This is a genomic window from Streptomyces cupreus, from assembly GCF_014257025.1.
In the GTDB taxonomy this organism is placed as follows: domain Bacteria; phylum Actinomycetota; class Actinomycetes; order Streptomycetales; family Streptomycetaceae; genus Streptomyces; species Streptomyces cupreus.
Genome location: NZ_JACMSF010000029.1, coordinates 1 through 56,877, shown reverse-complemented (window position 1 = coordinate 56,877; position 56,877 = coordinate 1). Strand labels below are relative to the sequence as shown.

At 69.5% G+C, this 56,877-nt stretch carries 50 protein-coding genes and 11 pseudogenes (1 of these 61 only partly in view); 28 read left to right on the top strand and 33 right to left on the bottom strand.

Translation table 11 applies throughout. The features are described 5' to 3' along the window. The 8 genes and pseudogenes from H4N64_RS24985 to H4N64_RS24955 form a co-directional block, all read right to left on the bottom strand. Positions 1-412, bottom strand: the 5' portion of a protein-coding gene (locus H4N64_RS24985) for a (2Fe-2S) ferredoxin domain-containing protein (protein WP_418896292.1). Its footprint begins 26 nt before the window's first position; 412 of the gene's 438 nt are visible here — the first part of the coding sequence; its start codon is at positions 410-412; the stop codon falls past the left edge of the window. Further along, on the bottom strand, positions 409-1,452 hold the full coding sequence (locus tag H4N64_RS24980; RefSeq protein WP_186284648.1) for a WD40 repeat domain-containing protein: 1,044 nt from the start codon (positions 1,450-1,452) through the stop codon (positions 409-411). Before H4N64_RS24980 ends, H4N64_RS24985 begins: the two co-directional genes overlap by 4 nt. Beyond that, entirely contained in the window at positions 1,449-1,838 is a 390-nt protein-coding gene (locus tag H4N64_RS46430) for a GTP-binding protein (RefSeq protein WP_336246801.1), read from the bottom strand. Before H4N64_RS46430 ends, H4N64_RS24980 begins: the two co-directional genes overlap by 4 nt. Before the next feature lie 102 nt (positions 1,839-1,940). Beyond that, positions 1,941-2,470, bottom strand: a pseudogene (locus H4N64_RS45490) (CobW family GTP-binding protein); the annotation flags it as partial. Positions 2,471-2,475: 5 nt separating this feature from the next. Beyond that, positions 2,476-2,757 (bottom strand): hypothetical protein, encoded by a 282-nt coding sequence (locus H4N64_RS24970; RefSeq protein WP_186284647.1) that lies wholly within the window; start codon positions 2,755-2,757, stop codon positions 2,476-2,478. Positions 2,758-2,771: 14 nt separating this feature from the next. Beyond that, positions 2,772-3,182 (bottom strand): transcriptional repressor, encoded by a 411-nt coding sequence (locus H4N64_RS24965; protein ID WP_186284646.1) that lies wholly within the window; start codon positions 3,180-3,182, stop codon positions 2,772-2,774. Between the two features lie 287 nt (positions 3,183-3,469). After that, complete coding sequence (locus tag H4N64_RS24960; protein ID WP_336246798.1) at positions 3,470-5,500, bottom strand: heavy metal translocating P-type ATPase; 2,031 nt, start codon at positions 5,498-5,500, stop codon at positions 3,470-3,472. Between the two features lie 210 nt (positions 5,501-5,710). Continuing rightward, positions 5,711-6,025: a DUF1490 family protein gene (locus H4N64_RS24955; protein WP_260859955.1), complete on the bottom strand. Its 315-nt coding sequence runs from the start codon at positions 6,023-6,025 to the stop codon at positions 5,711-5,713. Positions 6,026-6,271: 246 nt separating this feature from the next. Between H4N64_RS24955 and H4N64_RS24950 the strand changes: the two genes are divergently transcribed. The 9 genes from H4N64_RS24950 (at position 6,272) to H4N64_RS24910 (ending at position 16,291) form a co-directional block, all read left to right on the top strand. Beyond that, on the top strand, positions 6,272-7,213 hold the full coding sequence (locus H4N64_RS24950) for a metal ABC transporter substrate-binding protein (protein ID WP_186284645.1): 942 nt from the start codon (positions 6,272-6,274) through the stop codon (positions 7,211-7,213). Positions 7,214-7,233: 20 nt separating this feature from the next. Beyond that, positions 7,234-8,097 carry a metal ABC transporter ATP-binding protein gene (locus H4N64_RS24945; protein ID WP_222109378.1) on the top strand — a complete coding sequence of 288 codons (864 nt, stop codon included), beginning with the start codon at positions 7,234-7,236 and terminating at the stop codon, positions 8,095-8,097. After that, the gene (locus tag H4N64_RS24940) at positions 8,094-8,975 is read left to right on the top strand and encodes a metal ABC transporter permease (protein ID WP_186284644.1); all 882 of its coding nucleotides are present in this window, start codon (positions 8,094-8,096) and stop codon (positions 8,973-8,975) included. The genes H4N64_RS24945 and H4N64_RS24940 overlap by 4 nt, the downstream gene beginning before the upstream one ends. 239 nt (positions 8,976-9,214) lie before the next feature. Then, positions 9,215-9,859 (top strand): choice-of-anchor M domain-containing protein, encoded by a 645-nt coding sequence (locus H4N64_RS24935; protein WP_186284643.1) that lies wholly within the window; start codon positions 9,215-9,217, stop codon positions 9,857-9,859. After that, positions 9,856-11,526, top strand: coding sequence for a choice-of-anchor M domain-containing protein (locus H4N64_RS24930; RefSeq protein WP_186284642.1), 1,671 nt, complete (start codon positions 9,856-9,858; stop codon positions 11,524-11,526). The genes H4N64_RS24935 and H4N64_RS24930 overlap by 4 nt, the downstream gene beginning before the upstream one ends. A gap of 86 nt (positions 11,527-11,612) precedes the next feature. Continuing rightward, the gene (locus H4N64_RS24925) at positions 11,613-13,145 is read left to right on the top strand and encodes an anchored repeat ABC transporter, substrate-binding protein (protein WP_186284641.1); all 1,533 of its coding nucleotides are present in this window, start codon (positions 11,613-11,615) and stop codon (positions 13,143-13,145) included. Next, positions 13,145-14,686 carry a TIGR03773 family transporter-associated surface protein gene (locus H4N64_RS24920; RefSeq protein ID WP_186284640.1) on the top strand — a complete coding sequence of 514 codons (1,542 nt, stop codon included), beginning with the start codon at positions 13,145-13,147 and terminating at the stop codon, positions 14,684-14,686. Before H4N64_RS24925 ends, H4N64_RS24920 begins: the two co-directional genes overlap by 1 nt. Beyond that, the gene (locus H4N64_RS24915) at positions 14,679-15,422 is read left to right on the top strand and encodes an anchored repeat-type ABC transporter ATP-binding subunit (RefSeq protein WP_186284639.1); all 744 of its coding nucleotides are present in this window, start codon (positions 14,679-14,681) and stop codon (positions 15,420-15,422) included. Before H4N64_RS24920 ends, H4N64_RS24915 begins: the two co-directional genes overlap by 8 nt. Next, on the top strand, positions 15,419-16,291 hold the full coding sequence (locus tag H4N64_RS24910; protein ID WP_186284638.1) for an anchored repeat-type ABC transporter permease subunit: 873 nt from the start codon (positions 15,419-15,421) through the stop codon (positions 16,289-16,291). The genes H4N64_RS24915 and H4N64_RS24910 overlap by 4 nt, the downstream gene beginning before the upstream one ends. Positions 16,292-16,369: 78 nt before the next feature. Here H4N64_RS24910 and H4N64_RS24905 read toward each other — a convergent pair whose 3' ends face one another. From H4N64_RS24905 to H4N64_RS24870, 8 genes and pseudogenes are all read right to left on the bottom strand, one after another. Next, positions 16,370-17,143, bottom strand: coding sequence for a class I SAM-dependent methyltransferase (locus H4N64_RS24905; RefSeq protein ID WP_186284697.1), 774 nt, complete (start codon positions 17,141-17,143; stop codon positions 16,370-16,372). Positions 17,144-17,149: 6 nt separating this feature from the next. Beyond that, a pseudogene (locus H4N64_RS24900) lies at positions 17,150-18,475 on the bottom strand (alanine racemase); the annotation flags it as partial. Positions 18,476-19,100: 625 nt separating this feature from the next. Then, on the bottom strand, positions 19,101-19,514 hold the full coding sequence (locus H4N64_RS24895; RefSeq protein WP_186284637.1) for a hypothetical protein: 414 nt from the start codon (positions 19,512-19,514) through the stop codon (positions 19,101-19,103). After that, a complete protein-coding gene (locus H4N64_RS24890; RefSeq protein WP_186284636.1) occupies positions 19,511-20,317 on the bottom strand; it encodes a class I SAM-dependent methyltransferase in 807 nt (268 codons plus the stop codon). Before H4N64_RS24890 ends, H4N64_RS24895 begins: the two co-directional genes overlap by 4 nt. Positions 20,318-20,422: 105 nt before the next feature. Next, the gene (locus H4N64_RS24885) at positions 20,423-21,262 is read right to left on the bottom strand and encodes a metal ABC transporter permease (RefSeq protein ID WP_186284635.1); all 840 of its coding nucleotides are present in this window, start codon (positions 21,260-21,262) and stop codon (positions 20,423-20,425) included. Then, positions 21,259-22,101: a metal ABC transporter permease gene (locus tag H4N64_RS24880; RefSeq protein ID WP_186284634.1), complete on the bottom strand. Its 843-nt coding sequence runs from the start codon at positions 22,099-22,101 to the stop codon at positions 21,259-21,261. Before H4N64_RS24880 ends, H4N64_RS24885 begins: the two co-directional genes overlap by 4 nt. Beyond that, positions 22,101-22,898 (bottom strand): ATP-binding cassette domain-containing protein, encoded by a 798-nt coding sequence (locus tag H4N64_RS24875; RefSeq protein ID WP_186284633.1) that lies wholly within the window; start codon positions 22,896-22,898, stop codon positions 22,101-22,103. The genes H4N64_RS24880 and H4N64_RS24875 overlap by 1 nt, the downstream gene beginning before the upstream one ends. Beyond that, positions 22,895-23,848, bottom strand: coding sequence for a metal ABC transporter substrate-binding protein (locus H4N64_RS24870; protein WP_336246797.1), 954 nt, complete (start codon positions 23,846-23,848; stop codon positions 22,895-22,897). Before H4N64_RS24870 ends, H4N64_RS24875 begins: the two co-directional genes overlap by 4 nt. A gap of 88 nt (positions 23,849-23,936) precedes the next feature. Here H4N64_RS24870 and H4N64_RS24865 point away from each other — a divergent pair, with 88 nt between their 5' ends. From H4N64_RS24865 to H4N64_RS24855, 3 genes are all read left to right on the top strand, one after another. Then, complete coding sequence (locus H4N64_RS24865; RefSeq protein ID WP_186284631.1) at positions 23,937-24,116, top strand: P-loop NTPase family protein; 180 nt, start codon at positions 23,937-23,939, stop codon at positions 24,114-24,116. A 118-nt stretch (positions 24,117-24,234) separates the two neighbouring features. Then, entirely contained in the window at positions 24,235-24,570 is a 336-nt protein-coding gene (locus tag H4N64_RS24860; RefSeq protein ID WP_186284630.1) for a metalloregulator ArsR/SmtB family transcription factor, read from the top strand. Continuing rightward, positions 24,571-25,281 (top strand): cation efflux transmembrane domain-containing protein, encoded by a 711-nt coding sequence (locus H4N64_RS24855; protein ID WP_186284629.1) that lies wholly within the window; start codon positions 24,571-24,573, stop codon positions 25,279-25,281. A 927-nt stretch (positions 25,282-26,208) separates the two neighbouring features. Here the strand turns inward: H4N64_RS24855 and H4N64_RS24850 are convergent. After that, positions 26,209-26,373: a hypothetical protein gene (locus tag H4N64_RS24850; RefSeq protein WP_186284628.1), complete on the bottom strand. Its 165-nt coding sequence runs from the start codon at positions 26,371-26,373 to the stop codon at positions 26,209-26,211. A gap of 4 nt (positions 26,374-26,377) precedes the next feature. On the opposite strand from H4N64_RS24850, the pseudogene H4N64_RS24845 reads away from it, so the two are divergent. The 6 genes and pseudogenes from H4N64_RS24845 (at position 26,378) to H4N64_RS24820 (ending at position 31,924) form a co-directional block, all read left to right on the top strand. Next, positions 26,378-27,587, top strand: a pseudogene (locus tag H4N64_RS24845) (S8 family peptidase). Positions 27,588-27,843: 256 nt separating this feature from the next. Then, positions 27,844-28,325, top strand: a pseudogene (locus H4N64_RS24840) (alkaline phosphatase PhoX); the annotation flags it as partial. A 236-nt stretch (positions 28,326-28,561) separates the two neighbouring features. After that, positions 28,562-29,140 (top strand): annotated as a pseudogene (locus H4N64_RS24835) (PucR family transcriptional regulator); the annotation flags it as partial. A gap of 361 nt (positions 29,141-29,501) precedes the next feature. After that, positions 29,502-29,939, top strand: coding sequence for an NfeD family protein (locus H4N64_RS24830; protein ID WP_186284626.1), 438 nt, complete (start codon positions 29,502-29,504; stop codon positions 29,937-29,939). A gap of 29 nt (positions 29,940-29,968) precedes the next feature. Next, positions 29,969-31,078 carry an SPFH domain-containing protein gene (locus H4N64_RS24825; RefSeq protein ID WP_186284625.1) on the top strand — a complete coding sequence of 370 codons (1,110 nt, stop codon included), beginning with the start codon at positions 29,969-29,971 and terminating at the stop codon, positions 31,076-31,078. Positions 31,079-31,282: 204 nt separating this feature from the next. Continuing rightward, positions 31,283-31,924: an ester cyclase gene (locus tag H4N64_RS24820; RefSeq protein ID WP_186284624.1), complete on the top strand. Its 642-nt coding sequence runs from the start codon at positions 31,283-31,285 to the stop codon at positions 31,922-31,924. Between the two features lie 225 nt (positions 31,925-32,149). Here the strand turns inward: H4N64_RS24820 and H4N64_RS45485 are convergent, their stop codons facing one another. From H4N64_RS45485 to H4N64_RS24805, 4 genes and pseudogenes are all read right to left on the bottom strand, one after another. Next, the gene (locus tag H4N64_RS45485; RefSeq protein ID WP_260859954.1) at positions 32,150-32,281 is read right to left on the bottom strand and encodes a hypothetical protein; all 132 of its coding nucleotides are present in this window, start codon (positions 32,279-32,281) and stop codon (positions 32,150-32,152) included. A 207-nt stretch (positions 32,282-32,488) separates the two neighbouring features. Beyond that, positions 32,489-33,074, bottom strand: a pseudogene (locus tag H4N64_RS24815) (B12-binding domain-containing radical SAM protein); the annotation flags it as partial. 138 nt (positions 33,075-33,212) lie between these two features. Continuing rightward, a pseudogene (locus H4N64_RS44495) lies at positions 33,213-33,807 on the bottom strand (aromatic ring-hydroxylating dioxygenase subunit alpha); the annotation flags it as partial. Further along, positions 33,798-33,944 (bottom strand): annotated as a pseudogene (locus H4N64_RS24805) (cation:proton antiporter); the annotation flags it as partial. The pseudogenes H4N64_RS44495 and H4N64_RS24805, both read right to left, overlap by 10 nt. Before the next feature lie 197 nt (positions 33,945-34,141). Here H4N64_RS24805 and H4N64_RS24800 point away from each other — a divergent pair. The 3 genes from H4N64_RS24800 to H4N64_RS24790 all read left to right on the top strand — a co-directional run bounded on the left by H4N64_RS24800 (position 34,142) and on the right by H4N64_RS24790 (position 35,121). Continuing rightward, positions 34,142-34,570 carry an STAS domain-containing protein gene (locus tag H4N64_RS24800; protein WP_186284622.1) on the top strand — a complete coding sequence of 143 codons (429 nt, stop codon included), beginning with the start codon at positions 34,142-34,144 and terminating at the stop codon, positions 34,568-34,570. Between the two features lie 140 nt (positions 34,571-34,710). Then, positions 34,711-34,917 (top strand): hypothetical protein, encoded by a 207-nt coding sequence (locus H4N64_RS24795; protein ID WP_186284621.1) that lies wholly within the window; start codon positions 34,711-34,713, stop codon positions 34,915-34,917. A gap of 36 nt (positions 34,918-34,953) precedes the next feature. After that, entirely contained in the window at positions 34,954-35,121 is a 168-nt protein-coding gene (locus H4N64_RS24790) for a hypothetical protein (RefSeq protein ID WP_186284620.1), read from the top strand. Positions 35,122-35,453: 332 nt separating this feature from the next. Here H4N64_RS24790 and H4N64_RS45480 read toward each other — a convergent pair. Beyond that, positions 35,454-36,018, bottom strand: a pseudogene (locus tag H4N64_RS45480) (potassium transporter TrkA); the annotation flags it as partial. A 769-nt stretch (positions 36,019-36,787) separates the two neighbouring features. Between H4N64_RS45480 and H4N64_RS24780 the strand changes: the two are divergent. Both H4N64_RS24780 and H4N64_RS24775 read left to right on the top strand, forming a co-directional pair. Continuing rightward, entirely contained in the window at positions 36,788-37,282 is a 495-nt protein-coding gene (locus H4N64_RS24780; protein ID WP_186284618.1) for a hypothetical protein, read from the top strand. Between the two features lie 30 nt (positions 37,283-37,312). Further along, positions 37,313-37,885: a GDSL-type esterase/lipase family protein gene (locus H4N64_RS24775; RefSeq protein WP_186284617.1), complete on the top strand. Its 573-nt coding sequence runs from the start codon at positions 37,313-37,315 to the stop codon at positions 37,883-37,885. A 186-nt stretch (positions 37,886-38,071) separates the two neighbouring features. Here H4N64_RS24775 and H4N64_RS45475 read toward each other — a convergent pair whose 3' ends face one another. Beyond that, entirely contained in the window at positions 38,072-38,425 is a 354-nt protein-coding gene (locus tag H4N64_RS45475; protein WP_260859965.1) for a CBS domain-containing protein, read from the bottom strand. 173 nt (positions 38,426-38,598) lie between these two features. Then, a complete protein-coding gene (locus H4N64_RS45470) occupies positions 38,599-38,958 on the bottom strand; it encodes a zinc metalloprotease (RefSeq protein WP_260859953.1) in 360 nt (119 codons plus the stop codon). 293 nt (positions 38,959-39,251) lie between these two features. On the opposite strand from H4N64_RS45470, the gene H4N64_RS46870 reads away from it, so the two are divergent. Beyond that, on the top strand, positions 39,252-39,542 hold the full coding sequence (locus H4N64_RS46870) for a DUF2180 family protein (RefSeq protein WP_418896293.1): 291 nt from the start codon (positions 39,252-39,254) through the stop codon (positions 39,540-39,542). A gap of 77 nt (positions 39,543-39,619) precedes the next feature. Here the strand turns inward: H4N64_RS46870 and H4N64_RS46865 are convergent, their stop codons facing one another. Then, positions 39,620-39,865 carry a BBE domain-containing protein gene (locus tag H4N64_RS46865; protein ID WP_186284615.1) on the bottom strand — a complete coding sequence of 82 codons (246 nt, stop codon included), beginning with the start codon at positions 39,863-39,865 and terminating at the stop codon, positions 39,620-39,622. Between the two features lie 26 nt (positions 39,866-39,891). Between H4N64_RS46865 and H4N64_RS46860 the strand changes: the two genes are divergently transcribed. Together H4N64_RS46860 and H4N64_RS24750 are read left to right on the top strand one after the other, a co-directional pair. After that, positions 39,892-40,470, top strand: coding sequence for a hypothetical protein (locus H4N64_RS46860; RefSeq protein WP_186284614.1), 579 nt, complete (start codon positions 39,892-39,894; stop codon positions 40,468-40,470). Positions 40,471-40,498: 28 nt separating this feature from the next. After that, positions 40,499-40,582, top strand: a pseudogene (locus H4N64_RS24750) (IS5/IS1182 family transposase); the annotation flags it as partial. Positions 40,583-40,634: 52 nt separating this feature from the next. Here H4N64_RS24750 and H4N64_RS24745 read toward each other — a convergent pair. Next, on the bottom strand, positions 40,635-41,579 hold the full coding sequence (locus tag H4N64_RS24745) for an MIP/aquaporin family protein (protein WP_186284696.1): 945 nt from the start codon (positions 41,577-41,579) through the stop codon (positions 40,635-40,637). Positions 41,580-42,073: 494 nt separating this feature from the next. Here H4N64_RS24745 and H4N64_RS24740 point away from each other — a divergent pair. Continuing rightward, a pseudogene (locus H4N64_RS24740) lies at positions 42,074-42,340 on the top strand (transposase); the annotation flags it as partial. A gap of 60 nt (positions 42,341-42,400) precedes the next feature. Here the strand turns inward: H4N64_RS24740 and nhaA are convergent. The 5 genes from nhaA to H4N64_RS24715 all read right to left on the bottom strand — a co-directional run bounded on the left by nhaA (position 42,401) and on the right by H4N64_RS24715 (position 48,473). Further along, positions 42,401-43,699 (bottom strand): Na+/H+ antiporter NhaA, encoded by a 1,299-nt coding sequence (gene nhaA, locus H4N64_RS24735; protein WP_186284695.1) that lies wholly within the window; start codon positions 43,697-43,699, stop codon positions 42,401-42,403. A gap of 257 nt (positions 43,700-43,956) precedes the next feature. Continuing rightward, entirely contained in the window at positions 43,957-45,489 is a 1,533-nt protein-coding gene (locus tag H4N64_RS24730) for an amino acid carrier protein (protein ID WP_186284612.1), read from the bottom strand. A gap of 351 nt (positions 45,490-45,840) precedes the next feature. Further along, complete coding sequence (locus tag H4N64_RS24725; protein ID WP_186284611.1) at positions 45,841-46,251, bottom strand: hypothetical protein; 411 nt, start codon at positions 46,249-46,251, stop codon at positions 45,841-45,843. Between the two features lie 130 nt (positions 46,252-46,381). Next, entirely contained in the window at positions 46,382-47,101 is a 720-nt protein-coding gene (locus tag H4N64_RS24720) for a potassium channel family protein (RefSeq protein ID WP_186284610.1), read from the bottom strand. Continuing rightward, positions 47,094-48,473: a TrkH family potassium uptake protein gene (locus H4N64_RS24715; RefSeq protein ID WP_336246796.1), complete on the bottom strand. Its 1,380-nt coding sequence runs from the start codon at positions 48,471-48,473 to the stop codon at positions 47,094-47,096. The genes H4N64_RS24720 and H4N64_RS24715 overlap by 8 nt, the downstream gene beginning before the upstream one ends. A gap of 122 nt (positions 48,474-48,595) precedes the next feature. Here H4N64_RS24715 and H4N64_RS24710 point away from each other — a divergent pair, with 122 nt between their 5' ends. Continuing rightward, entirely contained in the window at positions 48,596-50,548 is a 1,953-nt protein-coding gene (locus H4N64_RS24710; RefSeq protein WP_186284609.1) for a potassium channel family protein, read from the top strand. 19 nt (positions 50,549-50,567) lie between these two features. Here the strand turns inward: H4N64_RS24710 and H4N64_RS24705 are convergent, their stop codons facing one another. Then, a complete protein-coding gene (locus tag H4N64_RS24705; protein ID WP_186284608.1) occupies positions 50,568-55,463 on the bottom strand; it encodes a DNA repair ATPase in 4,896 nt (1,631 codons plus the stop codon). A 79-nt stretch (positions 55,464-55,542) separates the two neighbouring features. Next, positions 55,543-56,877, bottom strand: a 1,335-nt coding sequence (locus H4N64_RS24700) for a flotillin family protein (RefSeq protein WP_186284607.1), incomplete at its 5' end; no start/stop codon positions are given.

Below are 56,877 nucleotides of genomic sequence, written 5' to 3'. Positions count from 1 at the left end.
CGCGCGGTGGGCGGATGAACTGCAGTTCCAGTGTGGCCGGGGGCTTCGCCATCCCGGGGCCGCCGTCCGCCGCCCAACGCAGGACATCGTCCGTGCAGTCGTCGTCCATGGCGAAGCCGATCCAGGTCGCCCGGCCACCGGCCCGGCGTCCGGCGGCGGAGGGCTGGACGACGATGACGTTGGCCTGGTCGCAGGGGCCGAGGCAGTCCGTCGTACGGACCTGGAAGCCGTGCTCGGCCGCGGCGGCGCGCAGCCGGTCCAGTTGCCAGGCGTGGTCGGTGCCGGGGTGCTTGCGGGGGTTGCCGCAGCAGCAGCCCCGGCAGACGACCAGCGTGCACGGACGGTTGGCCGCGCCGCCGATCGACACCGTACGGGCAGTGGAGGTGGGGGTCGGCGGCGTACGGCGGTTCACAGCGCCGTCCGCGAGGGCAGGCCGTAGGCCCGGACGCGGCCGTCGCGGTGGGCGGTGATCAGCAGGTGCGGTCCGGCCCAGGCCAGCGCGGCGACGGCAGAGTCGACGTCGTGCAGCGTGCGCACCGGGCGCAGCCGGTTGGCGGGCTGTCCGGCGGTGGCGTACCACAGTGCGACCGTGCCGTCGTGACCGCCGCTGGCGAGGTGCCCGGCAGGGCCGGGCCGCCAGGCGAGCGCGGTGATCGTCTCGTGGCGGCGGAGCTGGCGTGGCGCGGTGCCGGCCGGACCCTTGCCGGAGAAGTCCCAGACCGTCAGGTCGGGGGCGCCGTCGGCGGCGAGCCAGAAGCCGGTGTCGTCGAAGGCGAGGCGAGAGACCTTCTCCGGGTAGCCGGACATGGTCAGTTCGCTGCCGTCCCGGGTGCGGGGAGGCTTGGCACAGTGGATGGAGGCGTCCTGGTTGCCGCTGCAGATCCACTTCTCGGTCGGGGCGACGGCGAGCGCGAGGTGCGAGCCGATGTAGGGATAGGTGACGACGGGCTGGGCGGTGTGCCTCTCGTGGCCGCGCACGGCCCCGTATGCCGCCACGGCCAGCCGCCGCCCCCGGCGCAGCCAGGCGAGGTCGGTGACGGTGGACGCGGCAGGTTCCGTACGCCACAACTCCTCGCCGTCGGCGTCGAGTACGAGCGCCGTGCGTCCGGAGGCGATGGCCACCCGTTCGTCGTTGGCCCAGGCGGCGGAGGAGGACCAGGCGCCGGATTCGCGTACGACGGTGCGGCCGTCCGAGCGCCGCCACAGCGCGTACCCCATGGGCCCGGTGACCGCCAAGTGCCGGGCGGTGGGGGACAGGTGACTTTTCAGGGCGCCGCCGGGCAGGTCGAGTGCTCCCATCTCGGCGCCCATCGCGGCATCGAGGACGCGGACCGTGCCCTCGGCTCCGGCGACGGCCACCAGGTCACCGCGCGCGCTGAGCGCGACGGGTGCGTCGTCGATGGTGATCTCCCAGGCGACGGTCAGTGCCTGGTCGGGTGCGGTGATGCTCACGCGGCGGCTCCCGCCGTGGCCAGGCAGTCGGCGAAGCCGCGCTCCAGCTCGTCGCGGTCGAGGTTGCGGCCGATGAAGACCAGCCGGTTGCGGTGCGGCTCGCCGGCTCGCCACTGGGCACCCTCCTCGCCCATCAGCAGCATGTGGACGCCCTGGAAGACGTACTGCCTGCTCGAACCGGCGATCGCGAGGATGCCCTTGGAGCGGAAGATGTCGGCGCCCTTGGTGCGCAGCAGGTTGCCCAGCCAGGCATTGAGGCGGGCGTCGTCGACCTCGCCGTCGAGTTCGATGCCGACGGAGGTGACGGTGGTGTCGTGCTGGTGCTCGGTCTCGGTGAGGAAGGACGGGTCGTCTTTGAGGACCCGGTCGAGGTCGAAGGCGCCCACGTCGAGGATCTGCTTCAGGTCGACCTCGGCGTTGCGGGCGCGCAGGATCTGCACGGGTGCATTGATGGCCTTCACGCGTGCCTCGACCTCGGCGATGGTGGTCTCGTCCACCAGGTCGGTCTTGTTGAGCACGATTCGGTCGGCGAAGGCGATCTGCTCGACCGCCTCGTTCTCCACACCCTCCGGCTTCACCTCGTTGAGGTGCTGCAGCACATGAGCGGCGTCGACGAGGGTGATGATGGCGTCCAGGCGCAGTTGAGCGGCGATCTCGTCGTCCATGAAGAAGGTCTGTGCGACGGGGGCGGGGTCGGCCAGGCCGGTGGTCTCGATGAGGATGTGGTCGAACTTCTCCCGGCGGCGCATCAGGGCGCCCAGGATGCGGATGAGACGGTGCAGCAGATGCAGCCGTTGTTCATCTCGAAGATCTCTTCTTCGGCGTCGAGGACGAGGGCGTCGTCGATGCCGATCTCGCCGAACTCGTTCTCGATGACGGCGATCCGCATCCCGTGGTGCTCGGTGAGGATGCGGTTGAGGAGGGTGGTCTTGCCCGAGCCGAGGAAGCCGGTCAGGACGGTGACGGGTACTCGCTCGTCGCGAGGCGCGTCCGTCGCGGTTGCTTCGGTTGTCGTCATCGGGGTCAGGCTCCTTCGGGTGCGGAGGTGAGCAGGGCGGACTTGAGGTCGTCCTCGGTGACTTTGTCGGTGGGTTGGTGCAGGGTCCAGCGGCGGGCCGGCCCGTTCATCGGCAGGACGGCGACGACCGTCTCCAGGGGCGGGCAGCCCGGTTCGGTGCAGGCGAGTTGGCGGATCATGACGGCGGTGTCGTCGTCGAGGTCCAGCAGGGTGCGCACGGTTTCCTTCAGCTCGCGCAGGTGCGGGCTTGGTGCGGCGGGGTTTCCCGGCCCGAATCCCAGGGGCATGGCGGCAGTTCTCCTCACTCGGTGGCGGGTTGGCATCCGGCGCAGACGCCGGTGAGTTCGACGGTGTGCTCCACCGCGGCGAATCCGGAGTCGGAGGCGATCCGTCCGGCCCACTCCTCGACGACCTCGGAGTCCACCGGCCGGCTGCTGCCGCAGGCGCGACAGATCAGGTAGTGGCGGTGGCTGTCGCCGGGCCGCCATCTGTAAAGCCGTTCACCGGCGCTGGCTTGGATGACATCGACCGCGTCCGCGGCCTCCAGGTCACGCAGTCCTCGGTACACGGTGGTCAGGCCGATCCGTGTGCCTTCGGCGGTCATGCGCGCGTGCAGATCCTGCGCGGAGATGAAGTCGTGACAGTTCGCAAGAGCTTCCAGAAGGGCCGAGCGCTGCCGGGTGGGCCGCTGTTGGGTCGTCAGGTCGCTCACACCACGTTCACCCCCTAGTGCCGCACCAAATCCAGGCTAGATGAAAATGAAACCCATATCCATATGAACGATAGCTCATGTGTGGGTGGGGATGCGAGTAGGGCCGCCTGACCGAGGGGGTGGTTCCGGGGAGGGGCAGCGAAACTCAGGCCGACGAGGGGGGAAGGCGTCGGCTGTCCGCGACACGGAGGGGGCCGGTCCGGTGGGGGGCTTCGACGGGTAGCCGGTGTCGGAGTGCAGGTTGTCCATCCTGCGGATGGGCTCGTCGGGCCGAGGGCGTGCTCGGATCAGCGCACGCGCCGTTCCTCCAGTGGTGCGGCCCGCAGTCGCGCGGTGGTGTCGCTCGGCAGGTGGGGGGTGTGTCTTACGAGTCGGGCGGAGTTGGCGACCACGGCGATGCTGCTGGTGTTGTGGAGCAGGGCGGCCAGGACGGGGTTGATGGAGCCGCCGGCGCCGGCGATGAGGCCGGCGAGGTTGACGCCGATGGAGAGGGTGTAGTTCTGCCGTACGACGCGCAGGGTGTGCCGGCTGAGTTCGACGGCGGCGGCGACGTTACGCAGGTCGTTTCCGGCCAGGGCGATGTCGGCGGTCTCCAGGGCGACGTGGGAGGAGTGGGCGCCCATGACGATGCCGACGTCGGCGAGCGCCAGGGCGGGGGCGTCGTTGGTGCCGTCGCCGACCATGGCGACGCTGTGGCCGTCTGTCTGGAGGTCGCGTATCAGCTGGAGTTTGGCCTCGGGCAGTGCGTGGGCGTGGACCTCGGTGATGCCGAGGGTGTCGGCGACGGCCTGGGCGGTCTCGGGTGCGTCGCCGGTGAGCAGCACGATGCGGGTGACGCCGAGGTCGGTCAGCTGGCGGACGACGGTGTCGGCTCCGCCGCGTACGGCGTCGGACAGGCCGAGCATGCCGATCAGCCTGTCATCGTGGGCGAGGCAGATGACGGTCTCGCCAGCGGCGCGCAGGCGGCTCGTCCAGTCCCGGGCGACCTCGGAGAGTTCCAGGCCGTGGCGGCGCAGCAGGGCGGGGCTTCCCACCAGCAGGCGGCTGCCGTCGAGTTCGGCGCGTACGCCCATGCCGAGGACGACCTCGCAGGCTTGGTGGATGGGGATGTGCAGGTGCTGTTCCTCGGTGCGCCGGACGATGGCTTCGGCGAGCGGGTGGCGTGCGTGCAGTTCGCCGGAGGCCGCGAGGCTCAGCACCTGGTCGGCGGTGACCGTCTCGTCGAGGGTCACCACGCTGGTGACGAGGGGGCGGCCGAGGGTGAGGGTGCCGGTCTTGTCGAAGACGACGGCGGTGACGCGGCCGATGCCTTCGAGGTGGGTGCCGCCCTTGATGAGGGTGCCGCGGCGGGCGCCGTTGCCGATGGCCGCGCTGATCGCGGTCGGGGTGGCCAGGCCCGCGGCACACGGGCAGGCGATCAGCAGCATCGTCATCGCCCGACGCGCGTCCCGGGTCAGCACGTACGTGACCCCGGCGAGGGCGAACGAGACGGGCACGAAGCGGCGGGTGAAGGCGGCGGCGACGGTCTGGATCGGAGCCCGGTCGGCCTGCGCCTCCTCGACCCGGCTGATGATCCGCCCGACGACCGTGTCCTGCCCGACCGAGGTGGCCCGCACGGTCAGGGAGCCGGTGGAGACGAGGGTGCCCGCGTACACCTCGCTGCCGGGCTGCACGTACACCGGGAGCGCCTCGCCGGTGATGGCCGCCTGGTCGACCAGTGCCTCGCCGGACTCGGCGGTGCCGTCGACGGGGATGCGGTGGTGTTCGTAGACCGCGACCACGTCCCCGGCCCTGACCTCCGTGAGGTCGACCTCCACCTCCACGCCGTCGCGGACCAGCCAGACCCGCTCCTCGCCGATGGAGAGCAACTCCTCGATGGCGCGCCGGGTTCGCCGCAGGGTGATGGCCTGCAGGAACTCACCGATGTTGAGCAGCCACAGCACCATGAGCGCGACCACGTTCTCGCGCAGCACGAGGGAGATCACGGTCGCCGTGGTCACCAGCAGGTCGGTGCCGGCGTGGCGTCTGCCGCCGAGGGTGCGTGCGGCGCCGCGGAAGAAGGGCAGCCCGGTGAAGACGGTGACCGCTCCGAGGAATCCTGCCGAGCCCGCCGGGGTCCACGGAGGCCGGCCGAGCAGGCGTCGCAGGCCCACCAGGGCGAGCACCGCCCCGCCGACCACCAGCCGCGCGACCTCGCCAGTGGAGGAGTCGGGTACGGACCGGCTGGCCCGGGCGGGCACCCCTGGCGGCGGCGCTTCCTCCAGGGCGGCGACCAGCCGGTCGATGTCAAGGAGGTCGGGCCGTACCCAGACGATCACGGCACCGGTGCGCGGGAAGATGCGCAGTGCCCGAAAGCCCGGCAGGTCGGTGAACCGCTCGTCGACGAGCCCGGCGCAACCGGGCCGGGCCCGCAGCCAGGGAACCGTCAGCCGTATGCGGCCCGCGACGGCGGACGAGCGGGGGCGGAGCCGAGGCCGGGTACGGGAACGCCGCCGGGTGCGGACGGGCCGGACATGGCCATTCGCCTCTCAGTGCTCGTGGTCGTGGTCGTGCCCCTCGACACCGACCGCCGAGGGCGGCGGCGCCTCCTCACCCATCTGCTCCCGGGCCTCCGCCAGCAGGTCTCCTGCCCTCAGGCGGGCCTCCTCGGTAGCCTCTCCGAGCCATCGTCCCGTGGTGATGCCGCCGGCGATGCCGCTGACCAGAAGCCTGCGGGCCGCGGGTTTCGCCTTGGGCGCGGCCTTGGCGACTCCCCGCAGGACCAGTACGCCGGCGGTTCCGGACAGGGCGTAATGCGTGATGCGGCCCACGACCGCACCCGCAAAAGCGGCGGGATGCATCATGGTCTCCTTCCGCGGAACGGCTTCGACCGTCTTCGACGCGGTAAGTCCATTCTCGCCCCGTGGCAAACATCGCGCACCAGTCGTTCTGAACCACGCCCGTGGCCGCGCAGGCCGCGCCGACGCGAGTTAAGTTCTTGGTAAGGATTTCCATATCGGATGACCGAAAGATGGTCTTGATATCCGTGTGCCGAAGCCGGGACAGGCTGAGCTCGGCGGACAACTCACCTTGCTGCGGAGGGATCCTCCATGCGTGCGTCCTCGTCCCGACGTCTGGCGCCGCTGATAACCAGCGCCTCCCTGCTCTTCCTGGCCGGCTGCGGTAACTCGTCCGACTCCGCGAGCGGCACCGATGCCTCGCAGGGCCCCACTTCCTCGTCCGCCATCCCGGTGGTGGCCTCGACGAACGTCTACGGCGACATCGTCGAGCAGATAGGCGGCGGGAAGGTGAAGGTCACGTCGATCATCAGTGACCCCGACCAGGACCCGCACTCCTACGAGGCCAACACCCAGAACCAGTTGGCGCTGTCCAAGGCCAAGGTCGTCGTCGAAAACGGCGGTGGCTACGACGACTTCATCGACCGCATGCTGAAGAGCAGCGACAACTCCTCCGCCGAGGTGATCAACGCGGTCAAGGTCTCCGGTAAGACCGCCCCGGCAGGCGGGGAGCTCAACGAGCATGTCTGGTACGACTTCCCCACGATCAGCAAGGTGGCGGACAGCATCGCCGCCGCCCTGGGCAAGGCCGACCCGGACGACGCCGCCACCTTCACCAAGAACGCGGACGACTTCAAGGCGAAGCTGAAACCGCTGGAGGAGAAGGAAGCCCGGATCAAGACCGACCACGGCGGCGAGGAAGTGGCCATCACCGAGCCCGTGCCGCTGTACATGGTCGAGGCGAGCGGGCTCGAGAATGCGACGCCCGAGGAGTTCAGCGAGGCCATCGAGGAAGGCGACGACGTCTCTCCGAGGACCCTGCAAGAGACGCTGGCGCTGTTCACCGGCAAGAAGGTCAAGGCGCTGGTCTACAACGAGCAGACCTCCGGTCCGCAGACCGAGAAGGTCGAGCAGGCGGCCGAGGGCGCCGGAATTCCCGTCGTTGCCGTGACTGAGACGCTGCCTGAGGGCAAGGACTACCTCGGCTGGATGACCGCCAACGTCGACGCGCTCGCGAGCGCGCTGGACAAGTGAGGTAGCCCACCGTGGCCTCCTTGCCCCGCGCCCGCGAGAGCAGGACCGAGGACCCGGACCGTGGCGCGGACGCCGCGGTGATCAGCCTGCGCGGCGCGGCCCTGGCCTACGGCGAGCGCGTGCTGTGGCAGGACCTCGACCTCGACGTACGTCCGGGTGAGTTCCTGGCCGTGCTCGGCCCCAACGGATCCGGCAAGACCAGCTTCGTACGTGCTCTGCTGGGGCAACGGCCGCTGTCCGCGGGCACGCTGACGGTTCTGGGCCGTCCGCCGAGCAAGGGCAGTCGGCACATCGGCTATATCCCGCAGCAGGCGACGCTGTCCGAGCACGCGATGCTGCGCGCCCGGGACCTGGTCCGCTTCGGCATCGACGGCCACGGCTTCGGACCCCGACTGCGCACGGCCGCCGTACGCCGCCGGGTGGATGAGGTCCTGGAGTCGGTGGGTGCCGCCGCGTACGCGGACGTCCCGGTCGGTCTGCTCTCCGGCGGCGAGCAGCAGCGCGTGCGTGTCGGGCAGGCAATGGCGACCGACCCGCGGATCCTGCTCTGCGACGAGCCGCTGCTCTCCCTCGACCTGCACCACCAGCGGGCTGTGACGGAACTGGTGGACGCCCGGCGCCGCTCGCACAACACAGCCGTGGTCTTCGTGACCCACGAGATCAATCCCGTCCTGGGGCTCGTGGACCGCGTGCTGTACCTCGCCCGCGGGAGCTACCGGGTCGGTACTCCGGACGAGGTACTGACCTCCGAGGCGATGTCCCAGTTGTACGGCACGCAGGTCGACGTCGTCCGTGTCCGGGGCCGGATCACGGTCGTGGGCGTGCCCGACGAGGTGGCCGAGCCGCCGCATCACCCCGAACTGCCGCACGGAGTACGGCCATGACGATCGCCGACGGGATCTGGCAGCAGATCTTCAGCTTCGACAACTACGGCGAACTGCTCGCCCTCGTCCGCAACTCCCTGATCGCCGGCGCCGCGCTCGGCCTGGTCGGCGGTCTGGTGGGGGTCTTCGTGATCAGGCGGGACCTGCCGTTCGCGGTGCACGGGATCAGTGAGCTGTCGTTCGCTGGCGCCTCGGCCGCGCTGCTGCTGGGCGTGAACATCGTGGGCGGCTCGATTGTCGGGTCATTGATCGCGGCCGGGGCGATCGGTGTGCTCGGCTCGCGCGCCCGGGACCGAAACTCGGTGATCGGCACCCTCATGCCCTTCGGCCTGGGACTGGGCGTACTGTTCCTTGCCCTGTACAAGGGCCGCGCGGCGAACAAGTTCGGCATCCTCACCGGGCAGATCGTCGCCGTCGACACCCCGCAGATGTCCTGGCTGCTCGGCACCTCGGCCGTGGTGCTCGTGGCGCTGGCGGTCATGTGGCGGCCGCTCACCTTCGCCAGCGCCGACCCGGACGTGGCCGAGGCGCGAGGTGTGCCGGTCCGCGGGCTGTCGTTCGCCTTCATGCTCGTACTGGGCCTCGCGGTCGCGCTGTCCGTGCAGATCGTCGGAGCGCTGCTGGTCCTCACCCTCCTTGTCACCCCGGCGGCCGCCGCGGCCCGCATCACGGCCTCACCGGTACTGCTGCCCGCGCTGAGCGTCGTCTTCGCCGTGGCCTCGATCGAGGGCGGGATCCTGCTGGCCCTGGGCAGCAGCATCCCCATCAGCCCGTACGTCACCACGATCTCCTTCTCGATCTACCTCGCCTGCCGGCTGGTGGGCACGTACCGGACCCGGCAGTGGGGAACCGGACGAACAGTTCCCGAGCCCGGCTGACCAGCACTTGCGCCTTGCCTTCTGGCATCTGATCTCCCTCGTCAGCAGTGAGGGTGCCGCCGAACACCTGCGTCCTCGGCCCCGCATCCGGTCGAGGGCCCACCTACAGCGCCCCTGCGTCACTCGCCGCCGTCCATGCCTCCAGACATCACGGCAATCCCATTGCCAGCCCTTTATGAAAATGATTATCATCTTGTACGTGCCCGAGGGGGCATGAACATGACCCATGGGGGTTTCTCTTGCGTACCCGCAGACGCCTGCTGACCGTCACCGGCATCGCCGCCGCCGCGCTCGCCACGGCCGGTCTCAACACTTCCGCCTTTGCCGCCACCACCCTGAGCAGCGGACACGTCGACGTCCTCGACGCCGAGTGGGACGGCGCCGACCTGCACCTGCACGTCCACGACGAGGAGACGAACACCGAGTACGACCCGGTCGATGTGACCTTCTCGGTGCCGGCGGCCGCGAAGGTAGCCAACCCGGGCTGCGGCTTCCTCGGCTCCGGCAGCCAGGTCTGGCTGCTGCCGGACACCGAGGTCGAGGCCGACGCCGCCGGGGTGCTCTTCCCGGGCATCTCCACCGAGCACCTCACCACCGGGGTCTTCGCCAACAACAACGTCACGTACACCCTGGTCAGCGCCACCCGCAACGGTGCCGCCACCGAGGACTTCAGCATCTACGCGGGCAGCTGCGCCCGCTGGTTCGACAGTGACACCAGCACGACCAGCTTCAAGTCCAGGACCTTCGCTGTCGGCACGCACAACCACGCCAACTGGGCCTTCGAAGAGGCCGGCACCTACCAGCTCACGTTTCGCGTCCGGGGCACGGTCGGCGGTGTGACGGAGTCCGCCACCGAGACCTTCACCTTCAACGTCACCTCATGATCCGGGCCCTGACGCGCGACAGACGCGCCGTCACAAGTGCGGCGCTCATCGCGGCGACCGCGGTGCTCCTGGGCGCGGCAGGGCTGGTCGCCGGCGGCAGCGGGAACGCCCGCGCCGCCGGCGGTGCCGTCGTCCTGGACGACGGCGAGCTCGATGTCACGCCCCGACTGGTCGACGGGAAGCTGGAGTTGCAGATCGACGACCGCAGTGGCGACACGACGGTCGTGCGCGAGCCGTCCCAGCTCGTGCTGCACGCCCCGGCGTCCTCCCTGCAGTACACCGCTGACCCGGTGGCCACGGCTCTCGGCACGACGAACATGGACTCCTGGCAGCTCAATGGCTGGGAGGCGGAGAACATCTTCGCGCCCGAGCCGGGCTGGAACGGCTCCGCGGCGGGAGGCGCCACCGAGGTCACGCTGTCCGGGTACGAAGGTCCCGGAGACTTCGGTCTGGCCCTGTACACCCGCGAGATGGACAACGCCAATGCTCCGGCGACCGCCTATCTCGGCAGCTCGGCCTCCGTTCAGCGCACCTTCACTCTGCCGGGCGACGAGGAACGGCTGCTGCCCATCTGGCAGTTCACCGCGGAGGGCGTCTACCGGCTCACCTTCACCGTGACGAGCGGCGGCTCGTCGGACACCGAGACACTGGCCGTAGTGGTGGGCGACGACGTCGACCCGTCGACCGTCCTGCCCGGTGACGGCTCCACTCCGACGGCTTCCCCGACCGATTCGCCGACCGGCTCGGCGACCGCGAGCCCGTCGCCCACCGCTCCGGCGGCACACGTCATCGCCGAGGGTCACGTCGACCTCGCGGCACGTCCGGCAGACGGCGACCTGGAGTTCCAGATCAAGGAGGGCACCGAGCTCAACCACAAGTGGTACGAGCCGGGCAAGGTCGTCATGCATGTACGGCCCGCGGCCAAACGGAAGATCCCGGAGGGGTACGAGTTCCTCGGCACGCCGGGTGACGCGGTGTGGTGGCTGCCGCTGCAGCAAAACGCCGGCATCGTGTGGCCGGGCTGGAACACCACGGAGTTCGCCAAGGCCGACCTCGACGGCCGCGTCTCCTTCCGGCTGGACTCCGTGCAGGGCCCCGGAAACATCGCGATGTTCCACAACGGCGCGATGGGCGTCCCGGTCGTCTCGCTCAACAGTGGTGACGGTCTGCCCGACGCCCACACCCTGGGTGCGGGCACGCACAGCCACTTCGACTGGGTGTTCGGTGCCGAGGGCGTCTACCGCACCACCTTCACGGTCAGCACGACTCTCGCCGACGGCACGAAGGTCAGTGACACGGAGACCATCGCCTGGGTGGTCGGGGACGACGTGGATCCGTCGACCGTGCCGCCGGGTGAGGGGGACGAGCCGACGGCCACCCCGTCGGAATCGGCCTCCGCGACGCCGACCGCGACCGCGTCCCCGTCGGAGTCCGCGTCCGACTCGCCGAGCGCCTCGGCCCCGGCAACCGACCCGGGCTCCGGCTCGTCTGGTACCGGCGGAAGTTCGTCGACGGGCGGCAGGGGCAGCACCAGCGGAACCTCGGCGACCGGCGGCCTCGCCTCCACCGGCGCGCAGGTCGGTGTGATCGCGGGCATCGCGGTGACCGCCCTGCTGGTGGGTGGCGGTGCGGTGTTGTTCGTACGACGTCGCCGTACCGCTCAGTGAAAGCTCCGCGTACGACGGACCGGCGCATGGCAGCCACCCGGTCCGTCGTACGCGGCATTGTCGTGTTCGAGAGAAGGAGGAGCCCCATGCGGGGCCACCCCAGACGTACCACCGCCACCGTCGCGCTGGTCGCGGCGAGCGCCCTGCTCTCCGGGTGCAGCGGACTTCAAACCGGATCGTCCGATGCGGAGTTGACGGTGTCGACGACCACCGGGATCATCGCCGACCTTGTCGAGCAGGTCGGCGGCGACCGCGTCGACGTCACCTCGATCGTGCCGCACCACGGCGACCCGCACTCCTACGAGCCCAGCCCCGGCGACGCGGCCAAGGTCGCCAAGGCCGACGTCGTGTTCAGCAACGGGCTGCTGCTCGAAGAGCCCGGGATCATGAAGATGGTCCACAGCAACGCCCGTAAGTCCGTCCCGAAGATCGAGATCGCCGAGAAGCTGGAGCAGTACGGCGGCACGGTGATCAAGCTGGAGGAGGACCTCGGGCTGGACGTGCTGTGGCTCGGCTGGGCCGTAGAGGGCGAGGTCGCCGGAGACGGCTCCCAGGTCCGTACGACGGCCACGAAGCTGGAAGGGCCCGGCGAGCTGTGCGTGTATCTCACCGACACGCTCGGCAAGCCTCAGGTGTACATCGACTCCGCCGACGGCCTCGACGGCGCCGACTCCTTCACCCTGCCGCCCGAGGCGCACACGCACGTCAACTGGGCGTTCAGCGAGCCCGGAACGTACTGGCTGACTGTCGAGGGGCGGACCGAGACCCTCGACGGGAAGACCGAGGACATCGGCAGCGGCACCTTCACCTTCACCGTCGGCGACGACGCAGAGGTGCCCGCGGGGGCAACCGTGCTCGACGGCGGGCACGCCGATGTCGCGCTCAACGCCGAGACCGGGAAGGTGTACGTCCGCGCCGACGACGACACCAGCGGCGAACCGGCGCGGCTCGCAGCCGATGACGTGGTGCTCAATGTGCCTGACCGGGCCAAGGAGACCGTGCCGAAGGAGAAGCCGTACTCCTTCCTCGGCGAGGCGGGCGACGAGCTGTGGGTACTGCCGCAGGCCGTCATCGGCAAGCACGTGCACGGCGACATGGACCCGCACGCCTGGGCGGACGTCGCCAACGCGGCGGCGTACGTCCGGCGGATCGAGGCCGAGCTGATCAAGGCGGACCCGGACGGGAAGGCGACGTACGAAAAGAACGCCGCCGCCTATCTGAAGACCCTCGGCGCCCTGGACGAGGAGGTCGCCAAGAAGCTCGCCACCGTGCCGGAGCAGAACCGCAAGCTGATTACCACCCACGACGCCTTCGGGTATCTCGCCAAGGCGTACGGCATGGAGGTCGCGGGCTTCGTCGTGCCCGTGCCCAACCAGGAGCCGAGCGCGGCCGAGGTGGAGGAACTCGGCGACACCATCCGGGAGAAGAAGGTCCCGTCGGTGTTCCTGGAACCGAACCTCGCGGCGCGGGCCGACGTGCTGCGCCGGGTCGCCGAGGACGAGGGGGTCGGGATCTGCACGATCTACGGCGACTCGTTCGACGACGAGGTCCACGACTACGTATCGATGATGCGGCACAACGCGACCGAGCTCGCCAAGTGCCTGAGGGAGGACGCCTGATGAGGGGCATGCGAAGGGTTCAGCGGGTCGCCGTGGCGGTCGTGCTCGCGGCCACCCTGGCCGGGGGCGGCGTCGCCCTCGCCGACGACGGTACGACGCGGGCGGGAGGGCCCGGACTCGGCCGTATCGCTTATGCGGAGGGGATGCTGACCCTCGATCCGGCCGAGGGCGCCCATGTGATCGAGGTCGGCGGCGCGGGCGTGGCAGACGCCTCGGCACCCGGGTGGGACACCACCGGCGTACCCGAGGGCACGGTGACCGGAGACACCGTGCGGTGGTCGCTGACCGGGCTCGACGGTCCCGGTGACCTCAAGGTGTACTCGGCCGAGGACGGGCGGGAACGCGGCGGCGCCGAGGACGCGCTGCTGTTCGACAGTGCGGACGATGTACGTGACGAGCGCGAGCTGCCGGTGGGCCAAGTGGGCGGCACCCGCTGGGAGTTCAGCCAGGACGGCACGTACCGGGTCATCCTCACCGCCGAGGCCACGGCCGCGGACGGGCGGGAACTGTCCGTCGGGACCGTGTACACGGTGCTGGTCGGGGACACAGCGGACGGAGAGGACACGGTCGCCGAGGAGCCGGTCGCCGAGGAGACTCCCACCGGGGAAGCCTCCAAGGAGGCGCAGCCGATGCCGGCGGCCGGGAAGGCTGTTACCCAGGTGGCCGAGGCCGAGCGACGCACCGCCCTCGCCGCCACCACGGCATCCGCCGATGTGGTGTCCGACAGGAAGGTCCTCGACGAGGGTCATGTCGACTTCGCCGCCCGCGTCGTCGACAACAAGCTGCAGATCCACCTCAAGGACGGCACCGTCTCCGGGAAGACCACCTGGCGCGAGCCCTCCTCCGTGGTGCTGCACGTCAAGCCCGCGGCGAAGAACACCCTCCCGGCAGGCGACGACTTCGCATTCCTCGGCAAGGAAGGCGACCCGGTGTGGCTGCTCGATCAGGTGCAGCAAGAGGGGCTGCTGTGGCCCGGCTGGTCGACGGACAACATCAAGGCCGGGGTGACCAAGTCAGGCGTGGAGTTCTCACTCACCAAGGTCGACGGTCCGGGGACCTACGCCCTCTACACGTACGACGCGATGTCGGGCGCGAACGTCCTGTTCAACAGCAAGGACGGGGTACCGGACTCCTTCGACGTGCCCGCCAACACGCACGCACACGGCGGATGGGCGTTCACCAAGCAGGGGACGTACCGGCTCACCTTCAAGATGAGCGGCACGCTGGCGAACGGCACAAAGGTCTCCGACACGGAGACGGTGACGTTCGCGGTCGGCGACACCGACCCCGGCACCGTGACGCCAGGTGACGGCTCGGGGAAGGGAACCTCCGGGACGTCCGGCTCCTCTTCTTCGGACACGCCAGGCTCCGCCACCGACTCCGGCTCCACGGGCGGCTCTTCGACCGACGACACCGACGGCTCGATGGCCTCCACCGGCGCCGGTCAGCCCGTCCTCCTGGGCTCGGCCGCTGCCGCGCTCACCGCAGTGGGAGCCGTGGCCTTCCTGGCCGCCCGGCGCAGGAGGACCGCACGTGGCTGACAGCGCGGACCCGCTGCTGCGGGTCGCCGGTGCGACCGTCGTCCTCGGCGGACGTACGGCCCTGGAGAAGGCCGACCTGACCGTCGACGCAGGCGAGCTGGTCGGCCTCATCGGCCCGAACGGCGCCGGCAAGACGACCCTCCTGCGCGCCGTGCTCGGGCTCGTTCCGCTGGCTGGCGGAGATGTGGCCGTCGAAGGCCGGACCGGGCGGCGCGGCGGGCGGAGCATCGGGTACGTGCCGCAACGGCACGAGTTCGCCTGGGACTTCCCCATCGACATCGCGGGCGCCGTCCTCACCGGCCGTACCCGGCAGATGGGCTGGCTGCGCCGCCCGGGCGCGGCCGACCGGGCCGCGGTGGACGAGGCACTGGAGCTGACTGGGCTCGCCGACCTGCGTCGGCGCCCGATCGGCGAGCTGTCCGGCGGCCAGCGGCAGCGGGTCCTGGTGGCCCGCGCCCTGGCCGCAGGCCCGCGCATCCTGCTCCTCGACGAGCCGTTCACCGGAGTCGACGTCCCCACCCAGGACCTCCTGAACGAGCTGTTCGGCCGACTGGCCACGGAGGGCAGGGCGTTGCTGATGACCACCCACGACCTGGCGGCCGCCGCCCGCACCTGCCACCGGGTGGCGCTGATCAACCGCACGGTCGTCGCCGAGGGCGGCCCCGACATCCTCGCCGACCCCGACCAGATGCTGCGGGCCTTCGGCCTCGACCGCGCGATCGGAGCCGTAGCGTGATCGAGTTCCTCACCGACCCGTGGCAACTGCCCTTCATGCAAAGGGCGTTCACCGTCGCCGCGATCATCGGCCTGGTGTGCGGCGTCGTCGGCGTGTACGTCGTGCTGCGCGGCATGGCGTTCATCGGTGACGCGGTCGCCCACTCGGCCTTCCCGGGCGTCGCGCTCGCCTACGCCTTCGAGGGCAACCTCCTGCTCGGCGGCGCCGCGGCCGGCATCACCACCGCAGTGTTGATCGCCTTCGTCTCCCAGAACCGGCGGCTGAAGGAGGACACCGTCATCGGCGTCTTCTTCGCCTTCGCCTTCGGCCTCGGCATCGTCCTGGTCTCCACCAGGGACAGCTGGACGACGGACTTGTCCTCCTTCCTGTTCGGACAGGTTCTGGCGGTGAGTACGACGGACGTATGGACCGTGGCCGCCATCGGTGCCGTACTCGTCCTCGTGGTGCTGGCGATCGGCAAGGAATTGGTCGCCGTCAGTCTCGACCGCGAAACGGCACGCGCCACGGGCCTGCCGGTATTCCGCCTTGACCTGGCGCTCTACGTCGTCGTCACCACGACGATCGTGATGTCCCTGGAAGCAGTCGGCAACATCCTCGTCCTCGCCCTGCTCATCACCCCCGCCGCCACCGCCCGCATGCTCACCGAACGGCTGTGGGCGATGACCCTGCTGGCATCGCTCATCGGCTGCGCGGGCAGCGTCGCGGGCCTGTACGTGTCGTACGCCTACGACCTCGCCGCGGGCGGCTCCGTGGTAGTGGTGCTCACCGGTCTGTTCTTCCTCACCTGGTGCCTGGCACCCCGGCATGGGCTCCTGGCGAAGCTCGTCCGACGCCCGGACGGCGCCGCCCCCCTGCCCGCCGGACGGTGACACTCCGACGGTCGGCCCACGCATCACGGGGGCCGGCCGTCGCGTTCACCGGACGCGAGTGCCGTGGAAGTGCTTCGCCTAACGGGTGGCCACCACGACGTAACTGTTGCCGTACTGCCAGACCGGACCGGCATGCGTGAACCCAGCCTGCCGCAGCAGCCGTACATGCGCGGACAGCGGCAGGCCCGGGCCGGTTCCAGTCTTCGTGCCGTTGCGTGGCTGTCGGCGGCGGCGTTCGGCGAGGAGGTCGGTCAGCTCCGGCTCGTCGGCCACGGCCGCCCACCAGGAGTCCCAGTCCTCGTGGGCGAACACCTGCTGCCGCTCGGCCTGGCGGCGTCCGATGTGGGCGACGAGCCCGGCGGCCTCGGGGCTGCCCTCCGGCGCAAGATGATCTCCGTTGACCAGGACGCCGCCGGGGCGCAGCAGCGCGGCGAGTTGTTCATACGTGTGGCGCAGGACGTCCGGAGTGAGGTAGTGCAGCCCGGTCGTGGAGACGGCCGCGTCCAGCGGGCGGTCCAGACCCAGAGCCTGGATCCAGCCGGGCTCGCCGACGACCGCCTCGACGTAACGGGCGGCAGAGCCGTGCTGGGTGCGGGCCAGCTCCAGCAGCAGCGGGTCCATGTCCACCGCCACGATCTCCGCGTCCGGAAGCCGCCGGGCCAGCCGTGCCGCCAGGGATCCGGGACCGCAGCCGAGGTCGAGCACGAGAGGCTTGTCCGCCCGGTCAGCGGTGATGTGCTCTACCACATCGGCGATCACCGTGAACCGCTCCTCGCGGCCGACGGCGTACCGCTGCTGCCGGCGCTCCCAGCGTTCCACCCACATCTCGGCCGTCGCCATGCTCAGCCCCATCCGGTCGGCGGTGTTCGCGAAGGCCACCAGATCGCCCGGCTCGGGCCTACGCGGGAGGAAGACCGTCCTGCGGGTGATCATGTCGGTCTCCAGGCAGAGGGTGCCGAAGAGATGAACACCCACGGGTTCCGCGTCGGCGGGGACTCCGGTGCCGTCCTTGGGGATGACGACGGGGTCCATCAGCACGCCGTGTTCTTCAAGGGCCATGTCGTCGGCCTTCATCGCCAGCCGTACCAGCAGATCACCCCCCGCGCCGGAGTCACGTACCTCCAGCACCTTCGCCAGCGTGATCCCGCACTGGTCCACCAAGGCCCGCCCCGGTTCGATGTGCAGGTCGTACAGGTGCTCCAGCAGCAGTGCGGCCAGCGGGCGGCCACCCAGCGATGCGGCGGGTTGCGCCAGCAGTTCGTCCAGATACCGCTCACCGGCGACCGGCCGGTGCGCCGGGTACAGCCCCAGCGTTCCCGGCAGCGTGCCGGCCTCGCTGCGCAGCCCGTAACCGTGGCCCTGCCAGGTCAGGGGCGGGCGCCTGCCCAGCACGGCTTCCGTCAGCTGCGTTGTGTAGTGCTCCCACTGCTCCTGGTCGGCGAGGTAATTGACGCCGAATCCGCCGCCGATGTCCACGGCTCGCGGACGCAGCCCCCGGCTGCGGCACTCTTCCAGAACGGTGAGACAGCACTCCAGGGCCATTGCCTTCTCGGTCAGGCTGGTGGTGTCCAAGTGGTAGGCCACGCCGGTCAGTTCGACCGTGTCACTGTGCCGTTCGACCGTCTCCAGCAGTGTGTGGAGTTCGCGTATGGGCGAGCCGAAGCGACTGCGTCGGCTCAGCACCCGCACGCCGACCGCCTCGAATGCCGACAACCGCAGCAGGACGCGGGCCCGGGGGAGCGCGTGTTTGCCGACGAGAGCGGCGAGTTGATCCAGCTCGCCGAGCGAGTCGACGCCGACGGTCACCCCGGTGCGGGCGGCCAGCCACAGGAACTCCGGGTTTTTGGGCCCGGTGGCCACGATCCGGTCGGACACGAAACCGGCGCCGAGAGCGTGCTGCAGTTCGCCCAGCGACGCGACGTCAACTCCCGCGTCCGTCGCGGCGAGCCGCCGCAGCAGGGCGCTGGACCGGCTGGTCTTGTGGGCGAAGAAGACCTGCCCGGACAGGTGGTGTCTGCGGTACACGGACCGGAACCGGTCCAGGTTCTCGGCGATCCGGTCGGGCACGAGCACGTTGAGCGGTGATCCCAGTGCGTCGGTGAGCATGTGCAGGAATCCGGGGGAGTGGAGCAGGGCCTGCAACCGGGGACCAAGCCGAGGTTCCAGGTACAAGGGTCTGCCCATGCGTGTCCCTCCCCGAGCGCCCAGGTCCCGGCATGCCGAGCGCGGACGACACTTCCTCCCGCGGTTCGCCGTATAGCACCTTTCCCTCACGTGCACCCACTTACGCCCCGGGGCGCCGGTGTCGTACCGCAATGGCAGGGGTAACGCCGAGGGCACACTGTGGTTCTCGGCGGCGTCCTCATACGGGCGTTCGGCGAGAGTTGCCGGTCGCGGAGATGCGGCATGGGCGGCTGGCCGGGCAGGTCCAGCGTCTGGGGATGCCGGCGAACCGAGCGGCGGAGCCGCCCGTCGCCGCTCGGCGACCTGCTCGGGTGCGGCGGTCGAGATCTACCGCAGAGCCATTGCAGCGGCCGAGAGGCGCCCGTCGGCGAAGAGCCGGTGCAGCCGGTGCGCAGGGCAGGAGCCGGGCACTCCCGGCCTCGGGACACACTTGAAGCCACGGTCGACCGTCGGCATCCCAGGGGGCCACGCCGAGCAGCTGGGACGCGGGATGCGCCGACCGCTGAGCCTGCGGTCGTGGTGGTTGTGGTGGGGAGGGCCTGCGAGGACGGCGGCTCGCTGGGGCGCCCGGCATGCTGGGCGCAGTTCGTGGTGTCCCTGGGTGCGACGACGGTGCCCGCTGCCGTTACGACTCCGGGGGCCGCGACGGACGTACAGCCAGCAGGCGGCGCGGAGGGCGGCGCCCTTGGTGCAGGCCCTCCGCCAGCCAGGCGGCCAGGGCTTCAGCCTGCGTGGGATCCGTGAGCGGGCCGAAGGCCAGCGCGGGTCCGAGCGGCGTACGGTCCCGGGTGCAAGGCTGGACCACCACGCGGTGGCCCGCGCGTGGCACCTGGTTGCCCTCGTGGTGGGGGCAATGCAGGTGCCGGCCCAGGCAGCCGGTGGCGACGAGCAGCCCGAACGGCACCTGCCGGGTCACGTCGCGCAGTGCTTCGAGGACGCGGCCGTCCGCCGCGCCGCAGCCGCCCTCGGCCCGGCAGACCGCGGCCGTGAAGCCCTCGGCGGCCTGCCGTGCGGCGGTGGAATGCGGCCTCGGGGTCATGCCACGGCCGTCCCGGTCAGGACCCGGACGTCCAAGTCCGTCACCGCGTCCGCTTCCAACGTGGCGGTGAAGTGGGCGCGGACGCGTTCCACGGCGTCGGGCGCGAGCCCGTTGAGCAGGGCGCGGGTGCCGCTGCCCACGGCCAGGTCCCAGGCGGTCGCCGGGGTCAGCGGCACGGCGAGATCCCGGCGTATGACCCGGGGGTCGCTCAGCCCGAGGGCCTCCAGCCAGGCAGCGAGGGCGTCGGCGGTGTCGATCCGGGCCAGTTGGTCCGATTGCGCCGACCCCGGCCATTCCCGCTCCGTCTCGATCGCGCCCTTGAACGCCCGCCCCCAACCGCCGAGCGCCCCCTTTTCCCATACGGTCACCGCCAGCCGCCCACCCGGCCGCAGCAGACCGGCAAGCTTGGCGGTATCGCGGTCCATGTCCGGGAAGAAGAACACACCCAGCGCGCACTGCACCAGGTCGTAGCCGCCCTCGGGCGCCGTCCACGCCGTCACGTCGTGCTGGTGGAACCGCAGGCTCGCCAGGCCCTCCTGCCGCGCCCGCCGCTCGCCGAGCGCCACGAGGGCCCCGGAGAGGTCCACCGCGTCGACCAGTCCGCCGGGGCCGACAGCGCGGGCCGCGGGGAGCGCCGATGCGCCGGCCCCGCAGCAGGCGTCGAACACCCGCTCGCCGACGGCAGGAGCCGACACGTCCACCGTGGCCTGCCCAACCGGGTCCCACAGCAGGGGTGACCAGCTGTCGAACTCCTCGGCACCCGCGCTGAACACCTCTCCGATCGTGGCCTGCTGAGCGGCCATCGGAACCTCCTAACAACGGATGAAACGGTTTTCGTTGTCGTCAACGTACTTGCGGGGCGCTCCCGTTGAACACCCGTGGTGGTGGTTGCGTAGAGGCCGATGTTCTCAGCCAGTCGACGCGGCACGGCGCGGTGAGGGCGGCCTGAGCGGGCTGCTGTGCGGGGACAGGGCCAGAGAGACGAGGAAGACGGCGGCGACGACGAGGCTGATGGTGCCGCCGGCGGCGAGGTCCCAGTGGGTGGACAGGGCGAGTCCGAGGGCGCAGGAGCCGGTGCCGATGGCCATGGACAGCGGCAGGGTGGTGCCGATGCGGTCGGTCCACAGGCGGGCGGTGGCGGCGGGGCCGACGATGAGGGCCATGGCGAGCATGACGCCGATGGCGGGTGCGGTGACGACGATGACGGCCTCGATGAGGACCAGTAGGAGGAGGTCGAGGGCGGCCACGGGGTATCCGGCGGCGCGCTGGCCGTCGGGGTCGAAGGAGCCGTAGACAAGCTCTTTGTGGAGGGCGGCGAGTACCAGCAGCACCAGCGCGCCCACACCGGCCGTCACGGCGAGGTCGTGCCCGGTGACGGTGACGATGGAGCCGGTCATGAAGGCTTCGAGGTCGCGGCTGAAGCCGTCGGAGGCGGACAGCAGGGCGACGCCGAGGGCGAAGCCGGCGGTCAGCACTATGCCGGTCGCGGTGGTGGCGCCCTGGTCGCGGCGGCGGGAGACGGCAAGAACGCACAGGCAGACCAGCACGCCCATGGCGGCGCCGCCGAGGTAGATGTCGATGCCGGCCACGGCGGCGAGGACGACGCCGGGGAAGGTGGCGTGGGTCATGGCCATCGTGAAGAAACCCATGCGGCGCAGGACGACATGGACGCCGATCGCGCCGCACACGGCGCCGACCAGTGCGGCCTCCAGCAGCGCGCGGTGGGTGTAGGAGTCGAGCCAGCTCATGCCCGTACCGCCTTCCGCGCGGCGAGCAGCAGGGCGTACGCGGCCGTCATCAGCAGGACGACCGCTGGTCCGGCGGCCAGTTGTATGCCGTGGCGGACCGACGCCTGGTAGCTGGCCGCCAGGCCGGCCCAGCCGCACAGCGCGCCGAAGGCCCCGCCGATTGCGGCGATGACCGGGATGCGGTGGGAGAGCAGCCGGCCGAAGGCGGCGGGCACGATCATCAGCGCGATCACCAGGACGGTGCCCACCGCGCGGACCGCGGCCACTACGACCAGGGCGATCAGGACGTTCAGCGCGAGGTCGAGCAGCCAGGTTCGGTAGCCCAGGGCGCGGGCCCCGTCCGGGTCGAAGGCCCGCAGGGCGAAGTGCCGCCCGAGGAGCGCCAGTGCGGCCAGGCAGCCTGCGGCGAGCACCGCGCTCTGCACGATTTCTGCGCGGGTGACGGTGAGCACCTGTCCGAAGAGGAAGGCATTGAGGTCATGCCGGTAGTCGTGCTGGCGGGAGACCAGGACGACGCCGAGTCCGAAGAACGCGGTGAGGATGACGGTCAGCGCCGAGTCCTCGCTGATGCGGGGCGCGCGGGTGAGCAGCGTCAGCAGGACGGCGGTGAGCAGCCCGGCGACCAGGGCACCCCAGAAGACCCCGTCCGCGGCCCCGGCGGCGAAGCCCACCACGACACCGGGGAAGACAGTGTGCGTGAGCGCGTCGGCGACGTACGCGAGACGGCGTACGAGGACGAAGACGCCGACCGCGCCACCCAGTACGCCCAGGATCAGCAACTCCACGAGGGCACGGGCCATGTACGGCACCTGGAAGGGGTCGGTGAGCGGAGAGCCCATCACATCCCCGCCACGAAGGTGCTGCCGTCGACTTCGAGCACGTGCGCGCCGTAACAGCAGCGGAGATTGTCGGCGGTCAGCGTCCGCTCCGGCGGGCCGAACGCGTACTGCCGCCCGTTGAGCAGACAGACCTGCCGGCAGAGGGCGTGCGCGACCGACAGGTCGTGGGTGGAGACGAGGACCGCGGCGCCGCCCGCCAGCAGTTCGCGCAGCGCGCCGAGCAGCGCGTCGCGGCTGACGGCGTCCACGCCGTTGAACGGCTCGTCGAGGAGGAGTACGTCGGCCTGCTGGGCGATGGCGCGGGCCAGCAGGACCCGCTGGCGCTGGCCGCCGGAGAGGGTGCCGAAGCGGTCCCGGGCCCGGTCGGCGAGCCCCACCAGGTCCAGGGCGTCGGCGGCGATGGCCCGGTCGCGTTTCCCGGGGCGGCGCAGCCAGCCCGCCGCCCGGTAGCGGCCCATGAGCACCACTTGGCCGACGGTGACGGGGAATTCGGGGTCGAGGGTGTCTGCCTGCGGGACGTAGGCGGTGCGGGAGCGGGCGGCGGCCGGGCGCTGCCCGCGCACGGTGACGGAGCCGGCGGCGACCGTGACCAGGCCGAGCGCGGCCTTGATGAGGGTGGACTTGCCCGCGCCGTTGGGCCCGACGAGGGCGGTGGCCTGGCCCGCGGGCACCGTGCCGTGCACATCGCGCAGTACGGTCGCGGAGCCATAGGCCAGGGTGGCGTGGTGGAAGACGATCGCCGGTGGCGGACCGTCCTCGGCGCGCTGCTGGGGTACGAGGGCGGCGGTGGGGGTCACTTCAGGGCGTCCACGATCGTCGTGGTGTTGAACTCCATGCTCTTGAGGTAGGTGTCGCCCGCCGACCCCTTCGGGCCGAGCGAATCGCCGTACAGCGAGCCGTCGCCCGCGACCACCTTCACCCCGGACTGGCGGCCGATGGCCTGGGCGGTCTTCGGGGGCAGCGAGGTCTCGCCGAAGACGGCCTTCACCTTCTGCTTCTTGATCCTCTCCACCAGGCTGTCCAGCTGACTGCCCGACAGTTCGGCCTGGTCGCTGAAGTCGGGGATGACCGAACCGACATACGTGAGGTGGTAGCGGTCGATGTAGTAGCCGAAGGCGTCGTGGTTGGTGACGAGCTTGCGGTCGTCGGCGGGCAGGGAGTTGATCTGCCCCGCGATGCCCTTGTCGAGGGCGTCCAGCTTGGCCGCGTACGCCGTGAAGTTGTCCTGGTAGTCCGCCTTGTGTGACGGGTCGGCCCTGATCAGAGCCTTCTCGATGGTCTCGCTCATGATCTTGACGTAGAGCGGATTGTGCCAGATGTGCGGGTCATCGGCGGTCTCGCCGGTTTCGTGGTCCTCGCCCTGACGCAGGGTGATGCCCGTGCTGGTGTCGACGGGTTCACCGTCGAAGCCGGACGCCTCAATGGTCCTGGGCAGCCACTCGTCCTCCAGGCCCACGCCGTTCTTCACCAGCAGCGCGGCCTCGCCGATCGCCTGCAGCGCGGCCGGGGTCGGCTCGTACTCGTGGGGCGAGGCATTGGGCTTGACCAGCTGGGTGACCGTCACCCGGTCCCCGCCGATGTTGCGGACGAAGTCGGCGACCTGGGTCGTGGTGGCCACGACCTTGACCGTGCCGCCGCCCTGGGCGTCGCCGCTGTCGGCGTCGGCACTGGTGCCGCAGGCGGTGAGCGAGGTGGCGACGACCGCTGCGAGAGCGGCGGCCGCGGTTAGGCGCTGGGGGTGGTGCACGGTACTCCTCTGACCGATCGGACTAACGAACGTGGAAATCATTTTCATTTAGCATCCAGCATGGATGGGGTGCCGGTCAACTGTGGAGGTGGCGCAGATCCACCAGTGCGCCGAGCGACTTCCCCGTGGCCGCGAGTCGCTCGTCGGCGAGGATGCGTATCCGTCGTCCGGTTGGGCGCGGCGGGTCTCGATCGCCCGCGCTCTGGCCGATATGCCGGCCCTGGTGCCGGATGTGGCCATCGCAGACGTCCATGAGCCTGCGGGGTGAGGAGGCGGGGGAGGGGTGTTCATGCTTCTGTGTCGATGTGCTGCCGGTCGTCTCGTCACTGAAGCAGGCGAGACAGTCCAAGAATTCCTGAATTCAGGATTCCTTGTATCGTTGAGCCGTGCTGACTCTCGTTGCCGACATCGAAGTACTCGCTCGGTTCGGACGCGCCCTGGCCGATCCGATCCGCTGCCGCATCCTGATCGCCCTGCGCGAGGCTCCGGCCTACCCCGCCGACCTCGCCGATGTGCTGGGCATCTCCCGCACCCGGCTGTCCAACCACCTCGCGTGCCTGCGGGACTGCGGCCTCGTCGTCACCGCCCCCGACGGACGGCGCACCCGCTACGAACTCGCCGACGAACGTCTCGGGCACGCCCTGGACGACCTCCGCACGGCGGTCGTCGCCGTCGAGGCGGACCGCACCTGCCCGGACGCGGACGAGAAGGAGTGCTGCTGAGTGGCCGCGCTGTCCCCCGCCCCCAGCCGGGCCCGCCGGGATGCGCTGACCCGCCGCATACGCCTGCTGGTCGCCGCGACGATCACCTACAACGTCATCGAGGCGATCGTCGCGATCACGGCGGGAACCCTCGCCTCCTCCACCGCGCTGATCGGCTTCGGCCTCGACTCCATGATCGAGGTGTCCTCCGCCGCGGCGGTCTTCTGGCAGTTCTCCGCGGCCGACCACGCCGTCCGGGAAGCCCGCGAGCAGCACACACTGCGGATCATCGCCGTCTCCTTCTTCGCCCTCGCCATCTACGTCGCCATCGAGTCCGTCCGCGCGCTCGTCGGCACTGGTCAGGCCGAGCGCTCGGTCATCGGCATTGCGCTGGCCGCCCTCTCCCTGCTGGTCATGCCGTTCCTGTCCGCCGCCCAGCGCCGCGCCGGGCGTGAGATCGGATCTGCCTCGGCCGTCGCCGACTCCAAACAGACCCTGCTGTGCACGTACCTGTCCGCGGCGCTGCTGGTCGGCCTGGTCCTCAACGCCACCCTGGGGTGGTCGTGGGCCGATCCGGCTGCCGCTCTGGTGATTGCTGCCATCGCGGTCAAGGAGGGCCGCGACGCCTGGCAGGGCAAGGGGTGCTGTACCACCCCGGCCCACGTGGTGGCGCCTGCCGGTGCCGACGCAGGCGTGTGCGGCTGCCGCCCCGGAGGCGACTGCTGTAGCTGACCAACGCGGTCGACACCTGCAACGCGTGATGCTGGAGCTGCTGGTCGACCGACTGTCCGAATGCCTAGCCTGCCGCTGACCGGGTCGCCGGGTGCTCGACCAGGCGGGCCTGCCCATCGAGACCTTCGCGATGCGCCTAATCGCCTGCGGAGGCGACCCCTTCACCGACAAGGAGAATCACGCAGCCCTCGACGAGGTCCGACAGCGTGCTGCGGCCAGGCGGGATGTTCGTCCACGCCATCCGCCACACCAGCGATGGGCGCCACGGCGCTGGTAACGCTCACGGGGACGACTTCGAGCACGGCGGCTTCGCCGTGCGCTTCTTCCCCACCACTTGGGCGAGGCCCTCACCGACGGCTGGACCCTGAAGGAGTCCACAGCTTCGGGGAAGGCGAACTGCCCAGACCTGTGGCGCATTTCGTCCTCGCCAACATCCTCATCGGCGTCGTCCTCACCTACCTTTGACGAGGCACGGGAGGCGGGTTGGGGGGAAGCGACAGAAGTGCGGCGCCGGACCACCGCCCCGAAAACGAGCAACTGCTGCTCCGGCGCATCGCCGCGGCCCGCCGCGCCCTGGACGATCTGAAACGCGACCTCGCTCGAGCCACGCGGCTCCGATCCGGAGAGTGCCTGGCTGGCGAACTCCGCGCCGCGGAAGGGGAACGGGCGGAGCCGAGCATGGAGGGCCGTGCGTAGCCTCCGATGATGGTGCCGGTGCCCGAGCTACTGGAGGTTCCTGGTCTCCGGTCCCCCAGAACATCCTTGGCGCATCGGATTTCCTCACCTTCGCGCAAGCGCCTGTCGTGACAACCGACCTGACCCCACCTCACCAACCCTTCACCGGGTGTATCCGCCCGAGCTGCGGGCATGACAGAGTCCAGTCAAGCTCTTGTGGCGCTTGATCGCTCGTGGGAGAGTTTCGGCGGCTCACAGTGCCGCCGAAATCACGGCCCATAAGCCGTAGTTGGCGGCTTGTACGTCCCTGGGTACGGCCTGACCACCCGTCGCCAGGAGCCGCTCGGCGACCCCGAGCGGCAGCACCCCGTACGACCCGAATTGCCCGTAACCCGGACAACGAAAGGTCTGGTTCATCACCATGAGAGTCTCCACGCGGAGACTTCGCGCGCTCATCCCGGCCGCCGCGCTCGCAGCAGGACTCCTCGCGGCCTTCCCCCGCACACAGTGCGGATCGTGCGGATCACCCCGCCATCCGCACAGCACCGCCCACGACCGCGATATCCGACAGCTGGATCGCCGTCCTCAAGGAGACCCCCAAGGCGTCCGTCCGAGCGGCCTCGGAAGACCTCGCCGACACGTACGACGGCGATCTCACCCACGTGTACCGCTCCTCGGTACGCGGTTTCGCGGTGAAGATGACCGCCGCCCAGGCCCACCGGCTCGCCGCCGACCCCCGCGTCGCCTATGTCGAGCAGGACGCAGAGGTGCACGTCAACGCCACCCAGTCAAACCCGACTTGGGGACTGGACCGCGTCGACCAGCGCCAACTGCCGCTGGACGGGACGTACACGTACAACACCACAGCCTCCAACGTCCATGTGTACGTCATCGATACCGGAATACGGACCACGCACAGCGAGTTCGGCGGACGCGCCAGCGTCGGCACCGACACCGTCGGGGACGGCCAGAACGGCAACGACTGCAACGGCCATGGCACCCATGTCGCCGGAACCGCCGCAGGATCGACATACGGCGTGGCCAAGGCCGCTTCGGTCGTCGGCGTACGCGTCCTCAACTGTGAGGGCTCCGGGACCATCTCCGGGGTGATCGCCGGTATCGATTGGGTGACCGCCAACGCCGTCAAGCCCGCCGTGGCCAACATGAGCCTCGGCGGCGGCGCCAACTCCTCCCTCGACGCGGCCGTGCAGAACTCCATCGCGTCCGGTGTCAGCTACGCGGTCGCCGCGGGCAACGGCAACATCGCCGGCCGGGCGCAGGACGCCTGCAGGTACTCCCCGGCCCGGGTGCCGGAGGCGATCACGGTCGGAGCGACGGACCGGACCGACACAAAGGCGTCCTGGTCCAACTACGGCACCTGCCTGGATCTCTTCGCCCCCGGTGTGGGCATCACCTCCGCCTGGAACACCGGCGACACCGCGACCAACACCATCAGCGGCACCTCGATGGCCACCCCGCACGTCGCGGGTGTCGCCGCGCTCTACCTCTCCGGCCATCCCTCGGCCACCCCGCAGCAGGTGAGCGATGCTCTGGCGGCGAGCGCCACCAGCGGCGTCGTCCAGAGCGCCGGCAGCGGCTCGCCGAACAAGCTCCTCTACTCGCTGTTCTGACACACCCACGGCATCACAGCATCACGGCCGCTCGGCGCTCGCGCCGGGCGGCCGTTCTTCGCCTTCGCTCTCCCCACTGTTCAATTGATCGCGGCCAAACCGATTCTGCATGATTTTCACCAACCAAGTGGCCGACAACAGTTCATTCTCCGGATTCTTATCGTCCCGAGTGCGGACTTCCTATTCTCCACGTGACCAGTCGGCAAAGGTGAAACGGCAATTGACCCAGATCTCCACGTGAGCCGAAGGAGACCGAATGGAACGCCTTACCCTGCTTCGCGCCGCCGTCATCGGTGTCGGGGCAGCTGCCTTTTCCGGATCCCTGTGGCGGCAGGCGGCCGTCGCGTATCCCGCTCTCCCTGGGCCCAGCCCGTACGGCGAGCTTCAGACGGCGGACGCCAACGGCATCATGCTTCCGGCCGGTTTCACCAGCCGGGTGATCGCCCGCTCAGGCCAGACGGTGTCCGGCACCGGCTACACCTGGCACAACGCCCCCGACGGCGGTGAGTGCTTCGCCGACGGCACCGGCTGGGTCTACGTCTCCAACGCCGAAGTCGGCAGCGGTGGCGGCGGAGTCAGCGCGGTGAAGTTCGACAGCAATGCTCAGATCACGGGCGCGTACCGGATCCTCGGCGGCACCAACCGCAACTGCGCCGGCGGCTCCACCCCCAGGAACACCTGGCTGTCCTGCGAGGAGGTCGACACCGGCTACGCTACGAGACCGACCCGTGGGGGGTGCCTCTATGTCTTTCGTCAAGCCAGGCGTGGGGTTCTGGGTTCGTAGAAGGTGCCGTCGCGGAGCATCGCGAACAGCACGTTGACCCGTTGCCGGGCGAGCCGGAGGAGCGTCTCCAACGGCGCCTCTCGGGCCCGGTAGCACCACCCCCCAGGTCATCCGTTCGACAGGGGGGAACAGCCATGCCGGGCCCGGAGGCCAGCGGCCCTCTTGCAGGACCGCGAAAAAGATAACGGGGGTGGAGCGCGCGTTGATAAGCCGGTTCGGTGACCGCAGCATCCTGCTCACCACCAGGGACGGGCGGCTCGCGTGCATGGCGCCCGGCGACCAGACGTCCTGACGTACTTCGCCAAACGGGCGTACGCTGCCACCGACGGCGGTCGTGTGGCGATCGGCCGCCCCCAGCCGGGCGCGGCCGGAGTCGTCCAGTCGTACGAGGAAGCCCTGAACACCCTCGACCTGACCGACCGCTTCAAACTCGATGAACCCGTGCTGCGCGTCGCCGCCGACCTCCTTGTCTATCCCGTCCTCGCCCGCGACCGGCAGGCGAAGGCCGACCTGGTGGCCGGCGTCCTCGGCCCGCTGCAACGGGCCCGCGGCGGAACCGAGCCACTCCTGGACACCCTCACCGCATACTTCGACTCCGGCTGCGTGGCCGCGGAGGTCGCCCACCCGGCTGTCGCTGGGCATGCGCGTCCTCCCCTACCGCCTGGAATGCATCCACAAACTCACCGGCGCCGACCCGTCCGACCCGGTACACCGCTACACCCTGCAGACAGTGGTGATCGGCGCCCGCCTGCTCGACTGGCCGACTCAGGGCCCACCGTGCCGGTTGCAGGTTCGACAGTCGTCTTCTTCCGCGGGATGTCTTTGGACTCCCTCATACGAGGGCTCACGCTGGACCTGGTTGTCGACGGACCGAGCGAGTCGGCGCGGTGGTGGGTTGCGGTACCCGTGCAGTCCGGGCGCCCGAATACTGCCGGACCCTGGCAGTGACGGTGGACCGTGCTCGCGGTCATCCTTTTCATCCTGGCCGACGGCAGGGACGCCCGCATCTGGAGCTGAACGCGCGTGGATCAGCCCCGCGAGAGCGGGTTCGCACTCACAGCTGCTGTGTCTGTTCTGCCCGGGCCCACGAGGTAGCTTGGTGGGAGGGCCTCTGTAAGGAGGGCGATTGGATGCCGTGGTTCGTATGGCTGCTCGCCGCCGCGGCACTGGGTGTGGCGGAGTTCTTCACCCTGACACTGGTCTTCGGGTTGCTGGCGGGCGCTGCGTTGGTCGCCGCCGTGGTGGCGGGTGTGGGTATCGGCCTTCTCGGCCAGCTCGTGGCCTTCATCGCGGCAGCCGTGGCGGGCCTGGTCGTCGTCCGTCCTGTCGTGATGCGCCAGATGGCACAGCAGCCCGTGACACGCGAGGGCAGTGACGCGCTGATTGGCAAGCGGGCCGAGGTCGTGCGGGAGGTCACCGCGACCCGGGGCCTGATCAAACTGTCCGGCGAGGAGTGGTCCGCCCGCGCCCTCGACGAGAGCCATGTGATCCCGGTGGGCGCGCTGGTGGACGTCATGGAGATCGAAGGCGCCACGGCCATCGTCTACCCGCGCGAACTCCTGCCATGAACGGCTGAACACACTGCAATGGAGGCACTGTGGATCCAGTTGTCATCCTCACTCTTGTGGCGGCCATTGTTGTCGTCTTCCTCGTGGCCTCCACGGTGCGGATCGTCCCGCAGGCGCGCCGCTACAACATCGAGCGGTTCGGCCGATATCGCCGGACGCTGCAACCCGGCCTGAACCTGGTTCTGCCGGTGGCGGACCGCATCAACACCAAACTCGACGTGCGTGAGCAGGTCTATTCGTCCGACCCCAGGCCGGTGATCACCGAGGACAACCTCGTGGTGAACATTGACACCGTGCTCTACTACCAGATCACCGACCCGAGGGCGGCGGCCTACGAGGTCGCTGACTACCTGCAGGCGATCGATCAGCTCACCGTGACCACGCTGCGCAACGTCATCGGCAGCATGGATCTGGAGGAGACGCTCACCTCGCGTGAGGAGATCAACTCCCGGCTCCGCGCCGTCCTCGACGATGCCACCGGCAAGTGGGGCATCCGGGTCAACCGCGTCGAGATCAAGGCCATCGATCCACCGCACACCATCAAGGAAGCGATGGAGAAGCAGATGCGGGCCGAGCGTGACAAGCGCGCGGCCATCCTGCACGCCGAAGGGGAGCGGCAGGCCAAGATCCTCACAGCGGAGGGCACGAAGCAGAAGGACATCCTGGAGGCGCAGGGCACGCAGCAAGCCATGATCCTGCGGGCGGACGGCGAGGCCAAGGCGGTGGAGCTCGTCTTCCAGGCCGTCCATCGCAACAACGCCGACGCGAAGGTGCTGGCCTACAAGTACCTTGAGACGCTCCCGCACCTGGCGGGCAGTGACAACAACACGTTCTGGGTGATCCCGGGGGAGTTGACCGAGGCGATCCGGACGGTCACCCGTGCGTTCGGCGAGGAGTCGACGGTGGGTCCTGCCCATGCGGCGCAGCCTGAGGAAGCGGCCGCCGCCGACGCCGCCGACACGTCGGACGAAGGCCGGACCCCGGAGCTCGATGCGGGCTGGACGGCTTCGCTTGACGCCGCCAGGGCTGCTGACGAGGCCGAGAAGCAGGCCGCCGCCGCGGTGAGCGACGCCAAGGCGGAGGCCGAGGCCGCGAAGTCGGCTCAGGTACCGCGCCGGGGCCAGACGTCCGGGCATTGAGCCCACCCTCGGCTGTCGCCAGGGACGGCCGCGAGGCCTCCCGAACTCTCGGTGTAGCGGACGTGCGCGCCGTCTTTCATCAGGTAGCCCGAGGCTCCCGAGTCGACGGCGGCGAGAGTGACAAAAGGGGCAAAGTGAAAGGCCGGGTATACCCTGAATTGCCTTTTTGTGTGGCATACGCCGCTCATCGTACGGGAGGGGCTCATGACCTTCGTCCAGCTCATCGACTGCAAGACCAGCAACGTCGATCAGCTCAACCGGCTGATGGACAGCTGGGTCGAGGCGACCCAGGGCAAGCGGACCGCCACGCACTCGATCGTCGGGCGGGACCGCTCGGACTCCGCCCATGTCGTCGAGATCGTGGAGTTCCCGTCGTACGAGGAGGCGATGCAGAACTCCAACCTCCCCGAGACCAACCGCATCTTCGAGGAACTTGTCGCCGCCTGCGAGGAGACGCCCACCTTCACAGACCTCGACGTCGTACGGGACGAACAGCTCAACAAGCTCGTCGTCCGCCGTTTCTTCGGCGAGGTCATCAACGCCAAGAACCTCGCCCAGGCCAAGCGGGAGAACGGCGAGATCCTGGACGCCTTTAATCCCCGGCTCACAGTGAAGAGCATGATTGCCGAGGGCGACCTTGTGACCTGCCGGCGGCACCAGCTCACCCACCGGCGTCACCTTCCAGGGCCGGCACACCGGCACGTACCAGGGGTTGGAGCCCACCAACCGGGACGTCGCCGGAACCGGTCACGCCACGTTCCGCTGCCAGGGGGGGGCAAGATCGCCGAGAGCTGGTGGAACTGGGACGACCTCGGGCTGCTGCAACTGGGGGCCCTGGAAGCCTGATCCATCCCAGGCTTCCTCAATCTCCTCGTGTGCAGCCACCGGTAGGGCGTACAAGGCCATCTACGCCCGTGGACCCCGGGAATCCGGGCCCATGAGAACGGGAGTTCGCCCGGAGCGTGGATCAGTCGCGGGTCTTGAGACTGCATCCTGTGCCAGGCCGTTGGTCTGGGGCCATGGAGCCGCGTTCACGTCCAGATCCCGATGAGGGGTGAGCACGACGACTGCTTACGACTGATCGGTGCTGCTCAGGCCCGAGACCTTGAAGATCGCCAGCGCGGTCTCGTGGTCGATCTCTCGGGAGAGCTGACGCAGCACCGACTGACCGTTGCCGCAGCCGTCCTTGCTCCAGCGATACACGTACCCCTGCGTCCACCAGGCGCCGGAGTGCCGGATTGGCCGCCAGCACCTCAGGGGCAACCTCGGCATGCCCACTGTCCGCGTCACGCAGCATCAGCCGCCGCGCACCTCCGCGAGACCAGCGGACCAAGACCAGGCGATCGGTGCGTACGAACCGCTCGCACCACAACCAGCGGGACCTCAGCCACCCGTCTCCGGCCGTCATTACGGGCAGCCGCGCGTGAACTCGATCGACGCGCACGGGATCCAACTCTCCGATGAAGTACCTGCGCCGGTGGCGCGTCAGGTCGCGCGCCGGTACGGGGCTGTCGATGCCGTGCAGCATTCGCGGTTCGGGGCCGGGCCCGGCGAGTGTGACGATCCCCGGCACATCCTGCACGCCGCCGTCCCGGACCGCGGTCAGCAGGGGGGCCACGGCTGGTTCCCCTTCGCCTCGCACCACCGCGTCCACGGCCCCTTCGGCCTGTGCGAGTACGTCTTCCGCCACGAAGGACACGCTGTGCCCGCCGAAGAAGACGAAGCAGTCCGGGGCGGCGCGCTTGGCCGCGTGGGCGAGGCCGATCGCTTCTGGGATGTTGGCCAGATAGTTCAGGGACACGCCGAGAGTGTCGGGGCGGAAGGAGGCGAACTCACGGGCCAGTTCCCTTGTACCGGTCACCTGCAGGTCCACGATCCTCACCTCGTGGCCCGCCTCGCGGGCCGCGCCGGCCACCCTCTCCAGGCCGAGCGGCTCCAGACGCAGGAAGATCTCCGAGTACATCAGGGCGCTGGGGTGGACGAGGAGCAGACGCATGGTCACCTCGGTGGGCGGCGGACGAGGATAGCGGCCGGTCGACCGTTGTCACAGGGGTTCCACGCGGGGTGGGCCGGAACCACACGCCCACCGAACGGCCCACAGTCGGCGGAGCCCGTCGAATGGTGGTCACCTCATTCACCCGCCCGGCAGCTCGGCGGAGGACTCCGGGCCGGCGGGGATGCCCGGTCCTGCGGCGTGGCGGCCGGGCGCCGACGCCGGACCGTCGCCTGGGACAGGGCCGCACGCGGCAGTCCGGGGGCGCAGTGGGACGCCGTTGGAGCGCAACACTTCGCGGACGTCCAGGATCAGAGGGAACCTCATAGTTGCGGTCCTCGCCCTGTTCCTCCCATGCCTGTTGCTCGGCTTCGACGGCCATGCGGTCCTCGGCGAAGACGCGTTCTGCGAAGCGCCTGATGAGCGGCCAGGCCAGGTGAAGAGCGCCGGGAATCCTGGGCTTTTCGATCATGAGGAGGCCGCAGGCGTGACAGGTGCGCTGTTCGGCGTCCTCGGGCACGTACGCGGCCCAGAGGCGGAAGGCCGGGCGTTCGGCAGTCTCCGGTACCAGGTCGAGTGTCTGGTACGGGCATTCGGTGCGGATGGTCATGACGTCGGCGGAGTCCCTGCCGCCGATGCCTTCGGCGGCCAGGAGGCTGGCGCCGTGATTCCGTTTCCCGCCGGCGTGGGTGAACAGGTACCTGGCCTCTACCGATCGCGCATCGGTCCGTAGACCACGGAGGCGAAGCCCTTGGGGCCGAACCAGGCCGCCACCAGCTTCTTCTTGCGGGAGAGGCTGGTGCCGAGCAGCGACAGCGGCAGCGAGGCCGGGCGGATGAGCACGATCGCGAGGATCACCGCCTCGTAACCCCCGAAGGGGAAGCGGTGTGTGCGCTGCCGCATTCCGGCAACATTGAGGGCGCTGCATGCCGTTTCGATGCCCAGGAACCTCGATCGGCTCAGCCACGGACCGCCCGGGCGGCAGTGGAGCGGGGAGGGACCTAGGCTGGTCGTCAGGTGCGCCGGGAAGCCTGGTCGGCAGTCGGCCACCGTCTGTCCTGGAGCCCTCGATGCCAGAGCCGTCTCACGTCAGGGAGCCCCGCGGACGCGGCTGGCTGTGGAGGCAGGCAAGCCGACTTCTCCATCGGCTCCTACGCCTGCGACGCGACTCCCGGGCTGCCCCGAATCATGTGGTCGTGCGGCTCTCCGGAGAAGTCACGGCCCAGAACGCCGGGCACATCGGGAAGCGCCTGCAGGAAGTGCTGAGCAGACAGCCGGCGATCCTCGAGATCGACATCGAGGACGTGACATACGTCAGCAGCGACGGCGCGGCGGCGTTCTTCACTTCGGTGCGTACGGCCCGGGCGCGCGGCACGCGCGTAGTGGTGACTCATGTACGCCGTCAGCCTCGCGGCACCCTTAACCTGCTGGGGCTGGAAAGGGTCCTCGACGTGTACGAAGGGGATGTGTCGCTCGGGTCACGGGGCGGCGATCAGTAGCCGGCCCAGCAACCTCACCCTGCTCTGCTTCCGCCCGTACTGGCCTTCGTCTGCGCCGGGTTCCCCTGCTTTCCGTTTCCGCGTACCTACAGCTGAGCGACCCCAACTCTGGCCACAGTCAGGGGAGAGCGGTCAGGCAGGTGGTTTTCCTGCCCGCCGCGCCGGCGATCGCGGCCGTCACTGTCGCGATCGAGGTCATCCTGGGCACGATCCAGCTCATCGCCACGAACGCCCGCAACCGGGGCCAATGCCTGACGATTCGCGGCGGAGCGCGTGTCAAACACCGCTGGGGATTCCCCAGCTACCCCTGGGGCATCTACGCCTACCCGTGGCGGGGCCGATGCTGAGGTTCGCCCCCTCAATGAGGAACAAGAAAGGCTGAAATGAGAAGAAAAGCGGCATCTCTGCTGCTCTTCGTCACCGCGGCAACCGTGGCGGTCATCGCGACGGCTATGACCTTCGTGGAGGACGCGCAGGCGGGCGCACCGGGCTTCTGGATCGCCACCGGGGCGGCACTGCTGGCCTGGGGCGTCGAGCGGCGAGCCGGCTGACCCGCCGCATCAGGCACTGACGGAGTTTGTGGCCGGGGACGGGCGATCGACCGCCTGTCCCCGGTCGTGTCACCTCGGCCGGCAGCCGGACCGAGGGAGAGAATGTGAGTACCAGTGAAAATGCGGGGGATTCCGCCGGGAACACAGGCCGGGGCGATGTGGGGCCTGGCGATTGCGATCAATGTGACTGGGGTCGGCCTGGGGTTTCTGCGGGGGCCAGAGTTGTTGATCCAGTTCCTGGTTCCTGGCATCGGTTCCGCCCTGGGCGCCGGGCTCGTCACCATAGCCTCCGGAAGTGACGGGGCGGCTGTCGCCACACCAAACGCAACTCCTCACAGCCGCGTGCCGATGGCGATGGAGTACTGTGCGTCGGTGGTTCGTACTCGGAATTGCGGCTGTCGGCCGAGGAGTTCGGCCCGCCCCTGGCGTGGCGCGGCGAGTAGTACCCGGTCTTGGGGCCGCAGGGCATAGCCGGGGTGGAGATCCCAGGCGAGTCCGCCGGGACGGTTTGCGTCGTCATGCGTCGGTGTGGCGGCGGGGTCAGGCGGGCGCTCGTTGGGTTCGGCCGTGTCGAGCGTCAGAACGCGCCAGGCTCCTGAGCGGAAGGACTCGGCGATCGTGATCCCTCCAGCTGTGTGCCCGGCGAGCCTCAGAGCGGCGAAGAGCAGTACACGGCGTTCGACAGGTATGCCGAGGACCTGGCGGCCCATCATGGCTTCGGCGAAGGTGGGGGCAGTAAGGGTGGAAACCCTGCGGCTGCGGTGAGGGCTCTGGGGTGGACGGTGCGAGGGTGCGGTAGGCGCCGGCGGCGAAGTCGTCGTACAGGCGCAGCGCTACCCGCAGGTCGGGCTTCTCGGAGCGCGCGTACAGGGTTGCTTCCAGGTTGGTGCGGCCTACGGGCAGGGTGAGGGTGGAGCGGGCTGAGGTCGCGTAGGGCAGGCGGGCAAGGAATCCCAAGGGGAAGAAGCCGACCCTGCGACACGCAGCAGGTAGCGGTAGGACACCGATGTCTCCATTGGGCACATCGAGGAGACGCGCGACCCAGCCACCAACGCGTCGGCGAGCCCGATTCTGATCATCAACGTAGCGGGGGCGGCCGAGGGCTGTACAGATGCTCGAATCGCAGGCGGACGAACGCAGGGCAGCACGCAGTTCAGGCCTGGAGACCGAGCCAGGTGCATCGCATATGCCGTATGAGCCGCAAATTCGATGCCCGGAATGAATGTTTCATTGCGATATGTGTGATTGTCCATGGAGTGGCGCTATGTGACAGGTTACGGTCGGCCGAAAGCAGAGTGCCCCGCAGCTGACATGAGGGGTGTCCGACCGCATCCTCCAGCCACTTCTGGATGGGAGCGGCGAATTTGAGGCGGAGACGACCAGCGCTACGTGGGGGTGTACGGCGTCGCCTGGCGGTGGCGGTTCTGTACGCCCTTGGGATTTCGGCTCTGGCGCTGGCAGCGGTGTGGCTGGCGGTACGGATCACTCCGCTGCAACCGGTGTCGGCGGCCGGTCAGACTGTGCGGGTGGGCGCTGCGACGCTGGAGTGGAACCTGTCGGGTCCAGGACAGCTCGACCTGTTCGGTCAGAAGATCCCACCCGGCCGAACTTCGACGGGCCGATCAGGCCCCGGCTGGAGCTGAGGCACATCGATGAGGACGCCGAGGTGGCCGAGCTACTGCGCTCGGGCGACCACGACCGGCTCACTTTGGAGGTGGGCCGGAAGCTTGCGTGGGGATGGGTTCGCTACGGGCTGTGGGAGACGGCGGTGGCCGCGGGGCTGATGCTGCTCCCCCTGGCAGCCTGGACGGGCATGCGCCGCATGCCGCCGGGCCGGACCGTCCGTGTGCTGGCCGGGGGTGTCGTCCTGGTGGCCGTGATCAATGCCGTCGGCTTTTATCTGCTGGCCTCGGACACCCCTCGGGTACTGCGCAACGTACGGTCGCTGCAGGATCTGGTCGGCGACAGCCCCCTGGCCCCGGTTCCCAGGGCCGAAGGCCCGCCGCTGGGCGACGTGCGGGCGGTGGTGCTGGGCGACTCGACGGCTGCCGGTACCGGCAACCGCCCCCTGCCCGACGCCACCGAACTGGACCGGGCCTGCCGGCGCAGTGCGGAGCCTTCCCCCGGACACTCGCCCGTGCCAACGACTGGCGCGTGCTGAACCTCGCTTGTTCGGGCGCCACGATCCGCGATGGCGTCCTCGGCGTGCAGATCCTCGGCAGCCAGGTGGCTCCGCCGCAGTTCGCCCAGGCGCAGCGGGCCCCCAGACGCGTCCGTCGTCATCGTCAGTGTCGGGGCCAACGACGTGCGCTGGTCGGACCTGGTCAGGCTGTGCGCGGCCGCCCCGTCCTGCGACGACCGTGCCTCCACTGCGTTCTTCCAGAACCGCCTCGCCCGGTTCGCACTCGACTACCGAAGGCTCCTGCACAACCTGGCCGCCCTCCCACACCGTCCGGCTGTACTGGTCAGCGAGTACTACGACCCCTTCGGCCCGGACGTCGACTGCCTGGGCAAAGACGGTCTCACCCAGCAGAAGGTGCAGGTCCTGCGCTCACGGCTGACGGCACTCAACGCCGTCCTGCGACAGGGAGCCGAGACCACCGGCTTCACCACGGTGAAGCCGAACTTCGCAGGACATGAGCTGTGCAGCGACCAGCCATGTGTACAGGGGGCCGCTGACCGCGCTCCACTGCACCCGACCGACGCCGGGGGACTGGCCATCGCCCTCGCCGATCAGCAGGCACTGCCCGCAACAGCACGCTGACCGCATGTCGGCACGAAACGGTTCCTCGGAGTCGACAGCCATGCGGTGGTGGTCACCGCGCCGCAGAAACCGCGGTCGTCCGCTCCGGCGTTGCGGCTCAGCCGTCTCCCGAATGTCGGAACTACCCTCCTCTCCGTGGCGACGCGGCCGACCGCCGCCAGGGCGAGGTGGATGTCAGCCACGTGGTCATGCTGCTGATGTCGGACGAGGTGACGATTTCGGCCAGGCCGCCGTCGTCGGACCGAACGCTGGCCCGACGGAGGGGACTGGCATCCAACTCAGGCAGCAGATGGGCCAACGTATCTTTCGGCATGGCCCTGGGCAGATCGGCGATGGGCACCAGGAGGGGAACCCAGCTTCGTGGCCTCCTGGTCCCCAAGGGCACGTTCCCGGCCTGGTGCACGGTGATGTGATCAGGCCCACCGGCCGACCGTCCTCGGCGACAACAGGGAATGCCGAGTGAAGGAAGCGGAGCGTGGAATCACCGAGGAAGTCGGCGACGCTCGCTCCGGCGGGCACGGCGAGCGGATCCGGGGTCATCACGTCGGGTACCGCGACTCCGGAGAGAAGCTCCCGCATTCTGGCCTGGCGATCCTCGGCGCTCGCCGCGGCAATGAGGAACCAGTCGATGACGGCCAGCCAGAATGCTCCCATGAACAAGAGTTACAGGCCCACTCCGACGAGGATCCAGCCGAGAGGCCGACCTGCGGCCGTCAGGAGCGGGCTGACCAGCGGCCCCACTCCGGCGATGCGCAGCTCCGCGTCCGGCGATGGTGCTTCGCTCCCAGCCGGGCGATGCCGCCCAGCAGCCACAGCGTGATGCCGTCCACAGGCACACCGTTGCGCCCCGCCACGACAGCGTGGCTGATCTCGTGAGCGACGAGGGATACGAAGAAGACGGCAGCGGTGGCCAGGCCGACACTCCAGTACGCCCAGATCGGGTGTTCGCCGTGGGCGTCCGGCAGGGGGCCTTCCGACAGTCCGGCCGCGACGAGCACGAATATGACCAGGACGCTCCAGTGCACTCCGACGCGAATACCTGCGACGCGTCCCAGGGAAAGCGTCGCGTCCATGGGCTCACCTCCACTGCGGGGTCCGGGTAACCCGCGGCAGGACGGCGAAGCTCCTCACCTCCCGGGCGCTGGGCAGCGCCCCGTTTCGCGCCGGAACCGTCCCCTGAAGGCGGAGGGTGGCGCCTGGAGCGAATACCGGGTGTCCCGCGCTGCAGGAAAAGGCTCGACCACGCTGCCAGTTCGCTCTGCATGGTGCACTGAACCGCAAACAGTGCGGGCGGCGCCGGACGGGGAGTGTGACAACCACGTTTGCGGAGCTGCTGCCGGGGGACTCCGAGCAGTACCCACGAACCATGCATGGGTCGTGGCGGGGGTGGCGTGGGCAGCGCCCGTCGGTCCACAGCAGGCCGTCAGGCCCTCGGCTGAGAGGTCCGGCCATGAACTGCTATGAATGCGTGCGCTTGGGGCACACCTCGGAGGCAGTAGCCGTCTGCTGGCTGTGCGGTGCTGCTGTCTGCACCGAGCACGTGCGCTCGGAGACGGCTCAGGTACGCGAGCCGCCCCAGCCGGGCAAGGTGATACATGACCAGCCGGCTCGGCGATTGACCTGCCCGGCGTGCCGTGCGGCGGAGGAGTCGCGCTGACTTGTCAGCCCGCAGTCGATGGTTTCCGCCCTTCTCGCACGGAGGGCATCCGCATCGCCGTGGCGTGCGGTCTCTCCTCAGTGCCGCGATGTCCGCACCGTGCGATGTGACCCTGCGGGCGCGTGGCGTTGGAGAGTGGACGGCCCACTCGGACGGATGCTGCGGTTGACACGCAGGAGGTTGTCGGGGTCGTACCGCGCCTTGATCTGTCGGAGTCGCTCGTAGGTGCCCCGGTATGCGTCGGCGGTTCTGTTGACGTCGTCCTCGGCCAGTTGAAAGTTGACGTAGTTCCCGCCGGTCGAGAACGGCCGGATCTGCTCCATCCCTTGCGAACCGCGCCCACGATGCGGTGTCCGTCGGCCTGCGGCGGCCACACTCCGGAGAAGCCGCTGAGGAACCGTGCTTCTCGGTTGCCGACGGCACCGCCGTCGTCGGTCTCGATCAGCGCGCCGGCGAGGTGGAAGATGACGGAGAACGACAAGGGCGAGGCGACGTCGAGCGCGGCGTCCCGGAACGTGGGAAGGTCCTCACCCGGCAGGCCGCGGAGGAACTCGGCCTTCCAGTACTGGTTCAGCCCCTTGGGCTCCATCGCGTCGAGCATCGACTGCTGGGCTGCGTAGGGCTTCGCACCGATGAGGTTGAAGACCGGCTCTCCGAGGGCACGGAGCGGGGCGAGGTCGGCTTCGGTGCTCGTGCCGCTGTGGCACACGAGCAGACCGACGACGGGCTTGAGATGCCACTCGTCCGGGACGAACGGCGCGGACGGCGCGAGGCGGACGATCGCCACAGCCGTCAGCTCGCGCGGAGCGGAGGCGGTGAGCTCCCGGTACGTCGCGAGCACGTCGTCCACCCGGTCCGCGCTCCAGGCGGCGAGGCCACCGGCGATGACGGGGCCGACCTCGTGCAGCCGGAAGGTGAAGCGGGGTGACGACGCCGAAGTTGCCGCCACCGCTGCGCGCGTCTTCCGCCGGGCCCGATGCAGCCCCAACCGCATGACGGCCATCGCCGCAGCTGTCCTCACCCTGGAGAGGCAACGCTGAAAACGCTCAGTGACTCCATCGACTTCGCTACCCGGTACCGGGTCGCCACGGCCTACTCCTCGTCGGAGGTCGTGGGGCGGGTGCGACCCGGCTCCGGCGGGATGGCCTGCTGTGTGCGGATGTGCAGGATGTCCCCGATGAGCAGGTCGTACACAAGCACCCCGATCACACCACCGACAAGGGGTCCCACGATCGGAATCCACCAGTAGGCACTGAAAGCCCCGGGCGAACTGCCGGGGAACGCCAGATCTTTCCAGCCGGCCATCCAGGTCAGCAGGCGGGGACCGAAGTCGCGGGCCGGGTTGATGGCGTACCCTGCGTTGGCCCCGAAGGACATACCGATTGCGGCCACCACGAAGCCGATCACCAGCGGACCGAGGTTCGCCTTCACGGCGGTGTTGCGCAGGTCGATGACGGCTACGACCAGCATGACCAGGAAAGCGGTACCTACGACCTGGTCGATCAGTGGGCCCCAGTTGCCCCCCTGGAAGTAGGGGGCCGGGAAGGTGGCGAAGATCGAGAAGGAGGCGAGCGTGTGTCCCCCCGTCTTGGGCCCCTTCACGGCGTCGTCGAACGCATTGATCGCGTCGTGGTACACGGCGTAGACCAGCGCCGCTCCGGCGAGGGCACCGGCCACCTGTGACACCCAGTACGGGAGGACCTTGACCCAGGGGAATTTGCGGCGTACCGCGAACGCGAGAGTTACGGCCGGGTTGATATGCGCCCCGCTGATCCCGCCGGCCACATAGATACCGAACATCACGGCCATGGCCCAGCCCCAAGTAATCAGCAGCCAGTCCCCAGCACTGAGGAAGAATGTGGTGGGGTTCGAGGTGCGGCCGGAACCAGGCAGCGCTGCGACCGTCATGGCCACCACGCCGCAACCGAAAGAGATAAGGACGAACGTGCCCAGAAATTCCGACAGGCATTCGCCCCACAGGCCCGCGCGGCGCCTGAGCCGCGAGGGCTTCACCAGAGGCGGGATCTCCACAGCCATGTGATCCTCCCAGGCATTCGTCCGGTCGTGTTCAACGCGACTGTCCGCTTCGCGAAGCAGCACGCCGGAACACGGTCTGGGCTTCGTCGCGTGCCGCACGGTGGAGCGTCTCCATATGGGTACCGTGGCGGCCCGGCCGCAGCGAGCCGAGAGCGTCCATTTGGATATGAATACGCGATCCCAGGGAGTCCCTTATTGCGAGGCTCCTGTGCGGGACCCGTCGCTCCACCAAAATGTTGCAGGTCGAACAGTGCTCATCTCGCGCGTCCCAGCGGCGCTGCAACTGTGCGACGCGGGCCCATCTTGATGAGGGAGGCGGTTATGGAGCTGTTGATCCTCGGCGGAGCGTTAGAAACGGTGCTGTGTCGACGCGTACAAGAGATCGCGTCACATGAAGGACACCGTTGGTGAATTCGGCGGTGGTCGCCAAATGACCTTGCGGCGGCGGGATGATGTCCGGAACGGCGTGGGGGCGCGAGCGTGAGGTGATCGAGGTGTCGCTGCGTCCACGCCTTCCGGATGAGGTTCCGGCACAGACCGCCGAGGTGGCCCGGCTGGCGTTCCCGAAGGGCTGTCTGTGCATGCGGATCCGGGAAGCGCTCGGGCTGTTTGCCGATGAGGACTTCGTGGATCTGTTCCCGCTGCGTGGTCAACCCGCCTGGCCACCCCGTCAGTTGGCGCTCGTGTCGGTGCTGCAGTTCGTGGAGGGCCTGTCGGACCGCCAGGCGGCCGCTGCGGTGCGCGGGCGCATCGACTGGAGGCGGCGGCGATGATCGCCACTGTGATCACAGAGGGGTCCACAACGCCCGCCTCCTTTCGTCTCAGCGTTCAGTGGCGGTGCTTCGCTGGTAGATGTCGGGGATGCCGTCGTGGTCCTCGTCGCGGGTCTCCTCCTCGTACAGGCGGCGGTAGATGCCGTTGCGCCGCTTGACCAATATCGCGGCGAGCCCTGCCGCGGTCAGCGAACCGATGAGCACGGCGGCCTTGACGGGCTGGGCAGCGACCGGGTCGGGGAAGGCGAGTTCGCCGATCAGCAGGGCGACGGTGAAGCCGATGCCGGCCAGCGCCGAGAGCGCGAAGACGTCGGCCCAGGCCAGTTCGGGGTTGAGTCGGGCGCGGGTGAAGCGTGCGGCCAGGTACGTTCCGACGAAGATGCCGAGGGTCTTGCCGACGACGAGGCCCAGGACCACGCCGAGCGGTTCCGGCTGGGTGAACACATCGACCAGCGAAGCGACCGAGACGCCGACGCCGGCGGCGAAGAGTGCGAAGAGGGGTACGGCGACGCCTGCCGATACCGGGTGCAGGAGGTGGGAGGTGCGTTCGCCGGGGGAGAGTTCCTCGTCCTTGTCGCGGGTGGTGCGCAGGATGAGACCCATGGCCACGCCGGCCACCGTGGCGTGGATGCCGCCGTTGTACATCAGTGCCCAGATCGCGATGCCGAGGGGGCCGTACCACCACCAGCCGCGGACACGGAGCCGCTGGAGCAGGTAGAAGATGAAAAGGCCGACGAACGCCGCGCCGAGAGCTGCGAAGTTCAGGTCGCTGGTGAAGAAGATGGCGATGACGAGGATCCCGCCGAGGTCGTCGACGACCGCGAGGGTGAGCAGGAAGGCGCGGAGTGCGGCGGGGAGATGGGTGCTGAGTACCGCGAGCACGGCCAGGGCGAAGGCGATGTCGGTGGCCATGGGCACAGCCCAGCCGTCGAGACTGCCGCCTCCCGCCGAGGCGGTGACGGCGTAGAACGCGGCGGGGACGATCATGCCCGAGATCGCTGCGATGACCGGCAGGGCAGCGGTGGCGGGGGTACGGAGTTCGCCGACGACCAGTTCACGCTTGAGCTCTATGCCTGCGACGAGGAAGAAGAGGGTGAGCAGGCCGTCGGCGGTCCAGTGTCCGATGGAGAGGTCCAGGCCGAGTGCCGGTATGCCGAAGTGGAAATCGCGTATGCGCTCGTAGGTGTCGGCCCATGGAGTGTTCGCCCACACCAGTGCCACCACGGCGGCGACCAGCAGAACCAGCCCGCCGACCGTTTCCGTCCTCAACGCCTGGGCCACGGCCGTGCGTTCGGGCAGCGGCAGAAGACCGAGGAAGGGGGAACGCTCGCGCGGCGCGGCAGCCATCAGGAAGACCTCCGGGATCGGCATGTGGGCATACGAGCCCCTGACGCCGACCAGACTTCCCGGCACACCGCGCGTCCGCCGCAGCCCTTCATGGGCTGACGCTGACGCGTTCTTAACACCCTAACTGGCCACCTCTGTATACCGCCAGATGCCCTTTTACCTGCTGAAATGCGAGGAGGAGGCATGACGAGCGGGCCCGTGCACACCAAGGCGCAAGGTGTGCACGGGCCCGCTCAGGAGCCGGGCCGCGGGGGCGGTCAGACGGTGGTCTTCACCGACTCCTGGTCATCGTCCTCCTCGATCTCTCCGGCCTTGCGGGCACGGACGAACTCCAAGAAGGAGTTGAGCTCGCGCTTGACGACCGGGGCGAGGAGGTAGAGGCCGATGATGTTGATGACGGCGAGCATGAAGAGCACGGCGTCGGCCAGGTCGATCAGCGTCTGCAGGGTCAGCAGGGACCCTGCGACGGCGAAGACGGTGTAGAGGACCTTGTACGTCAGCTCGCTGGCCCTGCTGCGGCCGAAGAGGTACGTCCACGCCTTGAGGCCGTAGTAGCCCCAGGTCAGCACGGTGGAGATGGCGAACAGCATCACCGCGACGGTGAGGATGTACGGGAACCAGGGCAGGACCGTCTCGAAGGCGTCGGAGGTGATCGTGACGCCGCCGATGGACTGGTCGGTGCGGGCCGCGGCCCAGCTGGCCGGGTTGGCGATGACGATGGTCAGCGCGGTCATCGTGCAGATGACGACGGTGTCGATGAACGGCTCCAGCAGGGCGACCAGGCCCTCGCTGGCGGGGTGCTTGGTCTTGACCGCGGAGTGGGCGATCGGGGCGGAGCCGAGACCGGCCTCGTTGGAGAACGCGGCTCGCTTGAAGCCGATGATCAGGGCGCCGAGGACACCGCCGGCGACGCCCTCGGGGTTGAAGGCTCCCTCGATGATCGTGCCGATGGCGGCGGGGACGGCGGTGACGTGGACCAGGATGACGACCAGGCAGCCGGCGATGTAGATGACGGCCATGGCCGGGACGAGCTTGCTGGTGACGTTGGCGATGGAGCGGATGCCGCCGAGCAGCACGATGCCGACGAGGGCCGCGACCAGCAGGCCGAAGAGCAGGGCTCCGGCGGAGGAGCCCATCATCCCGTCCTCGCCGCCGGTGACGGAGACGAGCTGGGCGTAGGACTGGTTGACCTGGAAGAGGTTGCCGCCGAAGAGGCCGAAGAAAAGGATCATCGCGGAGGCGAGGACCGCGAGGACCTTGCCGAGCTTCTTGCCGCCCGCGCCGAAGCGTTCGGCGAGGCCCTTGGGCAGGTAGTGCATCGGGCCGCCGGACACAGTGCCGTCGGCATGCACCTCGCGGTACTTCACACCGAGGGTGACCTCGACGAACTTGGTGGCCATGCCGAGCAGGCCGCACAGGATCATCCAGAAGGTGGCCCCGGGGCCGCCGATGGAGACGGCGACGGCCACACCGGCGATGTTGCCGAGGCCGACCGTGCCGGAGACGGCGGCGGTCAGTGCCTGGAAGTGATTGACCTCGCCGGCCGACCCCTTCTCGTCGTACTTCCCGCGCACCACGTCGAGGGCGAGCCGGAACTTGCGGAGCTGCACGAATCCGAACCAGCCGGTGAAGACGAGACCCGCGACCACGAGCCAGGCCACGATGAGGGGGAGGTCCGTCCCTCCGACAGGGACGGAGTAGAAGACGACTTCCCCGAGCCAGGTGGCTATGGGTTCGAAGAATCCGCTGACTGCTTCGTCGACGGACGTGGTCATGGAGTCGAGTGACACTGTGGCTACCTCGGTGGCGCGGGACCGGCGCATGAGCCTGCGCCGGAAAGAAGTGCGGTTCTTTGAGCGAACGCCGTTGTCCGATCGGCGATCCAGGGTGACGCGCCCGCGGACGCGGAACGTGATCACCTCGGTCGTGCAGCCGGCTGGTACACCGGCCTTCCGCGCGGCGGCGAGGGGTGGGGCCACCTGCGGAGTTGCGTTGTTCTACCACGCCTTTACGGATTCTTTAGTGATCCATTTCACATCGCTCTCGGTAATCTTCGAAAGTGCCAGCGAGCGAGATCGGACCGTTATCCGGGCACGATGGTCCGTTCATCGGACATCTATATCGAACGGGTCCCGTCCGTCTCACTCCGGTTCTCGGCCCGGTGTGACACGGCGATGGGCGCCGGCGGCGTTGATGATCCGTGCGAGGAGCGTGCCGACGAACGCGGCACCGAGGAGCAGGCCGATCCGGGCGGCGTCGGGGTGGCCCTGCCAGGAGAGTTCACCACGCGGGGCGATGATGAAGCCGTTGAGGAACATCCAGCACACGAGGGCCGTTCCGGGGGCCGCGGTGAAGCGGGCGGGCAGGCCCAGCAGCGCCGCGAATACGCACAGTGCCGCCAGGCCGATAGTCGGCCCCGACGATCCGTCGACACCGCTCAGTGCGGCCATGAGCATGAATGAGCCGACGAAGGCGGCCGTCCAGACGAAGGGCGTCGCCACCGGCTCGGGCACGGGCCGAAGGCCGGAGGTGCGCAGCGGATGCCACTCCATGGCCGATCCCTTCATCCGTGGCAGGTACGCCGTTTGCGAGGCTTCCATACAACGGGGATGGGGCCGCGAGTCAGCGAGGCTCGCTCTTGTGCGGCTCGTGCAACGCGATGTCACGCGCCGTATCGGAGTCTCAGCTGAGTTCGGCGAAGGTCTCCACAGCGTGGGTCTTGCCGGTGACGACGATGACGTCGCCCTTCTGGACGACGGTCTCGGCGGTGGCGTAGGTGAAGTCCTCACCGGGGCGTTTGATGCCGACGACCGTGACACCGTACTTGCTGCGGACCTGGCTCTGGCCCAGCGGGATGCCGGTGGCGATGTCCGGGGCGACGGTCTTCACCAGGGCGTAGTCGTCGTCGAATTCGATGAAGTCGAGCATGCGGCCGGTGACCAGGTGGGCGACGCGTTCGCCCATGTCGTGCTCGGGCAGGACGACGTGCGTGACGCCGAGGCGTTCGAGGATCTGGCCGTGCTGGCGGCTGATGGCCTTGGCCCAGATGTTGGGTACCTCGGCCTCCAGCAGGTTGGAGCTGACCAGGATGCTCGCCTCGATGTCCGTACCGATGGCGACGACGGCGCTGGTGAACTCGTGGACGCCGAGCTGGCGCAGGGCTTCGGGATCGGTGCAGTCGGCGACGGCGGCGTGGGTGAGGTGGTCGCTGTACTTCTGAACCAGGCGGGGATCGGTGTCGATGCCCAGGACGTCCCAGCCTCGCCGCATCAGCTCGTTGGCGAGGGAGTAGCCGAAACGGCCGAGGCCGATGACAGCGACCCGCTGGTCGCGGCCGGGGGCGTGGGTCTCCGTGACGCGCTTGCGGCGCCGTTGGCGCAGGGAGTGCAGGTAGTTAACCAATGACGGGTCGCTCCTCGGGCAGTTCGTAGCGGCGGGTGCGCTCGCGCAGGGCGAGGGCGGAGACCAGGGTGATGGGGCCGAGGCGGCCGACGAACATCAGTCCGATCAGCAGCAGTTGGCCCGCTGTCGGGACGTCCCCGGTGATGCCGGTGGACAGGCCCACGGTGCCGAACGCGGACACCACCTCGAACAGCACCGCCTCGAAACGTTCCTCCATGAGCGTGAGCAGAAGGAGCGTGGAGCCGATGACCAGGCCGATGCCGAGCAAGGCCACGGTCAGCGCCTGGCGCAGCACATGCGGGGCGAGACGGCGGCCCAAGATCGCGGAGTTGGGCTCGCCACGCACCTCGGCGATGATCGCGGCGAGCAGGACGGCGAAGGTGGTCACCTTGATGCCGCCCGCTGTTCCGGCGCTGCCGCCGCCGATGAACATCAGCACGCAGGTCATCAGCAGCGTGGAGGACTGCATTGCCCCGACGTCGACGGCGTTGAAGCCAGCCGTGCGGGACATCGCGGAGTGGAAGAAGCTGTTGAGGAGCTTGTCCGCCGTCGAGTGCGGGCCGAGGGTGTCGGTGTTGGTCCACTCCAGCAGGCAGGTCAGCAGCGTGCCGGTGACCAACAGCACGGCGGTGGTGATCAGCGTGAGCTTGCTGTGCAGGGTCCAGTTGCGCCGTCCGGTCGTACGCCGCCGGTTGCGGTGGCGCAGCAGCTCCAGCAGGACGGGGAAGCCGATGCCGCCCAGGATCACGGCGGTGGCGATCGGCAGCATGACCCACGCGTCCGAGGCGTAGCGGGTGATGCTGTCGGCGTGCAGCCCGAATCCGGCGTTGTTGAACGCCGATACGGCGTGGAAGTAGCCCAGGTACGCGGAGTCTCCGATGCTCTCGCCGTATCCGTACCGGAAGCGCAGGGCGAGAATCGCGCCCACCGCGAGTTCGACGATCAGCGTGGTGCCCGCGACCCCGAGCAGCACCCGGCGCACGTCTCCGATGCCGAGGCTCTTCGTCTCCGCCTGCGCCGTCAGCTGCATCCGCAGCCGCAGGCGCCCTGACACCAGCAGCGCCAGCAGCGAGGCCATCGTCATGATGCCGAAGCCGCCAACCTGGATCAGAGCGAGAATGACGCCCTCACCGAAGCCGCTCCAGTAGGTGCTCGTGTCCACGACAGCCAGACCGGTGACACACACAGCGGAGGTGGACGTGAACAGTGCGGTCACGAACCCGGTCGCCGCACGTTCCTCGGAGGCGATCGGGAGCGCAAGGAGCACCGCACCGGCGAGTACGACGGCGGCGAAGGCCACGACGAGCGCACGAGCGGGATGCGCGGCCAACTTCGACGGCAGCGACCGCGCCCGTGTCATCAGTCCTGCCACCCGCTGTTCCCTTCCCCGTCTGCCGTGACCGCCGCAGTCCTCGTCCGTTTGCGTGAAGCCTTCGTCAAGATCCCGGCCGCACACCATACCTGTAGGGATGGAACCAGCTGCCGGTCTGCGGCATGGTGATCTTCATGTCTTCCCTGCCGCGCCAGCTGCCGCCCGACCGCCCCAGCGGGCACATGATCGTCTGTGGTGATGACGGGCTGGCTCTTCGGCTGGCTGACGAGTTGCGCGAGGTATATCGCGAGCAGGTGACGCTCGTCGCCCCCAGCCGGGCCGGAGTGTCGCCGATGCACACTCCGCCGGCCGGGCGGACCCGGGCGTCGGCGCTCCTCGGTCGGGCGGCGATGACGGGTTCGCCGGATGCCGCTCCTGCCGTCGATGACGGGCAGGTCGTGGAGGCCCGGGAGGTGACCGGCGAGGTGCTGGCCGCGGCCGGGGTGGCGCGGGCCGCCGCGGTCGCGCTCGTGCACGGCGACGACGAGGTGAACATCCGTACGGCGTTGACCGCCCGGCGTCTCAATCCGCAGGTGCGGCTGGTGATCCGGTTGTACAACCGCAAGCTCGGCCAGCACCTGGAGGAACTTCTGGACCAGGCCGCAGCCGTGGCAGGGCTGGACCCCGTGGCCCTGGACACCTCCACGACTGTCCTCTCCGACGCGGACACGGCCGCCCCGGCGCTGGCCGCCACCGCGGTCGCTGGCACCAGCAAGGTCGTCCAGGCGGACGGGCTGCTGCTGCGAGCCGTGGAACGCACCCCGCCCGGGCGCGGCGGAGTCACCGACCCGGGCCTGTGCACCCTTGCGCTGTTGTCGGCCACAGACAACGACCCTGCGGGGACGGAGGGTTCGGACCGCAGCGGCGCCGAAGGACCCCAACTCCTGCCGGACGGGGATGCGGTGACCGCGGCCACCGGGCGCGGGACCGTGGTGCTGGAAGCCGTCTCCTACACCGGGCCGGTACTGCCGCCGGGACGGCTGGCCAACCGTGGCGCCTCTCTCGGCCAGTTGTTCTCGCGGCGGCTGCGCTGGTCGCTGTTCGGCCTGATCGCCTGCGTCCTGGGTCTCGCCGTCGCTTCCTGGCTGACCACCGGGGGCGACCCCGTGCACGCCGTCTACCTAACGCTGCTCGACCTGTTCGCCATCGACGATCCGGCGATCGGCGAACCTCTCAGCCGTCAGATCATCCAACTCCTCTCCGGTCTTGCCGGGTTGCTGCTGCTGCCGGTGATGACCGCTGCCGTACTGGAGGGCCTGGGCACCTTCCGCAGCGCCTCCGCCCTGCGCCGCCCATCGCGTGGCCTGTCCGGCCATGTCGTCCTGCTCGGCCTCGGCAAGATCGGGACTCGTGTGCTGGGCCGGCTGAAGGAGCTCGACATCCCGGTGGTCTGTGTGGAGATGGATCCCGAGGCGCGCGGTGTTCCGGTCGCCCGACGCCTCCGTATTCCCACCGTCATCGGAGACGTCACCGAGGAGGGCGTCCTGGAGGCCGCGAAGATCCATCGCGCGCACGCCCTGCTCGCCCTCACCAGTAACGACACCATCAATCTCGAAGCCGCCCTGTACGCCCGCTCGGTCGAGCCGGACCTGCGGGTCGCCCTGCGTCTGTACGACGACGACTTCGCCACCGCCGTCTACCGCACCCTGCGCGCCGCCCACCCGCACGCTCTCACCCGAAGCCGTAGTGTCTCCAGCCTCGCGGCCCCCGCATTCGCCAGCGCGATGATGGGCCGTCAGATCCTCGGCGCCATCCCCGTCGAACGCAAGGTTCTGCTCTTCGCCGCCGTCGTGGTCGCGGGGCACCCACAGCTGGAGGGCCGTACCGTCGCCGAAGCCTTCCGCCCCGGGGCCTGGCGCATCCTGGCCCTGGACGCCGCCGCCCCCGCTGAACGCCGCCCCGACCTTGCGGCGGCCCATCCGGCCGACGACGAGGAACGCCCTCCTGGCCTGGTCTGGGACCTGCACCCCGGATACGTCCTGCGGCCCGAGGACCGGGTCGTCCTGGCTGCCACCCGTCAGGGTCTCGCTGAACTCCTCCGTCGCCATCCGCGTCCGCACCCTGCCGCGCCGTAGGGCTGCTGGGGGGGATGATTCATGGCGCTCGGTGGCGGGCGGCGGGGTTGGCCATCAGATGGCGCGGGTCGGCGGCCCGGGTGATCGCCGACTCGACGGCGGAGACGCGGTCCGCGAGGAGGCCGAGGGCGGCGACGGCGCGGGTGAGGGGGTCGCTCTCGGGGCCGCCGAGGGTTTGCGTACGTACGTAGGCCGCCTTCAACTTGCCCCAGCGTTCCGCCTGTTCGGTGGTGAGTGTGCCGCGCAGTTCGGCCAGTTTCAGGAGGTTGGCCTCGGCGCCTGTGGTGAGGGTCTGGGCCTCGGCCGAGTAGTGGTCGTCGATCAGGGCCGCCAGTTCGGTGTCGTTCATGACCGGTTGGATGCGCTGGGCGATTTTGTTCATGTTGCGGTAGGAGCCCTGGAGTTGGAAGGGCGGCTCGGTCCGAGTGGTATCGGACTGGGCCGCCGAGGCGATGTACGCGGCGTTCACCGCGAGGACCGTCTCGAGAGCCGTCAGCAGGTGGCGCAGGACGGCCAGGATGCGCTCCAGGTCGGCGGGGGCGTAGGGGTGGCTCAGCCGGTCGCCGCGGGCCGTCGGGTCGCCTTGGGCGAGACGGATCAGCAGGTCCAGGTCGGCGCGGTCGCGGCCGGCGAGCGGCGCGAGGACCGGGTTCGCAGTGAGGGCGTTCTCGATGAAGCTGAGCGCGAAGGCGTCCTCCTTGCCGGTCAGCACGTCGCCGAGGTTCCACACGTCGGCGCGGTTGGCGAGCATGTCGGGGACGCGGAAGCGGCTGCCGGACTCGGTGTAGGGGTTGCCGGCCATGCAGACGGCGAACCGTTTGCCGCGCAGGTCGTAGGTGCGCGGTTCGCCGTCCCGCACGCCCTCGATACGGCGGGTGGCGTCGCACAGTGGGATGAAGTTCTGCAGCAGCTCGGGCGAGGTGTGCTGGATGTCGTCCAGGTAGAGGAGGGTGTTATTGCCCGTCTCCAGAGCGAAGTTGATCTTCTCGATCTCCCGGCGGGCGGTGGCGTTCGGGGCCTCGGCAGGGTCGAGCGAGGTGACGCTGTGACCCAGCGCCGGGCCGTTGACCTTGACCAGGATCAGGCCGAGTCGGTCGGCGACGTACTCCATGAGCGTCGTCTTGCCGTAGCCCGGCGGGGAGACGAGCAGGAGCAGGCCGCCGGTGTCGGTGCGCTTCGACTCGCCGGTGGTGCCGAGTTGCTTGGCGAGGCTGTCGCCGACCAGCGGGAGGTAGACCTCGTCGATGAGCCTGCTGCGCACGAACGCGGACATCACCCGCGGCCGGTGCTCGTCCAGACGGATCCGGGCGCGCTCGGCGGCCACCAGAGCGGTGCGGCGGCGCTGATAATCGCGGTGCCCGGGTACCTGGTGGGCACGGAACTCCCGTGTGCGTGCGAGGAATTCATCGATGCGGATCGTGAGCGTACGGTCGTTGATGCTCGGGTGGGCGCCGAGCAGTCCCTGCACGGTCTGTGTGAGCGGTGCCTCGGACTCGTAGCGGGCCAGGTCCGGGCAGAGCTCGGCGGCCACCGCCTCGGCCAGGTCGCCGGGGGCGATCTCCAGGCCGGTGGCGGAGGTGTACGAGGACAGCCACGCTTCGACGAGCTGCCTGCGGGCGGGCAGGTCACTGAGGGCGGCGAGGTCGTCGTCGTAGGCCGAAGTTCCCACGGTACGGCGGAACTTGTCGAGCAGTGTGCGGGCGTGGGCGCTGATGACGAAGCCGTCGGGGCCGCTGGTCAGCTCCTCGAAGAGGTAGGCGGCGGCAAGCGCCTCGTCGGTGTGCCCGGAGATCGGTGGTGAGCTCTTTCCGGCCCGGACGCCGATCGCCTGTGCGAGTTCCCTCTCGAAGTCGGTGATGGCGGGGGCGAGCCCGAAGGTCTCCTGGGCGCGGGCGAGCGACACCGCACGGCGGGTCCACGACGCGCGCTCGTCGGCGGTCGTGCCGTGCGCAAAGAAGAGCTGAGCCGCGGCCCGGGCCGCCGGCTCGTGGCGCAGCAGGGCCACGCCTTCGTGCAGGCGCAGGAGCGCCGTGAGGATCAGTACCGCGTCGTGGTCGTGGACCCCTCGCTCGTAGCCCTCGTCGTACGCTGCCTCCGCTGCTCGGCGGACCAGGGCGGGCAGGTCGGCCTCGGCCAGGGCTGCCGGACCGTGCTCGTCCAGCAGGCGGGCCGCGAGGTGTTCGGCGCGGTAGACCTCGGGCGACTCCGACGGCAGGGGGTGGTCCCAGTACGGGCGGGTGGCGGCGAAGTCGGGATCGGTGACGGGCGAACGGTAGTCCGTGCCGGTCAGGGCGAAGGCGAGGCCGTCGCCGTGCGGGACCAGGGTGAGGTCGAGGGGCTGGGTGTTGACGGCGAAGCGGTGGCTGCCGAGGCGGATGGTGCGGCCGTCGTCGGTGTACAGGTCGGTACGGTCGCGCAGGGAGCGAAGGGCCTCCTGACGGGCGGACTTCAGCCGCCCCTCCAGCTCCTCCGCCCGCACCTGGTCGCCGAGTTCACGCAGTTCGTCCGCGACACGGCGGACCGTGGAGGTCATCGGGTCGGAGGTGAAGTACGTGGCGACGGCGTCCGCGTCGGTGAGCGTGGCCGCACGCCGGGCCACTGTCCGAAGGACACGCGCCGCCGAATCGGCGAGTCGCTCGGCGCGCCGGGCGCGGGTGTCGGCGAGGGTCTGCTTGCGGGAGGAGAACGCCTCGTGGACCTCGTCACGCTTGTCCGCGAGTTCGGCGAGGAAGTCGTCGAACTCGGCGAACCGCGTCTCGAGATTCTCCACCTGCACCAGCATGCGGGCGAGTTGTTCGTCGCAGGTCTCCGGACTGTCGGCGGCTGCGAGCGCGCCGGTGACAGCCTGGCCGAGCAGCGCGAACTCGGCGGCGAACTCGGCTCGTCCCTCGCGGTCGAGCAGTTCGCGGCGCCGGGCGTCGAGCGTGGCGCGAGCGCGGTTGACGCCGCCGAGGACCTCGGCGATCCGCTCCAGGATGGAGGTGCGGACGGTGGCGTCGCCGATGCCGAGCCCGGCGACGACCTCGGTGACCGTTCGCAGCCCGTCGGCGACTTCGTCGAGGCGGGCGGCGACGGGCGCGGCCTCGGCGACGGTGGAGATCGCTTCGGCGTCTGTGACGAGCCGCTCGACATCGGCCTGGTGGCCGGCGAAAGCGTCCTCGCGGGCGAGGTGGGTGACGGCCCGCTGCCCAAAGGCGGCAAGGTCGGCCTCGACGCCGGCGGTGACTTCGTCGATACGGGCGGTGTCCGCGTACCGCAGGTCCTTGAGCGTCAGCAAGTGCCCCTGGGCATGCCGGAGTTCGGTCAGCCCGGAGACCCACGCGGCGGCATCCCGCGGGGCCTCGCCGCGCAGCCGCCGTACGACCGTCGCGACGCGCGCGGCGGCCTCGGCGAGCGCGTCGGCGGCCTGCCGGGTGAGGGCCTGGACGGTCTCGAACTCGGCCAGCACCTGCTCGGCCGTGGCCCGGACCTGCTCCAATGGCGCGTGTAGATCGCCGAGTTCGAATTCGGTCAGCCAGTGGTAGGAGTCCGCCGTCCGGACGCAGGCCGTGACCAGGGCCTCGTACACCTCGGTCGTCGGGGTCGTCTCGGCGACGGCGCGGGTGAGGGACAGACAGTCGGAGATGCCGCGGACGAGGTCGGCGTTGCCGACCCGGGCGAGCGGGCCGGTACCGACAGGCTGGGCGGCGGCGTGCGTGTCGGAGACGTACGGGGATGTCCACAGCTGCACGGGATGCACTCGCTGCGGCTCATCGCTGTCGGCGCGCAGGACGACGAGTGAGCCGTCGCCGAAGAGTGCCCAGCCGTGGCAGGACAGCGGGGTGCTGACCTCCTTGCGGATCATGTTGTACGGCAGCAGGAGGCTGCGGCCTTCCACGCGCGCGTGGAAGGCGAACAGCACGTCCTCGCCGTTCGGGGAGTGGACCGCACGCATGAACTCCAGGTCTGCGGTGTCGACGGCGTCGAACGTCTTGTATGTCCCCGTGGCCAGGCAGTAGCCGCCGGGAAACACGATGCCCTGGTCCTCGGGCAGGCGTCGGCACGCCTGCCCGATGCCGTCGAGGCGGACGACGGTCCTGGTGAGGGTGTTGAAGACCAGGTAGCGGTGGGCGTCCTCCTTGTAGGGGCGGATCCGCAGCAGCATCAGGGCGCCCACGCGCGCGTACGCGATGTCGGCGTCGGCGAGGGTCTGCAGCGGCTCGGCCACCGGCTCGGCATAGATGCCCTCGCCCGTCTCGGTGTTGTCCTCCACCTTGATGGTGAGCGTGCCACTGATCGTCTCGACGAAGACCTCGCCCTCAACGCAGACGTGCGGGTGCCGGCCGAGGACGTGGTCCTCACGGGTCGTCGCACGCCACTCGAAGTCATGGGAGGGCGGGAAGACATGGTCGCGTTCGCCGCGGGCGTCGAGGAAGCGGGCCCGACCGTCGTCGGACAGGGTCCAGCGCAGGACGCGGATGTCCTCGGCTCTCTCACCGGTCTGGAAGACGGCCAGCAACTTTCCGTCGGCACGCCGGAGTTGGAGCAGGTGGGCCTGGCGGTAGTAGCGGTAGAGGGCGGTGAACTCCCGCCGGAAGACCGGGTCGTCGAGCAGGCCGGGTACGGCGTCGTCGGGCAGTCGGTTCAGCTCGCGGTCGTGCAGCGCGAAGACGTCGCCCACGCTCGTCTCCGGCTTCAGTCCCAGGAAGACGTTGTGGCCGAAGAGCAGCACGTCACCGACGGCGACGATGTCACGGGGCACGCAATTGTGCTCGGTGCGCAACCGCTCGGTGCCGGTGAGTTCAAGCCGCAGCGAGCCGAACTCCTCGGTGCGGCGGGCGTTGAGCGCCTCGGCACGGCGGGCCAGCTCGGCGGCCTGCGCGGTGAGCCGTTCGCGCAGCACCTCGTACGTGCTTGTGTCCAGGCCGGTGCTCATGGGTCCCCTCAGGAGGTCGGAGGAAGAACGCGGTCCGGAGCCGCCGTCCCCTGCTCGGCGGCTCCGGACCGTGCGACGGTCAGCCCTTGGTGCTGCCGTTGAGGGCGGCGAGGGAGGCGTCGGCGAGACCCAGCTCACCCGCCTTGTCCAGCAGTTGCTGCAACTGTCCGGAGTTCGCGCCGCCCGTCTTCATGAGCTTCATCAGCAGCGCGGAGACGGTCAGGTTCTGCACATCGGCCGTGGAGACCTGGCCGAGGATCCGGCCGAAGTCGTCGGTGAAGCTCGCCGTGCCGTCCAGCCAGGGGCCCGCGAGCGCCTGGGCGGTCTCGGAGTGCTGGACGAACCCGTCGAGACCCTTGCCCAGCGCGATCGAGGAGACGAGGCGGTCGAAGAAGACCGACTCCCCGCCGACGATGTTGATGTCGGCGTTCTCCAGACCGGTGGCAAGCACCGAGGCCTGCGCCTCGGCCACCTGCCGCTGCACGTCGAGCCCGGCGAGCCGGATGTCCTTCTCGGCCTCCAGCCGCAGCCGGTACTCCTCGTGGCTGCGGGACGCCTCGTCGAGCGCCGCCATCGCCGCGGCCTTCTCGGTGAGACCGGCGGCCTCCGCCTTGAGCTTCTCGCCGATGGCCTCGGCCTCGGCGAGCGCCTTGGCCCGGGAGCCCTCCGCCTCGGCCCGCATCCGCGCCTCGGTGGCCTCGGCCTCCGCACGGCCCGCCTTCTCGATGACCTCGGCCTCCTTGTCGCGTACCTGCACGGCGGCCAGGCCCTCGGCGGCCGCCTCCGCCTGAATGCCCTCGGCGAGCCGCAGCTTGGCCTGCGCGTCCAAGTCGGCGCTCTTCAACCGGGCCTCGGCCAAGGTGAGTTCCTCGGCGGCACGGTGCACGGCAGCCTGCTCGGCGGCTTCCGCGGCCTTGATGTCCTTGACCAGCCTTTCCTGCGCCTCGGCCTCGGCGGCGATGATCACGGACTGCCGCTGCCGCTCCGCCTCCTCCACGGCGCGCAGCTTCTTGATGGACTCCTCCTGCTCGGCGACCGTACGGTCCACCGCGACCCGCTCGCGGATGACCTCGGCGATCTCCCGCTTCTCCGCCTCGACCTCCTTCGAGGCCGCGATCCGGGTCAGCTCCGTCTCCCTGTCCCTGGCGATGACTTCGAGGAGACGGTCCTTCTCGATGCGCTCGCTCTCGATGGCGATGACCCGCTCGCGGTTCTTGGCGGCGACGGCCACCTCGCGGGCCTGGTTCTCGCGCTGGACGCCGAGCTGCTCCTCGGTCTTGAGGAAGGCGCCCTGCGCCCGCAGCCGCTCCTCCTCCACCACCCGAGCCGTCTCGGCCTCCTCGCGGGCCCGTACGGTCTCGATCTCGCGCCGCTGCTTGATCTCGGCGTCCGCCTGCCGCCGCTCCAGCTCCAC

Bases quoted from the DNA above. Each gene is read 5' to 3' on its own strand.
- H4N64_RS24970 (WP_186284647.1), bottom strand. From the start codon at position 2,757: ATGCCCCTGGGATTCGGGCCGGGAAACCCCGCCGCACCAAGCCCGCAC.
- H4N64_RS24955 (WP_260859955.1), bottom strand. From the start codon at position 6,025: ATGATGCATCCCGCCGCTTTTGCGGGTGCGGTCGTGGGCCGCATCACG.
- H4N64_RS24950 (WP_186284645.1), top strand. From the start codon at position 6,272: ATGCGTGCGTCCTCGTCCCGACGTCTGGCGCCGCTGATAACCAGCGCC.
- H4N64_RS24940 (WP_186284644.1), top strand. From the start codon at position 8,094: ATGACGATCGCCGACGGGATCTGGCAGCAGATCTTCAGCTTCGACAAC.
- H4N64_RS24930 (WP_186284642.1), top strand. From the start codon at position 9,856: ATGATCCGGGCCCTGACGCGCGACAGACGCGCCGTCACAAGTGCGGCG.
- H4N64_RS24925 (WP_186284641.1), top strand. From the start codon at position 11,613: ATGCGGGGCCACCCCAGACGTACCACCGCCACCGTCGCGCTGGTCGCG.
- H4N64_RS24920 (WP_186284640.1), top strand. From the start codon at position 13,145: ATGAGGGGCATGCGAAGGGTTCAGCGGGTCGCCGTGGCGGTCGTGCTC.
- H4N64_RS24905 (WP_186284697.1), bottom strand. From the start codon at position 17,143: ATGGGGCTGAGCATGGCGACGGCCGAGATGTGGGTGGAACGCTGGGAG.
- H4N64_RS24895 (WP_186284637.1), bottom strand. From the start codon at position 19,514: ATGACCCCGAGGCCGCATTCCACCGCCGCACGGCAGGCCGCCGAGGGC.
- H4N64_RS24890 (WP_186284636.1), bottom strand. From the start codon at position 20,317: ATGGCCGCTCAGCAGGCCACGATCGGAGAGGTGTTCAGCGCGGGTGCC.
- H4N64_RS24885 (WP_186284635.1), bottom strand. From the start codon at position 21,262: ATGAGCTGGCTCGACTCCTACACCCACCGCGCGCTGCTGGAGGCCGCA.
- H4N64_RS24880 (WP_186284634.1), bottom strand. From the start codon at position 22,101: ATGGGCTCTCCGCTCACCGACCCCTTCCAGGTGCCGTACATGGCCCGT.
- H4N64_RS24850 (WP_186284628.1), bottom strand. From the start codon at position 26,373: ATGAACCAGACCTTTCGTTGTCCGGGTTACGGGCAATTCGGGTCGTAC.
- H4N64_RS24830 (WP_186284626.1), top strand. From the start codon at position 29,502: ATGCCGTGGTTCGTATGGCTGCTCGCCGCCGCGGCACTGGGTGTGGCG.
- H4N64_RS24820 (WP_186284624.1), top strand. From the start codon at position 31,283: ATGACCTTCGTCCAGCTCATCGACTGCAAGACCAGCAACGTCGATCAG.
- H4N64_RS24800 (WP_186284622.1), top strand. From the start codon at position 34,142: ATGCCAGAGCCGTCTCACGTCAGGGAGCCCCGCGGACGCGGCTGGCTG.
- H4N64_RS24790 (WP_186284620.1), top strand. From the start codon at position 34,954: ATGAGAAGAAAAGCGGCATCTCTGCTGCTCTTCGTCACCGCGGCAACC.
- H4N64_RS24775 (WP_186284617.1), top strand. From the start codon at position 37,313: ATGGCGTCCTCGGCGTGCAGATCCTCGGCAGCCAGGTGGCTCCGCCGC.
- H4N64_RS45475 (WP_260859965.1), bottom strand. From the start codon at position 38,425: ATGACCCCGGATCCGCTCGCCGTGCCCGCCGGAGCGAGCGTCGCCGAC.
- H4N64_RS45470 (WP_260859953.1), bottom strand. From the start codon at position 38,958: ATGGACGCGACGCTTTCCCTGGGACGCGTCGCAGGTATTCGCGTCGGA.
- H4N64_RS46870 (WP_418896293.1), top strand. From the start codon at position 39,252: ATGCATGGGTCGTGGCGGGGGTGGCGTGGGCAGCGCCCGTCGGTCCAC.
- H4N64_RS46865 (WP_186284615.1), bottom strand. From the start codon at position 39,865: ATGGAGCAGATCCGGCCGTTCTCGACCGGCGGGAACTACGTCAACTTT.
- H4N64_RS24745 (WP_186284696.1), bottom strand. From the start codon at position 41,579: ATGGCTGTGGAGATCCCGCCTCTGGTGAAGCCCTCGCGGCTCAGGCGC.
- nhaA (WP_186284695.1), bottom strand. From the start codon at position 43,699: ATGGCTGCCGCGCCGCGCGAGCGTTCCCCCTTCCTCGGTCTTCTGCCG.
- H4N64_RS24725 (WP_186284611.1), bottom strand. From the start codon at position 46,251: ATGGAGTGGCATCCGCTGCGCACCTCCGGCCTTCGGCCCGTGCCCGAG.
- H4N64_RS24710 (WP_186284609.1), top strand. From the start codon at position 48,596: ATGGTGATCTTCATGTCTTCCCTGCCGCGCCAGCTGCCGCCCGACCGC.
- H4N64_RS24705 (WP_186284608.1), bottom strand. From the start codon at position 55,463: ATGAGCACCGGCCTGGACACAAGCACGTACGAGGTGCTGCGCGAACGG.